A 50,324-nucleotide genomic window follows, 5' to 3' on the forward strand; every position below is an offset into this window, starting at 1 on the left:
CCTTGCGGCGCCAGAACCTAAATCTGGTGCGTCTACCAATTCCGCCACTTCCGCATCTATTCCTAAGTGCTCTTAATTAAAGAACGTTTAGGAATGGTGGCTACGACGGGATTCGAACCTGTGACCCCATCATTATGAGTGATGTGCTCTAACCAGCTGAGCTACGTAGCCAAAACCATATTTTTTGCTCTCAACGCTTTGTTGCCTTGTCGTTGGGAACGGCGCGCATTATGCGAAGTTGAGTGAGATCCGTCAACAGTTTTTTTAAATAAATCCCCCAAAAAACATCGTTCGCTTTCTTTTTAAACAAAGAGGCGTGTTTATGATCTAAAACTGGAAATAAATTAGCTTGAAGCAAGGAACTTAACTTTGTGGCGTTTATTGCAGACATAAAAAAAGCCAGCATTACTGCTGGCTTTTTATGTAAATGAAGTGTTTGAATTTCATTCACTTAATTATACGTTGAAGCGGAAGTGTACAACGTCGCCATCTTTTACGATGTAGTCTTTACCTTCTAGACGCCATTTACCTGCGTCTTTTGCTCCGTTTTCACCGTTGTATTGGATGAAGTCTTCGTAACCAACGACTTCTGCACGGATGAAGCCTTTTTCAAAGTCAGTGTGGATCTTCGCTGCTGCCTTTGGTGCTGTTGCGCCAACAGGAATTGTCCATGCACGAACTTCTTTAACGCCAGCTGTGAAGTACGTCTGTAGACTTAGCAGTTCGTAACCAGCACGAATTACGCGGTTTAGACCAGGTTCTTCGATGCCTAGATCCGCTAGAAACTCTTCGCGTTCGTCGTCTTCTAGTTCAGCCATTTCTGATTCGATCGCTGCACATACAGGAACAACCACGTTGTTTTCTTTTGCTGCGAACTCACGTACTGCGTCTAGGTACGGGTTGTCTTCAAAACCATCTTCATTTACGTTTGCAATGTACATGGTTGGTTTTAGCGTTAGGAAGTTTAGGTAACCTACAGCTGCTAGTTCTTCTTTAGAAAGCTCAACGGTACGCGCTGAACCACCTTCTGTTAGTACAGGAAGCAGCTTTTCTAGAACTGTCAGCTCGAACTTCGCGTCTTTGTCGCCGCCTTTTGCTTTCTTCGCGTTACGCTGAATCGCGCGCTCACAAGAATCAAGGTCAGCCATAGCTAGTTCAAGGTTGATTACTTCAATATCTTCGATTGGAGATACTTTACCTGCAACGTGAACGATATTTTCGTTTTCGAAACAGCGTACAACGTGACCGATAGCGTCTGTTTCACGGATGTTCGCTAGGAATTTGTTACCTAGGCCTTCACCACGAGATGCGCCCGCAACCAAACCAGCGATGTCTACGAATTCCATTGTAGTAGGTAGAACTTTCTGTGGGTTAACGATCTTTGCTAGTGCGTCTAGACGTAGATCTGGCACAGGAACCACACCAGTGTTTGGTTCGATGGTACAGAACGGGAAGTTTGCTGCTTCAATACCCGCTTTAGTTAGTGCGTTAAACAGAGTTGATTTACCAACGTTAGGTAGACCAACGATGCCACATTTAAAACCCATGATAGTAACCTTATTCAGCTTTGAACGTGTGGAGGCGGTTTTGTGCTTTGGATAGGCCATCCTTAATCAGGATGTCTAGACAACGAACAGCTTCATCTGCTGCGGCATCTAGTAGCTCTTGCTCTTTCGCTGGAGCTTTACCTAATACAAAACCTGCCACTTTATCTTTGTGTCCCGGATGGCCAATGCCGATACGAAGACGATAAAAATCTTTGTTGTTGCCCAGTTTGCTTATTGTGTCACGTAGTCCGTTGTGGCCCCCGTGGCCACCACCTTTCTTAAACTTAGCGACACCTGGCGGTAAGTCTAGCTCGTCGTGAGCAACCATGATCTCTTCTGGCTTAATTTGGTAAAACTTCGCCAAAGCAGCGATCGCTTTTCCAGAGAGGTTCATGAAAGTGGTAGGGATAAGCAAACGGAGATCCTGGCCGTTGACCATGATGCGTCCGGTTAGGCCAAAGAACTTTGGTTCGTTCTTCAGGGTAACGTTATGGACGCGTGCTAATTCTTCTACAACCCAAGCGCCCGCATTATGGCGAGTTTTGGCATATTCTGGTCCCGGATTAGCAAGACCAACAAGAAGTTTGATTGGTTGAGTCAAGGTTAGGATCTCTCTGGAATCTCAAAAAGCGCAGTATAATAGCACAGAATTCTCACAGTGGGCGACCAAGGGATTTTCTGCCTATCGATACAAATAAAAAAACACCCCATAGAGGGGTGCTTTTGAAATCAGTCTAACTGAAATGTTCAGATTAGTTGAACATTGCAGAGATTGACTCTTCGTTGCTGATGCGACGGATTGCTTCAGCTAGCATACGAGATAGGCTTAGTGTGGTTACTTTGCCTGTCGCCGCCATCTCTTTAGAAAGAGAGATAGAGTCAGTTACGATAACTTGGTCAAGAACAGAGTTCTTAATGTTGTCTGCAGCGTTACCAGAGAATACAGCGTGAGTTGCGTAAGCGAATACACGCTTAGCACCGCGCTCTTTTAGCGCTTCAGCTGCTTTACATAGAGTGCCACCTGTATCGATCATGTCATCAACGATCACACAGTCGCGACCTTCAACATCACCGATTAGGTTCATCACTTCAGAAACGTTTGCACGTGGACGACGCTTATCAACGATAGCAATATCGATGTCGCCTAGCGCTTTCGCCGTTGCACGAGCTCGAACCACACCACCTAGGTCAGGAGAAACCACTACTGGGTTATCTAGACCGCGAGATTGCATGTCTTCAAGTAGTACAGGAGTACCGAAGATGTTATCTACAGGAACATCGAAGAAGCCTTGGATTTGCTCTGCGTGTAGGTCGATAGTAAGAACGCGGTCAACACCAACGTTAGATAGGAAATCAGCAACAACTTTTGCAGTAATTGGCACACGAGCAGAACGTACACGACGATCTTGACGGGCGTAACCAAAGTAAGGGATAACTGCAGTGATACGGCCTGCTGAAGCACGGCGCATTGCATCAATCATAACAACCAATTCCATTAGGTTGTCGTTAGTCGGTGCACAAGTGGATTGAATGATGAAAACATCGCTACCACGAACATTCTCATTGATTTGAACTGCAACTTCGCCATCAGAAAAGCGAGAAACAGATGCATCACCAAGAGAGATGTAAAGACGATCAGCAATACGTTGGGCTAGTTCAGGTGTTGCGTTACCAGCAAATAGCTTCATATCAGGCACGGTGGAAACCTCGGGTTTGCGTCCAGTTTTAAATAGGTCGGTGTGAGGCTGATTGGTATTCAGCCAAAGTCTCTTTTAGTGGCGAAATATTGCGCCCTTGAGCGACAAATGCCGAGACTTTATCAGAGAGTTGTGCAAGGATAGTTTCTGCTTCCGATTTGCTCGAAAATTCAGCAAAAACGCAAGATCCTGTCCCCGTCAATCTTGACGGCGCGTATTGTAGCAGCCATGAAAGTTGCTTATCAACCTCTGGGTAGAGCATTCGTACAATTTTTTCGCAATCGTTTACGCTTGGCGCGTTCAAAAGTGTTTCTAGATCTCGTTTTGGTGTGTTTCGTGTCAGATCTGGATGACGGAATATATCCGCTGTCGCAATAGAAACATTTGGTCTCACGACGAGATACCACTTTTCTTCCGGGTTGGCTGGAGAAAGCTTCTCACCCACACCTTCAGCAAAAGCGGAAAAACCGCGCACAAAAACAGGCACGTCAGCGCCCAGTTTTAGGCCAATTTCGGCTAATTCATCATCAGTTAAATTGAGCTGCCACAAGTAGTTGAGTGCCACAAGTGTCGTAGCAGCATTTGAAGAACCTCCGCCAATTCCCCCACCCATTGGTAAAATTTTGTGCAGTTCGATATGCGCACCAAAAGGGCTGTGAGCGTAATTTTGCAGCGCAGTTGCAGCTTTCCAAATTAAATTGTCTTGAAGAGGCACACCTTCTATCTCTGGAAAAATCGTAATATCACCAGAATGGTTTGCTTGAATGGTGAGCTCATCTCCGTGATCGACGAATTGGAATAAGGTTTGTAACTCGTGATAGCCGTTTTCTGTGCGGCCATTGATGTATAGAAAGAGATTCAATTTCGCCGGAGACGGCCAGCGGGTTGAAGTTTCGATCATTGGGTGATGTTCCATTTTGTGATCACTAGATTGATTTTTACGTCTGATGTCGTCAGCTTTAGTTTATTCGGTAATGGAAGCGTCTGTTCGTGCCATTCTACGTCGCCATAACGTTCGTAAGCGATTTTCCAGTCGTTGAGACCTATCTGTTTGTCTAAGGTTTGCAGTGTGTTGGCTGGAGAAAGCTGGAATGTATCTGCATCTGTAGGTAAACCGAGTAACCAGTCGGGCATGTGGTCAACTGGCATCATCAAGCCTGTGAGGCGATAAATCAGTTGATTAGCGTTGCGTGCTGAAAGGACTTGGTCATCATACGTTTCAACCGTTGCCCCTTGTGGGGTAATCGTCAGTTTTAATGCGGTTTGTCCCAATACAGTGGTTAATCGAAGTTGGCTTAAAGCGGTGGAGTGCTTCCAAAAAAAGTTCAGACTTTGTCTTTGGTCGGGGCCGATGTAGCCTAATTTCCCGGTCGCTTGAAAATCATGGATGGTTTCAAGACGTTGTTCATGAGCTTGCCATTCGACGCTGGTGACGCTTTCAGGAACGGAACTACACCCAGCGAGAATAAGGCTCGACAAGAGAAAGATGAGAAAGGAACGTAAGGTCATGTTTGATGGCTTATTAATCAGTTTCATCGGGAATCGCTCACAACTATAGCATTGAAAAGACGGACTTAGGAAAACAAATCCGGCTTACCCTTTCAATAAATGCGTGCTTACAGTAAAATTCTGAACCTATTTTATAACCGATCTCAGAGATACCACGTTAGATGTCCTTGCTTGCTATTGGAATTAATCACAATACAGCGTCTGTTGACTTGCGAGAGAAAGTGGCGTTCGGGCCTGATAAGCTCGGCCCTGCACTTGAGCAACTCAGAGAGCACGAAGCGGTTAACGGCAGTGTGATTGTTTCAACCTGTAACCGTACTGAGTTGTACTGCGACGTTAAGCAAGGAGCGCGAAACAAGCTGATCGATTGGCTCGCTCAATTTCACCAAGTGAGCCGTGAAGACTTGATGCCAAGTTTGTATGTACACGAAGAACAAGCGGCAATTAAACACTTGATGCGCGTCTCATGTGGCCTTGATTCACTGGTACTTGGTGAGCCGCAGATCTTAGGTCAAGTGAAACAGGCATTTTCTGATTCACGTGATCATCAAGCTGTAGACTCGTCGATTGATAAGCTGTTCCAAAAAACGTTTTCTGTTGCAAAACGAGTTCGTACGGAAACTGATATCGGTGGCAATGCTGTGTCGGTGGCTTACGCCGCATGTACATTAGCAAAACACATTTTCGAATCGTTATCTGACTCGACAGTCTTACTTGTCGGGGCAGGTGAAACCATCGAACTGGTCGCGAAGCACTTAGCGTCGAACGGCTGCACAAAAATGATAGTCGCAAACCGCACCAAAGAGCGTGCTCAAGGGTTAGCTGAGCAGTTTGGTGCAGAAGTAATCAGCCTGAACGAAATCCCAGACCACCTCGCAAGAGCGGACATCGTGATTAGCTCAACAGCGAGTCCGTTGCCTATTATTGGTAAAGGCATGGTTGAAACAGCGCTGAAACAACGTCGTCATCAACCTATTCTGTTAGTCGATATTGCTGTACCACGTGATGTGGAAGCGCAAGTTGGCGAATTGAACGATGCTTATCTGTATTCGGTGGACGACTTGCAGTCGATCATCGATAGCAATATTGAGCAACGTAAAGTTGAAGCGATTCAGGCCGAAGCTATTGTTAGTGAAGAAAGTGCGTCGTTTATGACGTGGCTACGCTCACTGCAAGCGGTTGATAGTATTCGCGATTATCGTAAGTCGGCGAACGAAATACGTGAAGAGTTACTGAGTAAAAGCCTGCAATCATTGGCAGCTGGCGCAGACCCGGAGAAAGTACTGCGCGAACTTAGTAATAAACTCACCAACAAACTGATTCACGCCCCAACACGCGCACTACAAAGTGCGGCGGAACAAGGCGAACCAGCAAAATTAACGATTATCCGCCAAACGCTTGGCTTAGATGATCTGTAACTCACGCTTTTTATTAAGAAAACGACACTATGAAAGCCTCTATTCTGACTAAGCTAGAAACGCTAGTAGAACGTTACGAAGAAGTTCAACATCTTCTTGGTGATCCTGATGTAATTGGAGATCAGGACAAATTCCGTGCTCTATCAAAAGAGTACTCTCAGCTAGAAGAAGTAACTAAGTGCTTCCAAGCTTACCAACAAGCTCAAGACGATCTTGCTGCCGCTGAAGAGATGGCAAAAGAAGACGACGAAGAAATGCGTGAAATGGCTCAAGAAGAGATCAAAGACGCGAAAGAAGCGATTGAACGTCTTGCTGATGAGTTGCAAATTCTTCTTCTTCCAAAAGATCCAAATGATGATCGTAACTGTTTCCTTGAAATCCGCGCTGGTGCTGGCGGTGATGAAGCAGGTATCTTCGCTGGCGACCTATTCCGTATGTACAGCAAATACGCAGAAAAGCGTGGCTGGCGCATTGAAGTGATGTCTTCAAACGAAGCGGAGCACGGTGGTTACAAAGAGATGATCGCGAAAGTGAGCGGCGATGGTGCATACGGCGTACTGAAGTTTGAATCTGGCGGTCACCGTGTACAACGTGTACCAGCGACAGAATCTCAAGGTCGTGTGCATACTTCTGCGTGTACAGTAGCGGTCATGGCGGAAATCCCAGAGGCGGATCTGCCAGAAATCAAAGCGGCAGACCTAAAAATCGATACGTTCCGTGCATCTGGCGCGGGTGGTCAGCACGTCAACACCACGGATTCTGCAATCCGTATTACTCACTTACCAACGGGTACAGTGGTAGAGTGTCAAGACGAGCGTTCACAGCATAAGAACAAAGCGAAAGCGATGGCAGTACTGGCTGCTCGTATCGTTCAAGCGGAACAAGAGCGTCGTGCGGCAGAAGTGTCTGACACGCGCCGTAACCTACTAGGTTCTGGTGACCGCAGTGACCGTATCCGTACTTACAACTACCCGCAAGGCCGTGTTTCTGACCACCGAATCAACCTAACCATCTACCGTTTGAACGAAGTGATGGAAGGCGACCTACAAAGCTTGATTGACCCAGTGGTTCAAGAACACCAAGCAGACCAACTAGCGGCGCTATCTGAGAACGCTTAATCGATGAGCCAAGTTCAATCCATTGAGCAAGCACTGAAAAGTGCGACGGCAAAACTGACAGAAGGCGGCAAAGAGTCGCCTTCTCTCGATGCAGCTGTCCTTCTTTGCCATGTTCTTGGCAAACCGCGAACCTATTTGCTAACGTGGCCAGAAAAAGCATTGGAACCTGAGCAACAAGCGCAGTTTGATGCTTTACTCGCAAGGCGCTTAGCAGGCGAACCCGTTGCTTACATTATTGGTGAGCGTGAGTTTTGGTCTCTACCTCTCAAAGTTTCTCCTACTACCTTGATCCCAAGACCAGACACCGAACGTTTGGTGGAAGTTGCTTTGGATAAAACCTATGGGCAGACCGGATCGATTCTAGATCTAGGCACGGGGACAGGAGCAATTGCGTTGGCATTAGCGTCTGAGCTACCGAATCGTCAGGTAATGGGAGTTGACCTCAAACAAGAGGCCAAAGAGCTTGCTGAGTACAATGCCGCGCAGCTAAACATCAAAAATGTGACGTTTGACCAAGGTAGCTGGTTCGAGCCTATTGCAGAGGGAACAAAGTTTGCTTTAATTGTTTCCAATCCGCCGTATATTGACGAGAAAGATCCGCATTTATCCCAAGGTGACGTTCGTTTTGAGCCAAAATCCGCGCTGGTCGCTGATGAAAATGGCTTAGCGGATATTCGCCATATCTCCGATTTGGCTCGTCAGTATCTTGAAGAGGGCGGTTGGCTTGCCTTCGAACACGGTTACGACCAAGGCGAGGCGGTTCGTGAGATCATGAGTGGCTTTGGTTATCAGCAAGTTGTCACCGAAAAAGATTATGGTGGGAATGATCGAGTTACCCTCGGTTGCTACCAGCCTTCATAAGAACGAGCAAGTCAGCAGTAATTTATTAAAAGAGAAGAAAAATGTACGTAGCTCTAAAACATATTCACCTTGTCACCATCGCACTGAGTGCCACATTGTTGTCGATTCGATTCGCGTTAATGATGATGAACTCTCCAAAGCGCAACCATCGTTTTCTGAAAGTTTTTCCACACATTGTTGATACCGCGCTGTTGTTGTCAGGTGTTGCTTTGATCTTTGTTACTGGCTTCATTCCATTTACAGACTCAGCACCTTGGCTAACCAACAAGATCACATGTGTGTTGGCGTACATTGCTCTGGGCTTCTTCGCTCTGAAATTAGCTAAAAATAAATTGCTGCAAATTTTCGGTTTCTTTGGCGCACTCGGTTGGTTGGTCATGGCGGCTAACATCGCCGTGTCTAAGAGTCCAACTTTATTTGGGTAATCGTCATGCTTGAGTTTTTTGACGAAGATTTTGACAACATGGCGCTGGTGGAAGGAGCGTTAGAGCTCAATAAATCCGTTAATCCAGAAACCAACGTCCATTGGGCTAAGCAAGAGCTAGAGCGTCTGTACCAAGAAGCAGAAGCAACGCTTATCCATGAAACAGATGAAGAGCAGCGTTTCGACTCTTTCCTACGTCTGTTTTTCCATGAGTGGGGCTTCAAAGGTGACGACCAAGAGTACTTTATCTCTGACAACAGCTTTATCGATAAAGTGCTAGAGCGTAAAAAAGGTATACCGGTCAGCTTAGGTGCAATTTTATTGTACTTAGGCAATCGTCTTGGCTTCCCTATGAAAGGTGTGACATTCCCAACTCAGTTCCTAATTAAAGTGGATTGGATGCACAAAACACCAGACTACATTAACCCGTTCAACGGGGAGTATGTTGGTGAGAAAATCCTTCAAGCTTGGTTAATCGGTCAAGAAGGACCGTTAGCGCAACTTAAACCAGAACATTTTGACGAAGCGGATAATCCGACAGTGATTGGTCGCTGGTTGGCGTTGATTAAAAGCGCGATGCTGAGAGAAGAGCGTTACACACTGGCGCTGCGCTGTACTAATCTGGCATTGACCTTTGTGCCAGATGACCCATACGAGATTCGTGATCGCGGTTTTATCTTCCAACAGCTTGAGTGTCATCAGGTCGCGGTATCTGACTTTCAGTACTTTATTGACCAATGTCCCGACGATCCTGCGTCTGAGCTACTAAAATCACAAGTTAATGCGATGAGTGAAAAACACGTCACGCTTCACTAATTTTATCGGAGTGCCCAAGCGTGGCATACCGTGGACAGAAAAAAGAGAATCATAATGGAACAGAAAATCGTTAATATCGGCGACATTCAGGTTGCTAACGACAAGCCATTCACCCTATTTGCAGGTATGAACGTTCTTGAGTCTCGTGAGCTTGCTATGCAGATCTGTGAGCATTACGTAAAAGTAACAGACAAACTGGGCATTCCTTACGTATTCAAGGCGTCGTTCGACAAAGCAAACCGCAGTTCTGTTCATTCATACCGTGGCCCAGGCCTTGAAGAAGGTATGAAAATCTTCCAAGAGCTAAAAGACACTTTTGGCGTTAAGATCATCACTGACGTTCACACAGAAGCACAAGCTCAACCTGTCGCAGACGTGGTAGACGTTATTCAGCTTCCTGCATTTCTAGCTCGTCAAACTGACCTAGTTGAAGCAATGGCGAAAACAGGCGCAGTGATCAACGTGAAGAAACCTCAATTTATGAGCCCTGGTCAAGTGGGTAACATCGTTGAGAAATTCGCAGAATGCGGTAACGACAAAATCATCCTATGTGAGCGCGGCTCTTGCCACGGTTACGATAACCTAGTTGTAGACATGCTTGGCTTTGGTGTAATGAAGAACGCGTCGAAAGGTAGCCCAATCATCTTTGACGTAACGCACTCACTACAAATGCGTGACCCATCAGGCGCAGCATCTGGCGGCCGTCGTGAGCAGACAGTTGAGCTTGCAAAAGCGGGTCTAGCGACAGGCATTGCGGGTCTATTTATCGAAGCGCACCCGAACCCAGATCAAGCACGTTGTGATGGCCCATCTGCACTGCCTCTAGACAAACTAGAGCCATTCTTGGCGCAAATGAAGTCACTAGATGACTTGATTAAGAGCTTTGAAAACATCGATATCAAGTAATGAATCGTTACTGTTCATGATGAAAAATAAAATAGCCAACCTAGAGTTGGCTATTTTTTTATCTGATAAACCGTAAATTCTCAAACTTGTTACTGATGAATTTGTTATTGCTAAACAATGCATCATAATTATGAAATCAATGTGTTAGGGTGCGCGTGGTTTTCAAATAGCTCTAATGTTTGAAAATGTGCATCAGTAATCCCGATAAGAAAAAGGAAAAAAAATGAATCAGCGTCTGATTATCAAAACCGCTTTGAGTGCCGCTATTTTGGCCTCGCTGGCTGGATGTGCTTCACAACCTGCTCATGAATGGAATGCAGATACCACTTATAAATTGACTGTCTTACACACCAACGATCACCACGGTCGTTTTTGGCAGAATAAACACGGTGAGTACGGCATGGCCGCGCGCAAGACGTTGATCGATGATCTGCGTGATGAAATTCAAGCAGAAGGAGGCAGCGTGCTGTTGCTGTCTGGTGGTGATATTAATACCGGCGTTCCTGAATCTGATTTACAAGACGCTGAACCAGATTTCAAAGGCATGAGTAAGATTGGCTACGACGCGATGGCGTTAGGCAATCACGAATTTGATAATCCGCTAGATGTGCTATTCAAACAGCAAGATTGGGCTAACTTCCCAATGCTGTCAGCCAACATCTACGACAAAAAAACGGGCAAGCGTTTATTCCAACCTTACGCGATGTTCAATAAGCAAGGCATTAAAATTGCGGTTATTGGTCTGACAACAGAAGATACCGCGAAGTTGGGGAACCCTGAGTTTATCGGTCAAGTGGACTTCCGCGACCCGAAAGCGGAAGCGAAAGAGCTGATTGCAGAACTGAAAAAAACAGAAAATCCGGATCTGATTTTCGCTGTTACGCACATGGGTCACTACGAAAATGGCAACCGTGGCATCAATGCGCCGGGTGATGTAGCTTTGGCGCGTTACCTTAATGAAGGCGATTTGGACATGATTGTGGGTGGTCACTCACAAGAGCCCGTTTGTATGGAAGGTCCTAACGTTATCAAAAAGAACTTTAAACCGGGTGATGAGTGTCAGCCAGACCAACAAAACGGTACTTACATTATTCAGGCGCATGAGTGGGGTAAATATGTTGGCCGTGCCGATTACGAATTCCGTAACGGCGAACTATCAATGGTGAGCTACGATCTTATTCCTGTAAACTTGAAGAAAAAAATCAATGTGGATGGTCAATCACAACGTGTGTTTGTTCAAGATGAAATTACTCAAGACAAAGCGATGTTGGACTTCCTTCGTCCTTTCCAAGAAAAAGGCCAAAGCCAGCTGAATGTGAAAATTGCGGAATCAAACGGTAAGCTAGAGGGTGACCGTGATGTCGTGCGATTCCAACAGACGAATCTAGGTCGTTTAATTGCAACGGCTCATATGGAACGTGCAAAAGCTGATTTCGCAGTGATGAACTCAGGTGGTGTGCGTGATTCTATTGAAGCTGGTGAAATCACATACAAAGATGTGCTGACCGTGCAGCCATTTGGCAACATGGTTTCTTACGTAGATATGTCTGGTCAAGAAGTCTTGGATTACCTAAATATTGTTGCAACCAAGCCAGTTGATTCAGGTGCTTACGCGCAGTTTGCGGGTATCTCTATGCGTATTGAAAATGACAAAGTCACCAATGTATTTATCGGTAACAAGCAACTGCGTTTAGATGGTCGCTATCGCTTCACAGTACCAAGTTACAACGCTTCTGGTGGCGATGGTTACCCTAAAATTGATACGCACCCTGGCTACGTCAACACAGGTTTTACCGATGCAGAAGTCTTGAAAGACTATCTAGAAAGCCATAGCCCAATTGACGTTAACGAATACGCACCTTCTGGTGAGGTGATGTACCAAACAAACAATGTAGTCAATCAATAGAGTTTGATTGCGAAAAAGCGTTTGACTCAAACTCGCTGATATCATTAACTAAAAGCGCAGCTCCCATTGATGGGGGCTGCGTTTTTTATTTTTATAAGGAGAATCTTGATGACTCCGGCCATTAATCTTGCGAAAAAGAAAAAAGTTCCTCACACCATTCACCAGTATGAACATGACCCGAGAGCAGACAGCTATGGGTTAGAAGCGGCTGAAGTGTTGGGGCAAGATCCTAAAAAAGTATTCAAAACCCTGTTGTTTTGCCTTAATGGCGAGCCCAAAAACTTGGCAGTAGCCATCATTCCTGTGGATCAAAAACTGAATCTAAAATTGGCAGCCAAAGCAGCAAAGGGTAAAAAAGCCGACATGGCAGATCCAGACATCGCCCAAAAGACAACGGGTTATGTAGTTGGCGGCATTAGTCCACTTGGACAAAAGAAAGCGTTGCCAACCTTTCTACATGAAAGTGCAAAAGAACAAGAGACGATTTGTGTGAGCGCGGGTAAACGAGGCTTAGAAATTGAGCTTGCTCCGCAAGATCTTGTGGCTTTGACCAGAGGGCAGTTTGCCCCATTATGCTTGTAAGCCAGTTTGGGTTGAATGACCAACAAAGAAAAAGGACGCGAAAGCGTCCTTTATTGTTATTTTTTGAGGCTTAATGTGCCACTAGTGCGTTTTGCCGGTTTACTTGTCGTATTCGGATTGACGTAATGCTGCTTCGGTTTGCTCGGTGTTTGAGGCTTGTTTTGCGGTCTGCCATGCTCACCTTGTGGCTTCGCACGTTCACCTTGAGGTTTCGCTTTGTAATGCTCTTTCGCAGGGCGTGAGTTTTCATCATCACGTTGACGGCGCTTTTGCTGGCCTTTTTTAGAGTTAGGTGCATGACGGAACTCGTCAGCGTTATTACCACGGAAGGTGCGCGTTTTTTGATTGCGACGAGCAGTCGAACCTTGGTTCTCTTCACGGCTATCAAACAGTTTCGCATCAGTCGCTTTACGAATATTACGACCTCGAGAATCTGTCTTTGACGCTTCCTCGGTACCAACTGAGCCATCGCACATTGCTAAAATTTCTGCGACTTCGTCATCGGTTAGGTAACGCCATTTACCATTTGGAATACCATCTAGAGAGATGTTCATGATGCGTACGCGGCGAAGTTTAAATACTTCGTAGCCGAGTGCTTCACACATACGGCGGATCTGACGGTTTAGGCCTTGCGTCAAAACAATACGGAAAGAGAACTTGGTTTCTTTCGTGACTTTACAAGGGAGTGTTACGGTATCGAGGATTCGAACACCGCTCGACATCTGTTTTAGGAATTCGTCCGTAATCGGCTTGTCGACACGCACCACGTATTCTTTTTCGTGGTTGTTACCAGCGCGCAGAATCTTGTTCACGATGTCGCCATCGTTAGTCAAGAAGATCAAACCATCCGAAGGTTTGTCGAGTCGACCAATTGGGAAAATACGCTTTTTGTGACCGATGAAATCGACGATATTGCCGGGGATATCACGCTCAGTCGTACAAGTGATGCCTGTTGGCTTGTTGAGGGCGATATAAATCGGCTTTTCTTTTGAAGCGACAGGCTTGCCATCAACACAAACGTCGTCACCAGGTAGTACTTTAGTGCCCATTTCTGGCTGTTTGCCGTTAATGGTCACTCGACCTTCTTCGATCAGTTTATCGGCAGCGCGACGTGAGCAAAAGCCCGTTTCGCTGATGAATTTATTTAAGCGTTTCGCGTTGTCTTGTGACATATCGGTCTCCTAACGTTTCACAACGGCGGTGAATTTGATGACCCTTCCCGCGAGTGGGAAGGGGAAATAAGGTCGGGCATTCTAGCACCGAGGAGAAACTTAACCTAACCGTTTTTGATGACGTTCGCGGTTTTCTAGTTTCTTGTCTGCGCTTTTTCTTAGCAATACATAAACAGCACCACTGCCACCGTGAAAGCGTTGTGCACTGTGCACGCATTGCACTTCTTTTATTTGTTGTAACCAACTGCTGACGAAGCTTTTCATTAATGCTGGTGGATTCGAACGTTCGCCACGGCCGTGCACAATCACAACAGTACGAATATCCATTGAGATACATTGCTTTAAGAACTTCACTACTTCATCACGTGCTTCTTTCAGCGTTTTACGATGCAAGTCTAAACGGGCTTGGATAGGGTACTTGCCAAGGCGAAGTTTGCGAAATACACCATCTTGAACACCATCTCGTTTGAACTCGACGAAGTCATCGGGTTTGAGCATTTCTGCATGATCGAGAGAAAGGTATTCTGGGTCATCTTCGGTGAGCCAAATCGCTGCTTCGCGTTTGGCAATATGTGCATCAGTCACTTGGTGGACTTTTTTGTGTTCAGCAGTGTCTTGGTTGATTGGCTTAACATCGCCCATCATCTGTTGAAACAGTTCAAAATCGTCATCGTGAGACATAGTGGCAATCTCATAAGAACAGGATAGGTAGATAGGATTATATCAACGAGATGTGGCAGAAGATCAAATAAAAAACCGGAGCAGGCAAGTAACCGGCTCCGGTGCAAAGCGTTTCTAGAGCTAAGCGAGATCTAGTGAGGAGATTTGTCGTTCATGATCTTATAGATGAAGAAACCGCCGTAAAACAGCATCAGACCAAATGCCCCAAAGATTACTATCATTGACGATAGACCCACTGCATTACCAAATAGGAGATCAAGCCAAAAGTCCATATGTTTCCTCCAAGATATTCCCGACAGGCATAAAACTAAATGGCGGTGTTTTTTTGCACACTGATCTGGATCAATTATGTTGCTAAGGTTAATAAACTGTGTTTTATTGTGGGTTATCAATCACATTTTACGTGCTAGTGTTCAGTTATTCATCAAACGAATTAAGACATTACGTTTTTTTGCAAAAAGCACTTGCGTCTCCGATCAGAATCCGTAATATACGCATCGTTGACGGGGACAAGACCCCAGTTAAACATCTCGGTGAATAGCGCAGCTTGGTAGCGCATCTGGTTTGGGACCAGAGGGTCGGGGGTTCGAATCCCTCTTCACCGACCACTTTCAAAGAAGCCGCAGCAGAAATGCTGCGGCTTTTTGCATTCGAACATCGGGTCGGGGTCTGGGAGCCCAGCCGCGTCGAATCTCTCTTCACCGACCATTTTTAGAAAGCCTGCTCAATGAGCAGGCTTTCGTCGTTCTAGCGCTAGCAATTTTAGAGGTCAATGGTATAGAGCTAAATAGGGTTTGCCTGAAGTTAGAACATGGCTCTTCATCGACCATATTAAGAAAAAGGCTCTACAGAAATGTAGAGCCTTTTTCGCATGTGTAATGATGGTTTGGCTGGGTTTTAAATATTGCACTTTGCTTTGCGTGTTTTACCAAGCGAGGTAATTTCAAATCCCCGTTGTGCGAGCAAATCGATAAGGTTGTCTTTCCCCACCAGATGCAGACTTCCAACCACAACGGTGTAGCGACCTGACTTTTTAGGCAGCACACTGCCAGTATCGAGTTTTTTCGCCCAATCACGGTTGCGAGAATATAAGAACGCTTCGTTAAAATCTGCCGTCGCTTTGTCTGTTAAAGATGCCTCTTCCAGCATACTTCCATCACCACTTTTCCAGCTTTCTATCAAACACTGTACAAGCTTGTCACCACCTTCGTATTCGTCTATCGAGGACAGCAGCATTTCTTGCCCACCATTTGGCTGACCAGCAATAAGATCGATTTGAAACTGCACCGATTCTAACGAGAGGACTGGTAGGCGCTTTTTCTCTGCTAAACCAATTAGATGCATGTCTACACCTTTGTCTGATACGTAGCCAAGCTTATTGACTAGCGCGAGTTGGATGGTCAGAGCTGCGGTCCAAGGTGGCGCATTGAGAAGTTGCGCTTCCGCCATGCCTAGATCTTTGGCGATGTTCACTAACAGTTGGCGTTGAGTTTTGTCGAGTACGTCTTTAGAGAGAATCGAACTCACTGGGTACACCACACCTTCAGAGCTTCTTACATCGGCCTCAATAATTAAGCCTGAGCTTTGTTCCAAAAACTTAGTGATGTTTTTCGGAAGTGGATACATGCTTTTATCACCGACATGTACGGAGCCGATAATCATGTATTCCGTGTCGCCTTTTTTAGCTCGCCAGTGTTGAGGCTCAGCGTAGGACGAAAAGGAGGTAAAGATAACAATAAGAGATGACATCAGTGTCATTAGGCGAAACATAGTTTTTATCCTCGGCTGAATCTTATGGTGAGACTCTGATTTCAGCATCTACAACTCACAGGGGATATTACTTTATACCCAAATAAAGCTTAGACACCAGAGCTCACTTTAAAACTATTTTTTGCAACGATTGGATAGACCAACCAATCGACAAAAACGTCATTTCAAACAATATTGACGAGTTTTGACACGCTAAAAATGAGATTGACTTCACGAAAGCTAAATTGGTGAGTTTGTTATTAATGGTTCACAAAATAATCAGATGTGATCCGAATCCTACAAAGTCATACCAAATCAATCGGAATCGGTGATTTAGATCGCAACAAACTCGTCAAAATAAGTTGTTCGATTTTGACGTTGGTTGTAAGTGTATGAAATAAATGTGTTTATATTTTTTCTTGGTGAGTGGAGTTTGAGCTGGATCACTTCTTACTTTTATTTATTTTACGCTTAGAAATAACTGCTTGTATGTTGAATGACATTGTTGAGCACCACAGATTTGGGTGCTTTTAAATTGCGTAATTGTCGTTTTGAACCACTGACTTTTTGGGGAAAGTAAGATGTTGAAACCTAGTTTGATTGCTGCTTCTGTTATTGCAACACTAGCAGGTTGTTCTGCTCTGCAAAGCTCTGAGCAACAAGTTGTAAATTCACTGGCTGATAACCTTGATATCCAGTATCAAGTGCTCACTAACCATGGTGCTAATGAAGGTCTTGCATGTCAGGATTTGGGCGCTGAGTGGGCATCTTGTAACAAGGTCAACATGACGCTAGTAAACCAAGGCGAAGCAGTTAACTCAAAAGATTGGACGATCTACTTTCACAGCATTCGTTTGATCCTAGATGTCGACAATGAACAGTTTAAAATCTCTCGCGTAACGGGTGATCTACACAAACTTGAACCAACTGATAAGTTTGATGGTTTTGCAGCGGGTGAAGAGGTGGTTCTTCCTCTGATCGGTGAATACTGGCAGCTTTTTGAAACAGACTTTATGCCGGGTGCATTTGTTGCAGCGCCAAACGCTGAACCTAAAATGATCGCTTCTCTCAATACTGAAGATGTGGCTTCTTTTGTCACTGGTCTTGAGGGTAATAACCTAAAACGTACACCAGATGACAACAACATCTTTGCCAGTGCGGTATCGCGTTTCGAGAAGAACGACGACTTAGTGAAACAAGACGTCTCCACGACGTTGTTACCAACGCCAATGCACGTTGAGGCGGGCAAAGGCAAAGTCGATATTACAGAAGGTATTGCGCTGCCTAAAGACGTATTTGATGCGGCTCAGTTCGCAGCGATTCAAGATCGTGCAGAAGTGGTAGGTGTGGATGTTCGTGGTGATCTTCCTGTAAGCATCACTGTTGTTCCTGCAGACTTCACCGGTGAATTAGCAAAATCGGGTGCTTACGAAATGAGCATCAACGGCGACGGTATCGCGATTAAAGCATTTGATAAAGTGGGTGCTTTCTACGCGGTACAATCTATCTTTGGCCTGGTAGATAGCCAAAATGCTGATTCTCTACCACAACTGTCCATCCAAGACGCTCCTCGTTTTGACTACCGTGGCGTGATGGTGGATGTGGCTCGTAACTTCCACTCTAAAGATGCCATCCTTGCAACGCTAGACCAAATGGCGGCGTACAAGATGAACAAACTGCACCTTCACCTAACGGATGATGAGGGTTGGCGTCTTGAAATTCCGGGTCTGCCAGAGCTGACTGAAGTAGGTTCTAACCGCTGTTTTGACCTTGAAGAAAAAAGTTGCTTGTTGCCACAACTAGGTTCTGGCTCAACTTCTGACAACTTCGGTTCGGGTTACTTCAGCAAAGCAGATTACGTGGAAATCTTGAAGTATGCGAAAGCACGTAACATTGAAGTAATTCCTGAAATTGATATGCCAGCACACGCTCGAGCAGCAGTTATCTCAATGGAAGCACGTTACAACCGCCTAATCGAAGAAGGTAAAGAAGCGGAAGCGAACGAGTACCGTCTGATGGATCCTCAAGATACATCGAACGTAACAACGGTTCAGTTCTACAACAAGCAGAGCTTTATCAACCCATGTATGGAATCTTCCACTCGCTTCGTAGATAAAGTGATTTCAGAAGTCGCAGCAATGCACCAAGAAGCGGGCGCACCGCTAGCAACATGGCACTTTGGTGGTGACGAAGCGAAGAACATTAAGCTAGGCGCTGGTTTCCAAGATGTGAACGCTGAAGACAAAGTAAGCTGGAAAGGTACGATTGACCTGTCTAAACAAGACAAGCCATTCGCACAGTCTCCACAATGTCAGACGCTAATTGCAGACGGTACGGTAAGCGACTTTGCTCATCTACCAAGCCACTTCGCAGAAGAAGTGTCGAAGATTGTGGCTGAGAAAGGCATTCCAAACTTCCAAGCTTGGCAAGATGGCCTTAAGTACAGCGAAGGTGAGAAGGCATTTGCAACCGAAAACACACGCGTTAACTTCTGGGACGTTCTGTACTGGGGCGGTACTTCATCAGTGTACGAGTGGTCTAAGAAAGGTTACGACGTGATCGTTTCTAACCCTGATTACGTGTACATGGATATGCCATACGAAGTAGACCCGAAAGAGCGTGGCTACTACTGGGCAACACGAGCAACAGATACTCGTAAGATGTTCGGTTTTGCGCCAGAGAACATGCCTCAGAACGCGGAAACCTCAGTTGACCGCGATGGCAATGGCTTTACTGGTAAAGGTGAAATCGCAGCGAAACCTTTCTACGGTCTATCTGCACAGCTTTGGTCTGAAACCGTACGTAACGATGAACAGTTCGAGTACATGGTATTCCCACGCGTACTTGCTGCAGCAGAGCGTGCATGGCACCGTGCTGAGTGGGAAAACGATTACAAAGTGGGTGTTGAATACTCGCAAAACTCGAACCTAGTAAACAAAGCCGCGCTAAACCAAGACTACAACCGCTTTGCAAACGTACTTGGTCAACGTGAGTTAGCTAAGTTAGAGAAATCTGGTATCGACTACCGTCTACCAGTACCAGGTGCGAAAGTAGAAGATGGCAAGCTAGCAATGAACGTTCAGTTTCCTGGCGTGAAGCTTCAATACTCTCTAGACGGCAAAAACTGGCTGAATTACGCAGACAATGCTCGTCCAAATGTGAAAGGTGAAGTGTTCATCCGATCTGTATCGGCAACAGGTGAGAAAACAAGTCGTGTGACTAGCGTAAAATAATACGATTCTTGTAAGTTAATTTTTGGCAAAGCCTCAACGTATGTTGAGGCTTTCTTTATTTTTAAGGGAAATTAAGTGTGATCGAAGTCTTAATATTTTGCATTGATAAATAAGTTTTGGTGTTAAAGATAGAAATTAAATGTGAAGTGAGTCGGGTTATTTCGCCATTTATTAAATCGTTAGTTGTTTATGATCACATTTTATTTTTTTGACGAATTTTTATAAATCAACGCAAGTGTCTGTAATTAGCAGTGTTTTTATTATGGTTATAGAGTCGGGTTTGAACGAGATCACTTTTTAAACGGATTTATTTTCCATTGCGAATTAATTATTTCAGTATGGCCACCGCCACGGAGGCACATTCCAAGGCTTGCGATGATCGGGAAAAGAAGCCCATGGAACCATCGCATAACGTGAATAATTAAAGGCAGTAATTATGAAAAACATCTTTGCACTGAGTGCTCTTTCACTCGCTTTCGCTTCTAGCGCTTTTGCTGGTTCTTCTTACGTAACGGGTAACGTTCAATTCCACGATGATGGTCGAATTCATGGCTCTGACGTGACGTCTACCCTTGAAGCTGGTCATACTTTTGATAACCAATTTGGTGGCTTTACGGTTTACACTGAGTTTGATGGTATTCAACTGGGTAAGTTGGAAACTGAAAATGGCGGTGCAGGCAATACGACTCCTGCAATTACCGTGGGTGGTGAGCAGTCATTCAACATTACCGATCATCTATGGGTTGCGGCGGGTTACCAACACCTGTTTTCTGCCGGTGAGAACGTGCAATATCGTCCACTGGTTAAGATCGGCTACAACTTCGATAACGGCATCTCATTAAGTAACCGTACTCGTGCTCACATCGACGCTACAGACGCAGATGCGGATACAGATTACCGCATGGATAACCGCATCGGTTACGTGATGAATGAAGATGTGACGCTGAGCTACAACAACGTTTACATGATTGAAGCAGAAACTATGGATCACGAGTTCCGTGCGACATGGACGCGTAAAGGTGTTCAGCCTTACTTTGAATTACGCTCTCAAGCTCATGGCGCAGAAAACGCGAGTGGCGACAGCCTAGTGAATAACGCTTTTGTATTTGGTGCTTCTTACGGCTTCTAATTTTATATTTGTCTTAACTGTCCATTAAGAAAAAGCCCAGCAATTGGTTTGCTGGGCTTTCTTATTACTTGTCGTTACCTTCGTGGCGGCGGTATTCGAAAACTTGGCCTTTTTCGTTAAAGGCGTAGACCGTGTAGCTGTCTTTTTTGTCGCCATATTCCATACCCGGAGAGCCCATTGGCATACCTGGTACAGTTAAACCTTTCGCGTTACGTGGTGGATTTTCTAAGAACGCTTTAATGTCTTCGGCTGGAATGTGACCTTCGAACACATAGCCGTTGATCTCTGCCGTGTGGCAAGAATAAAGCTGTTCGTTCTTGATGCCTAGATCGCGTTTGATGGCGTTCATGTCATCGTGCAATTTTTCTTCGACCGTAAAGCCGTTCTCTTCCATGTGTTTTGTCCATTCTCCACAACAGCCACAGTATGGCGATTTGTGGTTAATGACATCGGCTGCCAATACGTTGGCGGACACGGTCGCAAGCATTGCAAAGGTCAATAGTTTCAACTTCATAATACCCTCAAAAAGAAGTGGTTATTTTACTGAAAACAGTCGTAGTCGATTTGCATTACTAACGACAGTAATTGAAGATAGTGCCATTGCCGCTCCTGCGACAACAGGACTGAGCAAAAATCCAAACGCTGGGTAAAGCACGCCAGCGGCAACTGGAATACCCAACGAGTTGTAAACAAAGGCACCAAATAGGTTTTGCTTCATATTTTTAAGTGTAGCGCGAGACAGTTCAATCGCATGTACTACCGCCATTGGTGACGTGTTCAGGATGGTCATTTGCGAACTTTCAATGGCGACATCACTGCCGCTACCCATGGCAATACCAAGGTTGGCTAACGCGAGAGCAGGGGCGTCGTTAATGCCATCCCCCACCATTGCCACGACATGTCCTTGAGATTGAAGTTGCTCAATGTGCTGAGCTTTTTCATCTGGCATTACTTGGGCGATCACTTCATCAATGCCAAGTTCTTGGCCGATAGCATTGGCAACGTGTTGGTTATCACCCGTCAGCATTACCGTTTTGATGCCTTGCGATTTTAATGCAGAGAGCGCTTGTTTCGCATCTGATTTGATTGGGTCGGCAATGGCAATCAGACCGATCAGTTCGCCGTTCAATGCCACAGCTACCGGAGTCCACGCATTTTTTGCGCATTCATCGATGTCTGGTTTTAGTGCGCTGGTCTCAACGTTTTCTGCTTGCATGAACTGCAGCGAACCAATAAGCAGCGGTTTGTCTTGATACGTCGCCAAAATGCCGCGTCCGCGAACGTTCTCAAACTTGTCTAATGAGACGTCTTTTGCGTTGTGTTGTTTGGCATAATCACACACCGCTTTTGCCAGTGGGTGCTCAGACTGACGCTCTGCCGCATACGCTAAAGCCAATAGTTCTTCTTGGCTGGTGGCGTGAGTAAACACTTGCTGAACGCTCGGTTTTCCTTGGGTCAGTGTGCCCGTTTTGTCGAATACAACCGTGTCGACTTTGCTTGCCAATTGCAGAGCATCGGCGTCTTTGATCAAAATGCCGAGTTCTGCGGCTTTACCCACTCCCACCGTGACAGAAAGTGGGGTTGCTAAGCCTAGAGCACAAGGGCAGGCGATGATCAGTACCGTTGTGGTGACCACAAGCATATAACTCGCTTTTGGCTCTGGGCCAACGGCAAACCAAACGATCGCGGCCAGTATTGCTATACCAACAACGACAGGGACAAACACCGATGAAATCTGGTCTGCCAATTTCGCGATGGCAGGCTTACTGCTTTGCGCTGTGCGCACCATGCGGATGATACGAGCCAGCATGGTATTTGCGCCAATGCCCGTTGCCTCAATGATTAAGGCTCCATCTGTGTTCAAAGTACCTGCGGAGACTTGAGCCTCTTGCGCTTTTAATACAGGAACAGGTTCACCAGTGAGCATAGATTCATCAATGTACGATTCACCTTGAATCACAACGCCATCAACAGGCACTTTCTCGCCTGGTTTGATACGCAGTTTCATGCCTAACGTGATTTGCTCAACCGTTATTTGTTGGTCGCCTTGTTCCGTGATGACCGTAGCTTGCTGAGGTTGTAAGTTAATCAACGCTTGTAAGGAACGCGTTGTGTTCGCCTTAGCTTTAGCTTCTATATAGTGACCAAGTGAAATCAAACCAATGATCATCGCGCTGGCTTCAAAATAGACATGACGAGAAGCCATTGGGAACCAGTCAGGAAAAATCACCACCAACATCGAGTAAAACCATGCCGCACCCGTACCGAGTGCAACCAAGGTATCCATTGTGGCGCGTTTGTGAGTGGCCGCTAACCAAGCGTTACTGAAGAAGTGTTTACCCGCCGTGGCAAGAAGGAGCAAACATACGATACCGATCGCGCCCCAAGCCAATTGGTCGTTGGTGTTGCGAATCATCATATTGCCGCCAGCAACGCCCCAAATCATTAAAGGGGCACCGACGACAAGGCCAGCAATAGCATCCAGTTTGAAGCGTTTTTGCTGCTGACGTTGTTGCTGCGCTTGTTTTTCTTGCTGGGTTGCGGCGTCTTGTAGAATTTCACCTTGATACCCGGCTTGTTTAACCGATTCTAAAATCTCGGCGTGCAAGTCGTCAGAATCGTTATCGACAAAAACCAACGCACTTTGCTCAGCCAGGTTGACTTGCGCTTTTTCAACGCCTTGGACTTGAGTCAGCGCTTTTTCAACAGAGGCAACACAGCTGGCACACGTCATCCCTTGAATCAGCATTTGTAATTGTGTCGCGCCTGCTGGTGGTAGCTCTTCAATTTTAACTTCAGGCTCACCGTGATGTTGCTGCTCAACTTGAGTTGGCGTGTCTGCCTTTTGTGGAGCTGATACATTTGTTTCTGTATTTGCTTCTGTGATCACTTCGGCACTTGCGCTATAGCCTAAGCTTGCCACCAAATCGATGACTTGCTCTTGTGTCAGAAGAGTATGAATGCGTAAGTGCGTTGTCGAAGCTTCGAAAGAGACAATATCTTGATTGGACTCTAATAAAGAAGAGAGTTTTTTAACGCAGCCACCGCAGCTTAGCCCCGATAGTTGGAGCTCATAATGGGTACCAGCTTGGTAACCAAGGGATTCAATTGAGGCGACCACGTCAGATAAAGACGCATCCGTCTTTAATTCTACAGAGGTCGGAGACAAATTGATGATTTCAACATCGTGATTAGCGTGTAACGCTTTCTCTACTTTCCTTGCACAACCCATGCAGTTGAGCCCCGATAACGGTACAACGAACTGGTTCATAAACTTGTCCTCAATAATAGCGATGTAGAGAGCTTAAACCTTACATCAAGGGGAAGGTCAAGCATTTCATTGGCGAAACAATTTCGTCAAAACTGTCAGTAAAGCTCAGTTTCTTCCTCTGTTGTGTTGCGAGTGATCTCAAGGTTTTTTCTCTCTGAATATAAAGTTCCGTTAAAACTCCTAAAACATGAATGAAGTCGCTCACGAATTTGAAGCTTTTCTTATGTCAGAACAGCGTAAAAACTCACTTTTGACGTTTTTATTTTTTTATTTATCTATATAAATAATTGAAAAATAAGGATTGATATTGTTTTTGATCTTCTCATTTTGAACTTGCTCAGATTGCTGCTGGGAAAGTTTTTTACTGCGAAAAAAGTTTGTCATATTTGCCCCGTCCAAACATTGTTTCAAGTTCCTGCAATGTCCTAGTTAGCGAATTTGAAAATGGAAAAAACTAAAAATATAGGGGTTAAAAATGTCTTACCTAAAGAAAAGCCTACTTGCTACGGCAATCACAGGCATGATGTTCAGTGGTGCAGCTCTTGCTGATGGCGCAAACAGCGATGCTGCGAAAGAGTACCTAACAAAAGATTCTTTCTCTTATGAAGTTTACGGGATCATCGCGATGCAGGCCGCGTACCGCGATTACGATTCTGGCAGCAAAGCAACGGATGACGACCTAGGTGGCATGCAGCTAAACAACGAATCTCGTATCGGTTTCCGTGGTAAAAAACAATTTGCTAACTTCGGTCCTACCTTTATTTGGCAAATCGAAGGTGGTTACGTAGACCCTAGCTTTGGTGGCGAGGGTGCTGGTCTTGGTGAGCGTGACACATTCGTCGGTTTTGAAAGTGCTTCTTGGGGTCAAGTTCGTCTAGGTCGTGTTTTGACACCTATGTACGAGTTGGTTGACTGGCCAGCATCTAACCCAGGTCTAGGCGATGTTTACGACTGGGGTGGTGCAATCGGTGGTGCTAAGTACCAAGACCGTCAATCAAACACCATTCGTTGGGACTCTCCAATGTACGCAGACAAGTTCTCTCTAGACATCGCTGCGGGTGCTGGTGATAAAGCGGGTCTGGGTGCTGGTGACGATTACTGGGGCGGTATCGCGGCTCACTACAAGTTAGGTCCACTACAATTGGATGCTGCTTACGAAGGTAACCGTAACATTGAATCTGAAGGTCAAACTTGGGAAAACAACACGTACCTAGTTGGTGTTCAAGGTTGGTTTGATAACGGTATTTCGTTCTTCGCTCAATACAAATACATGGAAGCGGACGCAAGCAACGGCGTGAACGAGAAGCAAGATGCAATGTCTGCAGGTCTGATGTACACAACAGGTGACTGGCAGTACAAGCTAGGTTACGCAGCGAACTTCGACCTAGAACGTGACGGTAAGACAATTAACGATACAGCAGACGATGTACTATCTGCACAAGTTATGTACTTCGTAGACCCATCTGCAGTGCTTTACGTACGTGCTCGTACTCTAGACTTCGGTGACGGTGCGTCTCAACTAGATAAACCAGCAGAAGCGCGTTGGAAGTCAGCTGACTACGATGAGTTCTCTGTAGGTGTTGAATACTACTTCTAATAAAGAAGCAGCTTAAAGGGCGGAAACGCCCTTTTTGTCTTGATACTTATTCATATAAGCCATTGAAATGACTGGCCTGTAAGTTTCAGTGGCTTATCTAAATTGGTATAAAGTGAGAAACCATGATGAAAAAAACAACGACACTTCTTGGAATTTGCGCAATCCTTTCTGCGCCTGCCTTCGCTGCTCAGTTGACTCTGCAAAAGGAATTAGTGCCTCGCGTTATTAATGGTGAGTTCGTTTACCCTGAGTGGATCTCTGACAACAACAGTATCGAGCTAAAAGACGGTGAAAACCAGTTAGCGGTGACTGTTGGTCAAATTGTGTTTGAAGATGGAAAGCGCCGTAAGTTTGATTCGCAGCCTCTTTTATTAGAGTTTGATGCAGAAAAAGATGCTGAACTTTCTCTGACTTACAAAACCTTCCGCACCATTGAAGAAGCGAAAGCCTTCGAACTCGATCCAAAAGTGGTACTAAAGGATAAAAACGGAAAAGAAGTGGATTTCTCTATGGTTCAGCTCCGTAAAGGTGGTTTGCAAGGTTTTCGTGATTACGAGCGAGAAGTGGCCGACTACAACAACGCAATGAACAAACAAGCGACTAAGAGCAGTATCGCGCAATCTCCTGCGGTGACGAAAACATTGAAAGAGTCGTTCAATGAACTCAGCCGTGAAGAGCAACAAGAGTTCATGCAATGGGCGATGCGTAACCTGAAGTAATTTCGTCTCGCGCTTAAACAATAAATAAGAGGGCAGTACCTATATTGGTGCTGCCCTGTTTGTATTTCTGGTGTCAAACCGATTGTAGAATTGACTTACGGTGGTAAAATGTCGCCACTTTTATCCTTGACATCACAACGAGAGCCCTCTCGTTGCTCATTACCCCTAAGGAACTCAAATGACGGTTAAAACTCGTTTTGCTCCTAGCCCAACTGGCTATCTACACGTTGGTGGTGCGCGTACTGCACTTTACTCTTGGCTATACGCTAAAAACCAAGGTGGCGAATTCGTTCTACGTATCGAAGATACAGACCTTGAACGTAACTCTCAGGAAGCCGTTGATGCGATTCTAGAAGGCATGGAATGGCTAGGCTTGGAGTGGGATGAAGGTCCTTACTACCAAACTCAACGTTTTGATCGTTACAACGAAATGGTTGATAAGCTTCTTGCTGAAGACAAAGCGTACAAGTGTTACGCGTCTAAAGAGCTGCTAGATGAAATCCGTGCAGAGCAAGAAGCAAACAAAGAAATGCCTCGTTACGATGCAAACCATCCAAAAATCAAAGCGGCAAACGAAGCGGCAAAAGACGGTGACCCATGTGTTATCCGTTTCCGTAACCCAAAAGAGGGTAGCGTAGTATTCGAAGACCAAATTCGTGGCCGTATCGAAATCCGCAACGATCAAATGGATGACCTAATCATTCGTCGTACTGACGGTTCACCTACTTACAACTTCTGTGTAGTAGTGGATGACTGGGACATGGGTATCACTCACGTCGTTCGTGGCGAAGACCACATCAACAACACGCCTCGTCAAATCAACATCTACGAAGCATTGGGTGCGCCAGTACCAACGTTTGCACACTGTGCAATGATCTTAGGTGATGACGGTGCGAAACTGTCTAAGCGTCATGGTGCAGTATCAGTAATGCAATACCGTGATATGGGTTACCTGCCTGCGGCACTAAACAACTACTTAGTGCGTCTAGGTTGGTCTCATGGCGACCAAGAAATCTTCTCTCAAGAAGAGATGATCAACTTGTTCAGCCTAAACGCAGTATCTAAGTCAGCGTCTGCTTTCAACACGGATAAACTGCAATGGTTGAACAACCACTACATCAAGAACTCAGATCCTGCGTACGTTGCAGAGCATCTACAATGGCATCTAGATCAGCAAAAACTGGACGTAACAAACGGCCCTGCGATCACTGACGTGATCAAGCTAGTCGGTGAGCGTTGTCATACTCTTGTTGAGCTTGCTGAGCAAATTCGTTACTTCTACGAAGATTTCTCTGAGTTTGAAGCGGGCGCAGCGAAGAAGCACCTGCGTGGTGTAGCGAAAGAGCCTCTAGAAGTAGCACTTGCGAAAGTGGAAGCGATCACAGAGTGGACTACAGAAAACCTACACCAAATGATCGCTGACGTATGTGCAGAGCTTGAAATTGGCATGGGTAAAATCGGTATGCCACTTCGTGTTGCAGTAACAGGCGGCGGTCAATCACCTTCTGTTGATGCTGTAATGGCGTTGATCGGCAAAGAACGTTGTGTTGCTCGCATCAAAATGGCGCTAGAGTTCATTGCTGAGCGTGAAGCAAACGCATAATTAGACTGAATAAATAGTCATTCTAAGCCGCGATATTTGTCGCGGCTTTTTTGTATCTGAAGGTTCACAGCACTATAAAGCTTAATTTTGCTAAGGATATAAACTGCTCGTTTTGCTTTTTAGTTGTTCAAAAATGGATAAGTTTTTGTAATCCATATATGCCTAATATGAATAAAAATTAACCGTTCGTATTCAAAATATCTCTCTGATTTATATTTATAAATCCTAAAGTTCCCTAATTGTTGTCTCAATATTGAGAAATAAACTTGCTTTAGCTGTCTGGTTTTAAAAAGTGACGCAAACGTTTGCGTGGTTGGCGGGGTGGGTCTTTGAGTGCTCAAGATCACATAATGTAGAACTTTTTGATGACACGAAATTGACAGTTTTGGGATTTGTCTCGTGATTTCTTAGCGTTATAGTTCAACCCGTCAGTGAGAACTCGATAACGATATGCATCACTGCACTGGAAATATACCCAAGTGACTTTCCATAAATTTTTTGCATGTGCATAAAGCGGAAGTTGCTTCGGTATCCACTCAAGGAATGAATAAAAAGAATTGAAATACAACGTCAGTGTTATTAGGCGGCGCATTTCGTCATCGAATTAAAAAAAAGTACTTCTTTAGAGGAATCAATAATGAAAAAACTAGCAGCGGTAATTTCAGCGTCTTTACTTATGGCTTCAGCAGCTCAAGCAGAAGTATACGTGGGCGGTAAAATGGGTAAATCTTGGTTGGAAGATGCTTGTGTAGCAGGTCAATCTTGTGACAAAGATGGCTCAACTCTTGGTGCTTTCGTTGGTTACGAATTCAATGACTACATTGCACTAGAAGCTGGTTTCGACAACGTTGGTGATTTCGATCAAACTTCTTTCGGTGGCCATGTAGAAGCAATCACTCTTGCTCCTAAATTCAGCCTACCAATCACTCAAGACATCGCACTTTACGGTAAAGTTGGTGGTGCTTACGTAATGTTCGACGGTAAAGATGATTACTCTTACCTAGGCGCAGCTGGTGTTGAATTCAACCTAAGCCAAAACGTTACAGCACGTGCGGAATACCAAACAATTACTGACATTAGCAACAACGTAAGCAAAGCAGCTGGTAACTCTGCAACTCTAGGTGTTTCTTTCAAATTCGGCGGCAACGATGAGCCAGTAGTAGTTGAAGAAGAGCCAGTAGTTGAAGAAGTAGTTGTAGAAGAAGTTGTTGAGCCAGTAGTGGTTACTAAAACTTTCGAAACTCAAACTATCGGCACTGGTAGCTTTGACCTAAACAGCACAACACTTAAACCAGAAAGCGCTTCTAAACTAGACAATCTAGTTGCTTTCCTAAACGAGCACCCACAAGCGAAGGTTGAAGTAGTTGGTTATACAGATACTTCAGGCGCTGCAGCATACAACCAAAAAGTTTCTGAGAAACGTGCTGAGTCAGTAGCAAACGCGCTAGTTGAAAAAGGCATCGATGCATCACGCATCCAAGCTCGCGGTGAAGGTGAAAACAACCCAATCGCATCAAACGATACTCGTGAAGGTCGTCAACAAAACCGTCGCGTAGAAATCGTTGTACCTGAGTTCGAATACCAAGTTCAGCAATAAGCTCCTATCCGACCGTAGAATAGCTGCCTAAAGCTGAATGCCCCGAAGAGTTCGCTCTTCGGGGCTTTTTTTATCTGTTCATTTTGTATCGCTTAATTTGTGAATGGTGGACACAAAAAAAGAGAACCGGTTGATGACGGGTTCTCTTTTTGCGTTCGATAGAGCTTCAACTCTCGAAATCATTTTTAGCAGTGAAGCGAAATGTGTCTGAAGCGCTTTAAGTTGTGTAAGTACGAGAGTGGATTACTTCAGATCGATGCTGTTGAGTCGGCCCATAAAAGTGAGGATTTCTAAGTTCTCTTTGTGGGCTTCTAGTAGTGCCTTTTTCGTTTGCATGTAAGCGGCAAGTTTGCCGTATTTGTTAATCGAACGTACTACCGTCTTGTATTTGTATTCACCCTTATCGTTAAACTCGCGCCATTTCGCAATGTAACAAGTGTCTCGGTTGTCTGGGTTCTCGAGGGTTGGGTTAGGCTTATGAACGATTTTAGGCTCAACGCTGTGCGGCAGACGCGTCATTAAGTACGGGTCTTTTAATAGACGTCGCCAAAACTTGCCCCACATTTCTCTACCCAACTCATTTCTTAGTTTGATGGCTTTCTTCAAGCCCTTTTTCTCTCCAATACGAACAAAGCCCACTGAGCGATGCAAAACAGTATCGTCAGGAGTATGAATGTGGATCTTAAAGGCAGTCTTGCCTTTCGAAATAAAGCGGTGTCCAGTGTTAGTAATTAAATTGCTCTTAGACATAGTGCTAACTAATATTTTTATTAATAGTAGAGAGGGTAAGCAAAACTCATAAATAATTAAAGTAATAAAATACAAAACTGTAAATAGTAACTGTGAAGTAATTAAGGGCGACGGCGAGCGTTTTCAACCCGCATGAGGTTTGACCAGAAGCGGCAATATGCTGCTGGTGGGCGTTTGGATTATCGGGAAGAGAACGTTGTGTGTGGGAAATGAGCCCGATAAACGCGTATATTGGATTATCGGGAAGAGAACGTTGTGTGTGGGAAATGAGCCCGATAAACGCGTATAAAAAAGCCTTAGCTCAACGGTGAGCTAAGGCTATGATATGGCGCCCCCAGTAGGATTCGAACCTACGACCTGTCCCTTAGGAGGGGACTGCGCTATCCAGCTGTGCCATGAGGGCGTAATACCAATCACAGTAACTATTGGGTTATTGCTACAGGTTAAACAAATTCACAGCCATGCTGCTGATTTCTTTAACCCTAGTGCTAACTTGTTAGTTACTTAGACAGGCATAATCAAATAAGATGCGTTGTCTATGATATTCAAAAGTAAGCATATCTCAAGGCTTAATGTGACCTTTTATAAGATCTTGTTCATTACATCGCCAATTTGAACGCTGGACGCCAAATTCGGCTGATCAATCGTCAATTCTGCTTCTTGTTCATAGATGCGGGAGACCGTCAAAGTGATCTCGCTTTGCGACACTTTATTACGCGGTAAACCCTTTTGATCGATGAATGATGCCGTGTGCCACAGTTGCAGTTTGTCACCTTCTTTTACGCCGTGCATGCGGCCCAGATCCATCGTGACGGTGTTGCCAAAAACGGCCACCACTTCCGGTAGGGTAATCTTGCAAGACAGTTCGGACTCGAGGTCTAACATGATGTTGCGGCTGACGCGTAGCATCATTTCGCCATAGGTCGATGCCCAGAAACGTGCACTACGAGTATCAACTTGGCTGGTTTTGGCGAATGGCCAACGCGCGACTTCGCGGTAGGCTTTGTTGAAGACTTCATGGCCTGTCTTGCCATCGAAGACTTTCATCTCTAAAGCAAACTGACGGTTAATGATGTCGTCTTTTAAGAGTTGAGATTCAATCGTTGCCGTTAAGTCAGTAATCACGCCGCCAATAATGTATTGTGCGCCGTTGTCCTGCGCAATCATTTGAGTGCGAGCTGGATAATTGCTGCTGATTGAGTAGTCTGTCGTGCCAACAGAAACGAAGCTGCGTGAGGTTTGATCCAATTGGCGATTAACGACTTTGCTGAAATCGTCACCCACTTGGTAGATTTGCCCCATGACTGCTTGTTGGGGAGAGGCAACGTCAATGTTACCGACCAAAATAGTCTTTTTGTATTGATCCGTGTGGCAACCCGTTGCCGATGGATAGATGTCCACTCGGATCTTCATTTCCATTTTACCACCGCGTTTGCGCTCAGATTCCACGAGAATGTAGCGCACCTCATGGTTAGTAAACTGATATTCTTTGCGGTTTTCTTCCAATAGCGGCATCAAATTACTGATGCTGCCAATGTCTGCGCCCGAAAAGTTGACGGCTTTGAATAGAGCGTCTTCCAACGCATGGAGCCTTGCCGCATCTTCAGAAGAAACGATCGTGGCAACGCCTGTCACTTCGTACCAAGACGCCACTGCACGAAGTGGCAGAAGCATAACGAAAGTGATTGAAAGTAGGCTAAATAATATTTTTTTCATTGGGTATGACCGTTCGGGTATAAATATTGCTATATCAATTTCAGTGAAGTTTGGTGGCGTTTTCTTAGTTCGACAAACAAAGAAAAGCAAAGACTGTTCCAATATTACCTTTACTCAGTAAGGAATTGTGAAAGAACAGTGCCACCCAAGATTATCTGGAGAATCAAACCATGAAAAAGTGGCTTGTCGCCGCATCGATGATGACGCTTTTGACATCGTGCGCGTACTCACCGATTTATAATGGTAAAGAACCGTATTCAGGCAGCCAGTTCATGTTGATGGACAGTCCGCGTCATACGATGGACTTCTTTATTGAGAGCATGACAGAAGATTTGATGGTATCTAACGTTGCCGTTTCTGCACGTACACCAATTGCTATCACATCGTTTGTTGACCTGCAAAATATGGATGCGACCAACTGGTTGGGCAACTCTGTATCTGAAGGATTTATCCATCAGTTCCAACGTCGCGGTTTTAAAGTCGTCGATTTTAAAACGACAGGATCTATCCAAGTGACGCAGCAAGGCGACTTTGCCTTAAGCCGTGACTGGCAAGATCTGGCGCAAGAGCAGCAAATTCAGTATGTGCTAACGGGAACCATGCTTCGTCAAGAAGGTGGCGTATTGGTTAATGCTCGCGTTGTTGGTATGCAAAGCCGTGTTGTGGTTGCCACAGCGCAAGGGTTCTTGCCTGCAGACCGAATCGGCCGTGATTTGGATACGCTAAATAGCATCCGTACCCAAGATGGCGTGTTGATTCGTTCAGACCCAACCATTCGCCAGCCATACACTGTGATTCTCCGCCCATAGGATAGAACCATGAAGAAGTTATTATTTATTATTGCCACCTTGGTGCTTGTGGGATGTCAGCCATTACAACAGATGCGCCAAGATGAAATTTTAGTGGCGGTAGGTTATGCAAGCGTAAGCGAACAAACTGGCCGCACGGTAGAAGAAAAACGTGTGCGCGCGATGCGAGCATCAAAAATTGATGCGTATCGTGAGTTAGCAGAGCAAGTTTACGGCATGCGAGTAAGCGGTCGTGCCGAACTTGAAGATCAGCGTCTTGGCATTGAAAGCACGAGTGGCGCGGTCGATGGCGTGATTCGCGGTGCAGAGGTCGTGCGCAGTTACTTAGTTGAAGACAGTTACGTAACAGAGTTACGTTTGGATATCCGTAAGATGGATAAGCTACGCGATTACGGTGAAGTTCAACAAGTGCCTGAGAAGCGTCAGCAAACCTTGTTCTAAAACCACTTCACTAAATAAACAGATAATCTTTTCGAGCGGCTAATTGGCAACAATTGGTCGCTTTTTTATGGGTTGATTTGATGGCTTTGCCTAATGAGGAAGGAGAGGCTAGAGCGTTAGGCTTTAATATTGGTGCCTAGCGTTGAAATGGTGTGGGTTTTGCCGCCGGCATTGTAGGTCATACCGATCTTGCCGTGAGTGTGTTGAAGCATGTTATTGAGCTTGTTAAAACTCAATTGAGCACGGCTGAGGGATTCTCCATTCACGCGATTGACTTGTTGACAGTCCAGCACGATGGATTGGATTTGGGCTACAACCTGACTTAGGTGCTCATCTTCGGTAAGTTGATTGACATGCGGGTGAGAGGCAATTCGCTGATCAGTGGTTCTTAGCTGATCAATGAGTGTCATTTTTTGTTTGGCGATGCTTTCGATTTCAGAAGAGACACGCGCAGTAATCGCCTGTGTTTCCTGACGTAAAACAGTAGAAAGCGCCTTAGCATTTTCTAGTTGAAAGTTTACGAGATCGACTAATGCTGCCATAAATACTTACCTTGGGCCTAAGTCAGTTAGCTTTTGCCTTGCAATTCGTTTTCAAACTTGATCATATTGTCGGCCAGTTTTTCTGGGTCAACGCGGTATGAACCGTTTGCGATTGCTTCTTTGATTGCCGCTACTTTCGCACTGTCGTAAGCCGGAGAAGCTGCCATATCCTTTTGGAGTTTGCTGACGGCTTTACTTTGTTGGCTTAGCGATACAGCGTCTTGTTGAGCTGGCGCTTTTTTCGATTCAGTTGCGCTTGATGTCGCACTTGAATCGTTACGTGCAGGCGCGCGACTGGTCGTCGACATCATTTGCCCTGAACGTATATTATCTATACCTGCCATGTTTAACCTTTGCCTTGTATCGTAATACTGGTATCCAGACTATCGACCAACCAAACGATAACTTTAATCATTTTTTGCATTTTTATTGATCAATTTTCACAATGCGGTTGTACTACCTAAATAAAGGTTAAAAGGTGACGGTAATTTCCGCAATGTTAGTCACTATGCCCTCTATTATACGTTGTGACTTGTCATTTTTCACTCTTACTTGATCGCCCGTGGCTCCATCTTGCAATGCTGTGCCTTGTGTTGTGATCGTCATGCCTGATTTTACGGCCTTTATTGTCACTTTTTCATTACGGCAAACCACGCAAACATCATTGCGCTCAACCACATCACCAAGGCGAACGCTACGTTTTAACTTTGCACCGACCACTTGTTCGAAGCTAGAAAAGCCATCTTTGCGAAAGCGTTGAAGCTCAATCATGGACGTTGTGACATCAGATGCGCTGATGATCTCACCTCGGCCAAGTTGTCGAGTTGCGACGATCATTGGTACTGAAGAGGAGACACGAACAGGGACATACACTTTCCAGTCATCGGCAGGGCATTCTACCAACACATTGATATTGCTGCGGGTGCTGCTGGTGGAAGAGGCCGAAGTGTCGAGGGGTTCAGGGCAGTCAGTTGCCTTGATTCGAGAGTCAATGTCTGCCGCATTCACAGTCAATTCACCTCCGGCTGGCTGCTCTACCGTGGCAAGAATATGTTGTTCTGCTGCCAATTTTATTTGTTCTATCTGATTATCTGTTGCCGAATGAACAAAAAAACTAAACATACTGAGCAAAATGCCGATAGACTTAGCGTACTTTGTAAATAGCGCTCTACATATTGTCATAGTCAATGTTGTCGAAGTTATAGTGAAATACGCCATACTGTCTCCCTGGTATCATGCTTGCCAGTGGTAGAGTATCATTTAAAAACAAAAAGTTTGAGATGGAGATGAGCATATGACGGGGATTCTTGACTCGGTGAATCAGCGTACGCAACTCGTCGGTCAGAACCGATTGGAATTATTGACCTTTCGACTGATGGGGCGACAGCGTTACGGCATCAACGTATTCAAAGTAAAAGAAGTACTTCAGTGCCCTAAGCTGACTTCTATGCCAAATCTACACCCTCTGGTAAAAGGTATTGCTCATATCCGTGGCCATACCGTGTCAGTAATTGATTTGAGCCTGGCAATTGGTGGCCGCCCAACCACCGATATTGATAAATGTTTTGTTGTTATCGCTGAATTTAACCGTACGATCCAAGCATTTTTGGTATCATCGGTTGAGCGTATTATCAACATGCACTGGGAAGCGATTTTGCCGCCGCCAGATGGCGCAGGTAAAGCGCACTACCTAACTGCTGTGACGAATATCGATAACGAACTTGTTGAAATCCTAGACGTGGAAAAAATCCTGGCTGAAATCGCGCCAGTTGATGAAACCATGGATTCAACCATCGGTGAAGAAATCGCACAAGCGGAGCAAGAAAAGCCTATCGTACGTCGCATTCTGATTGCTGATGACTCAACGGTTGCACGTAAGCAAGTTGAGCGCGCGATTACTTCGATTGGTTTCGAGGTCGTATCTGTCAAAGATGGCAAAGAAGCGTACAATAAGTTGCTTGAAATGGCTCAAGAAGGCAGCATTTACGATCAGATTTCTTTGGTGATTTCTGATATCGAAATGCCAGAAATGGATGGCTACACATTAACGGCTGAAATCCGCAGAAATGCAGATTTGAAAGATCTTTATGTTATCCTTCATTCCTCATTAAGTGGCGTTTTCAACCAAGCCATGGTTGAGCGCGTAGGTGCAAACACCTTCATTGCGAAATTTAACCCAGACGAATTGGGTAACGCGGTTAAATCTGCATTAACACAATAAAAGAGACATTAATGACTGCTATTACAATCAGTGATCAAGAGTATCGTGACTTTAGCCGTTTTCTAGAATCGCAATGTGGCATCGTATTAGGCGATAGCAAACAATACCTCGTGCGCAGCCGACTGAGTCCTCTAGTGACTAAGTTCAAGCTTGCGTCGTTGTCTGATTTGCTGCGCGATGTTGTTGCTGGCCGCAATCGTGAATTGCGTATTGCTGCTGTGGATGCGATGACGACTAACGAAACATTGTGGTTTCGAGATACTTATCCGTTCACGGTTTTAGCTGACAAACTATTGCCAGAAGTTGCGGCAAATAAACGTCCAATTAAAATTTGGTCTGCGGCCAGTTCATCTGGTCAAGAACCTTATTCAATCGCGATGACAATTCTGGAAACGCAACAGCGTAAGCCAGGTTTGCTGCCAAGTGTTTCCATCACGGCGACGGACATTTCTGCAAGCATGCTCGAAATGTGTCGTGCAGGTGTGTATGACAACCTTGCTTTAGGTCGTGGCCTTTCGCCTGAGCGTCGCCGCACTTTCTTTGAAGATGCAGGCGATGGTCGTATGAAAGTGAAAGACAACGTTAAACGTTTGGTGAACTTCCGTCCTCAAAACTTGATGGATAGTTACGCACTGATGGGTAAATTCGACATCATTTTCTGTCGTAACGTGCTGATTTACTTCTCTCCAGAGATGAAATCTAAAGTGCTTAACCAAATGGCGAGTAGTTTAAACCCTGGTGGTTACCTATTGCTGGGGGCGTCAGAGTCGTTAACCGGTCTGACTGATAAATTTGAAATGGTGCGCTGTAATCCAGGTATCATTTACAAGCTTAAATAGCGGTATCTCTTATTTGAAAACAAAGCCTGACCTCGTGTCAGGCTTTTCTTTTTCTGCATTCTTTCTTTTGTCAACATGAGATGAGCTTTCGAGTTTCCCCTCGCTAATCTGTTGTCGGACTTTGCCCTGTTCCCTCTGCAGGGTGTATCTTTATTCAAGTAAGCGAAGTGATACGACATTCCAGTTACTTTGGCTTGCTTATTGCAACCTAAAACGTCAATAGCTGATAGGTGCTTTAGCGTTTCCGGTTTTTGGCACGCTAATTGCTATTTAGTTATTAATAACGGTCAGTTCTTAATTGTAGAGGCAAACATGGCTATATCTTTTGACAAGGCACTAGGCATCCACCAGCACACGGTGGGCGTACGTGAGCGCAATGCAGAGGTGATTTCCACCAACATCGCGCAAGCAAACACGCCTGGTTACAAAGCAAGAGGTCTAGACTTTGCCAAGGAATTACAAGCGGCAACATCTGGGGCAAGCATTGGTCTTAGCCGAACAGATGGTCGGCATATTCCTGCCACTACAACGTTGATGGGGGACAAACTGTATCGTCTTCCTACGCAACCAGACACGGGTGATGGCAACACGGTAGATTTGGATTTAGAGCGTAACTTGTTTATGCAAAACCAAATCAGACACCAAGCATCACTCGACTTTCTAGGCGGCAAATTCAAGAACTTAACCAAGGCAATCAAAGGGGATTAATTTAGATGAGCTTATTTAACGTTTTCAATGTGACAGGTTCCGCAATGAGCGCTGAGTCTGTTCGTCTGAATACTACCTCGAGCAACTTGGCGAATGCCGACAGTGTCAGCAGCTCTGCGAAAGACACCTACAAAGCGCGTCATGCTGTATTTGGTGCTGAGTTAAGTAACGCCATGCGTGGCGGTGATACTGTGCCAGTGAAAGTTCTGGGAATTGTAGAAAGTGATAAGCCGCTTAGTGCGGAGTACAACCCTGATCATCCCCTTGCAAACGACGAAGGCTACATCTACAAGCCAAACGTCAATGTAATGGAAGAAATGGCCAACATGATTTCGGCTTCTCGCGCATACCAAACGAATGTGCAGGTTGCTGATTCTAGTAAACAAATGCTGCTGCGTACGCTGCAGATGGGTCAATAAGGATAAGGAGGTAGCGTATGGCCGGAATTAACAACGTTGGTCAAAGCGGCTTGTCCTATATCGACCAGCTTAAAAGTCTTCAAGAGAACAAAAAAGCGGAAGGGAGCACAGGTAAGCAGGACCTAAAACAGGAAGACTTCTTATCGTTGCTCACGAAGCAATTGTCTCAACAGGACCCTTTTAAGCCGGTAAGTAATGACCAGATGATTGCGCAAATGGCGTCATTTGCGACCGTAGATGGCATTGGCAAGATGAACACTCAGTTTGAGAGTTTGAACTCGTCAATGACATCGAACCAAGCGTTGCAAGCTTCCTCTTTGGTAGGGCGCGACGTATTGGTCCCAGGTGCGGCGGGTGTGAAGCAAGACGATGCGCCTATGGCGGCAATGGTTAAGCTTTCGAAATCTCTCGACAACTTGTTTGTTCGTGTAGAAGACGAAGCTGGCCAATTGGTTCGTACTTTTGAGGTAGGTGCGAAACCAGCCGGCGACACACGCGTACTTTGGGATGGTAATGATGAAAGCGGTAATCCATTGCCTGCTGGCAAATACAAAGTGAAAGCGTCTGGCTTAGTGGATGGGGAGTCACAAGAGTTCCCTGTGTCTACTTACGCCAACGTAAACAGTGTATTGCTGGGTAAAGGTGACGGAAACGTATTACTCAATCTGGCTGGTTTTGAATCACCAGTTCGACTTGCAGAAGTACTGGAAGTTGGCAAAGCGTAATCCATAACACGCTAGATTAGGAGATTTTGGAATGTCATATGTATCTTTAAGCGGTTTGTCCGCGGCTCAACTGGATTTAAATACAACCAGTAACAACATTGCGAACGCCAACACGTACGGCTTTAAAGAGTCTCGTGCGGAATTTGCTGATGTTTACTCAAACTCTTTGTTTACTAACGCAAAAACCACTCCGGGTGGCGGTGCACAAGCAAGCCAAGTGGCACAACAGTTCCACGAAGGCTCAAGCATTTACACCAACAACCCAATGGATTTGCGTGTATCGGGTACTGGCTTCTTCGCAGTAGCGAAAGATCGTCTTATCCCACAACAAAATGAAATGACACGTAACGGTGCATTCCATTTGAACAAAGAAAACTACATGGTAACCGCGAACGATGAGTTCCTACTTGGTTATCAAGTAAACCCAGAGTCTGGTGAGGTTTCATCTTACGAGCCACAACCAATCAATATTCCTGCGGAATTTGGTAAGCCAAAACAAACAGCGAACATTGAAGTGGGCGTGAACTTACCTGCTAACGGTGATTTGAAAGATCCAACTCAGTTTGATTTTTCAGACCCAGATACATACAACCGTTCAACCTCTTCGACCATTTATGACTCGATGGGTCAATCTTACAAGTTAACAACGTACTACTTGAAAGATCAGACTCAGCCAAACACGTGGAACACTTACTACACAGTAACAGACAAGAGTGGTGAGAAGCCGTTAAACGTTGCTGGTGGTGATGCGCAAACACCAACAGGTCATATTGGTCACACCATGAAGTTCAACAACGATGGTACGTTGGCAAGCCTAAACAGCGGTAACCCGATTACTTCTGTTGCATTGGGTGATCCTGCAACAAACACCACGCCGCTTGATATGAATGGTGCAGATCCTGCTCAGACGCTTAACTTTGGTCTGGGTGCTGCGACACAATTTGCCGCCCCATTTGAGCTGACTAAGTTCGATGAAGATGGTGCGACAACGGGTTTCCTAACCAAAGTTGACTTTGATGAAAACGGCAGCGTATTGGGTACTTACTCAAACGGTGAAAACGTAACGTTGGGTCGTGTGGCGCTAGTTCGTGTTCCTAACGAGCAAGGTCTGGATAAGAAGGGCGGTACGCAATGGGATTCAACTCAGTTCTCTGGTGACAAGATTTGGGGTGAATCAAACAAAGGCTCTTTCGGTACTATCAACAACGGTATGCTAGAACAGTCAAACATTGATATGACTCAGGAGCTGGTGGATCTGATCTCTGCTCAGCGTAACTTCCAAGCAAACTCACGTTCGCTAGAAGTACATAACCAGCTACAACAAAATATCCTGCAGATTCGATAATCTGCATTATCAAGTTAGGCGTGCTTTCGCCGCTTGGCTTGATAACATCATGACATTCATCTGATGCTTAGCCTGAAAACACCTCAGTTCAGGCTAAGCATGCTTTGATCTCTGGTTTGCCGCTGTTGCCGCCACATGGATCAAAATCTTGCCTCCCTTTGCAGTTTTCTTTCATTGAATATCCTTCTTGATTGCCTTTAATTTCATTCAACTTTTTGATAAATAAGCCTATTTTTATCTTGGCATAACTATTGCTTTTACTCCGAAGTACAGAGACTTTTTTGGAGTAGATTATGGATCGCGCACTGTTTCTCGCAATGAGTGGCGCCAAGCAAAATATGCAGGCTTTGCAATTGCGCGCTAACAACTTGGCTAACGTCAGCACGACGGGTTTTCGTGCGGATTTAGCACAGGCTCGCTCAATGCAAGCGTATGGCGATGGTTTACCGTCACGCGTGTTTAGCATGACAGAGCGTCCGGGACATAATTTTGCTCAAGGCAGCGTGATCACGACTGGTCGCGATTTAGACATTACCGTCGAAGGCAGCGGTTGGATTTCTGTATTGGATCACACCGGCAAAGAAGGTTTGACCCGTAACGGTAACCTAAAAATTGACCAAAATGGCATGCTAACCAACGCAAGCGGTCATGCCGTTTTGGGTGAGAACGATGCGCCAATCACTCTGCCAATCCCACTCTCCAAAATCGAAATCGGTCGTGATGGCACCATCTCTGTACTTCCACAAGGTGCGCCGGCTGAAGAATTACAAATCGTTGATCGTATCAAGCTTGTGAAAACTGACGATCAAAGCTTATTTAAAGACACCAATGGCTTATTTCGCCATAAAACTCCAAACCAGCCTTACGAAGCAGACGGCACTATCAGCATTCAAACTGGTGCGATTGAAGGTAGTAACGTGAATGCCGTAGGTGAAATGACCGCGCTGATTGACCTTCAACGTCAATTCGAAATGCAGGTCAAAATGATGAGCACCGCTGAAGAGATGGATAAATCTTCAGATTCATTGCTTCGTATGAGTTAACAGAGTTAGAGGTTCACTATGCATCCAGCACTATGGGTAAGTAAAACAGGCCTAGACGCCCAACAAACCAACATCGCTACGATTTCGAACAACTTGGCGAACGCCTCGACCGTGGGCTACAAAAAAAGCCGTGCGGTCTTTGAAGATTTGTTCTATCAAAACATCAACCAGCCGGGCGGTCAGTCTTCTCAAAACACCGAGCTGCCAAGTGGCTTGATGCTTGGTGCCGGTTCTAAAGTGGTTGCAACGCAAAAAGTGCACACGCACGGTAATGCGCAAACCACCACCAACGCATTGGACATGATGGTGGAAGGCGATGGTTTCTTCCAAGTGACTCTGCCTGACGGCAACATCGGTTACACCCGTAACGGCCAGTTCACGCTAAATGGTGAAGGCACGTTAGTGACATCTGGTTCTGGTTACCCAGTAGAACCTGAAATTGTGATTCCTGAAGATGCGATTTCTATCACTGTCGGTACGGACGGTGAAGTATCTGTGCGCGTACGTGGTCAGCAAGATAACCAAGTCGTTGGTCAGTTGACTATTACAGACTTTGTTAACCCAGGTGGCCTAGAGCCAATCGGTCAGAACCTTTACTTGCCAACAGGCGCAAGTGGCGACCCGCAAGAAGGTGTTCCGGGTTTGGACGGTTTGGGTGAAATTCGCCAATCGATGCTAGAAGCCTCCAACGTAAACGTGACAGAAGAATTGGTCAACATGATCGAAGCTCAGCGCGTGTACGAAATGAACTCTAAAGTGATCTCATCTGTCGATAAGATGATGAGTTTCGTTAACCAGCAGTTGTAACGGCGAAAGTTAGCCATTAAGGAGCTCATAATGAAACGTATCTGTTTACTTGCGCTGATCACAACCATGTCTGGCTGTGCGATGTTAGAACCCATCGAAACGGATGAAGTGACGCAAGCGACTACCGTTGTGGATGCGGTTGAAGGCGATAAGTCGAAAGACGAGAGTAGCGGCATCGTTGATACACTGCGCGGCAGAAATGATCCGGTTGCTGGTGATCCAGCGTGGGCTCCAATCCATCCAAAACAAAAGCCTGAGCATTATGCTGCGGCGACGGGTTCTCTGTTTAGCCCAGAGCACATTACCGATTTGTATGACGACTCTAAACCTCGCGGCATTGGCGACATCATCACAGTCACGTTAGATGAAACCACCAGTGCGACGAAGAGCGCTAACGCGGACTTGTCGAAAACCAACGAAGCGCAAATGGATCCGTTACAAGTGGGCGGTGAAGAGCTGAAAGTAGGCGGCAAGTACAACTTCTCGTATGACTTAAACAACACCAACACCTTTGCTGGTGACTCTTCTGCGAAGCAGAGTAACAGCATCAGTGGTTACATTACGGTCGAAGTGATCGAAGTGCTGGCAAACGGCAACCTCGTGATCCGTGGTGAGAAGTGGATGACGCTAAATACGGGTGACGAGTACATTCGCTTAAGCGGCACAATTCGTCCTGATGACATCAACTTCGACAACACAATTGCGTCAAATCGTGTGTCTAACGCAAGAATTCAATACTCAGGAACCGGTCTGTCACAAGATATGCAAGAGCCTGGCTTCTTGGCACGATTCTTTAATGTAGCGCTATAAGACGCCGCACTGACGGCAAATTGACTGCAAGAGATTAAGTAAGCATGAAAAGAATCGTTTTATTACTGATGAGCGTTGCTCTGTTTTCTACAGCCGCCCAAGCCGCACGAATCAAAGACGTCGCGCAAGTGGCAGGCGTGCGAAGCAACCAACTCGTGGGTTATGGTTTGGTTTCAGGCTTACCAGGTACGGGCGAAGCGAACCCATTTACTGAGCAAAGTTTCGCAGCCATGCTGCAAAATTTCGGCATTCAGCTGCCGCCGGGTACCAAGCCAAAAATCAAAAACGTTGCCGCGGTTATGGTCACGGCAGAGTTGCCGCCATTTTCTAAGCCGGGTCAACAAGTGGACGTGACTGTATCGTCAATCGGCAGTGCGAAAAGCCTACGTGGTGGTACGCTTCTACAAACGTTCCTTAAAGGTCTAGACGGTCAAGTTTACGCGGTTGCCCAAGGTAACTTAGTGGTGAGCGGTTTCAGTGCTGAAGGCGCTGACGGTTCAAAAATTGTTGGTAACAACCCAACCGTTGGTCTTATCTCTAGTGGTGCGACGGTAGAGCGCGAAATTCCAAACCCATTCGGTCGTGGTGATTACATTACTTTCAACTTGCTTGAATCTGATTTCACGACCGCACAACGCATGGCGGATGCGGTAAACAACTTCCTTGGCCCACAAATGGCTAGCGCAGTCGATGCGACGTCGGTACGCGTGCGTGCCCCTCGTGATGTCAGCCAGCGTGTGGCGTTTTTGTCCGCGATTGAAAACCTAGAGTTTGACCCAGCTGATGGCGCGGCGAAGATCATTGTTAACTCCCGTACTGGCACGATTGTCGTTGGCAAACACGTGCGTCTTAAGCCTGCGGCAGTGACGCATGGTGGCATGACTGTCGCCATCAAAGAAAATCTAAACGTTAGCCAACCAAACAGCTTCTCTGGCGGCCAAACGGTCGTGGTGCCCGATTCAGATATCGAAGTGACGGAAGAAAAAGGCAAGATGTTCAAATTCGAGCCGGGTTTGACGCTGGATGACCTCGTACGTGCGGTGAATGAAGTGGGCGCAGCACCTTCTGATTTGATGGCCATCTTACAAGCATTGAAACAAGCTGGTGCCATCGAAGGCCAGTTGATCATCATTTAATCGTTAGGAGGTTGCGATGATGAAGAATCCTAACGATATCGGTTTTATTCACGACATTAGCTCACTCGATAGCCTGCGTCAGAAAGCGGTTAAAGAGGGCAAAGATGGCGAGCAAGAAGCACTGCATGCGGCTGCTCGTCAGTTTGAGTCTATCTTTACATCCATGATGCTGAAGTCGATGCGCGAAGCGAACGAAGGCTTCGAGTCGAACATCATGAATAGCCAAAATGAGAAATTTTACCGCCAGATGCTTGATGAGCAGATGGCGAGTGAACTGAGCGCAAATGGCTCTATGGGCTTGGCAGATATGATAGTGGCACAGCTGACGGCTGGCCAAGGCAATGATAAGAGCGAAACGGCAATGCGCGATGCGGCAAACAGCGCCGTAGAATATCGTCGCGTGGACCCTAAAAAAGCGCGTGAAATTGAAAAGCGTTTGATTGAGTCCGGCGAACTTTCCCGTACCAGCCATACTCCCGCTAAGTTTGATTCGCCAGAATCTTTTGTGAACTCCATGAAGCCATACGCTGAAAAGGCGGCGAAAGCGTTGGGTGTAGAACCATCATTGCTTCTTGCTCAAGCAGCTCTGGAAACTGGCTGGGGACAAAAAGTGGTGCAAAATGCTCGTGGTAGCAGTAACAACTTGTTCAACATCAAAGCAGACAGAAGCTGGCAAGGTGACAAAGTCACCACGCAAACATTGGAATTTCATGACAATACGCCAGTGAAAGAGACGGCAGCGTTTCGTTCTTACTCGAACTATCAAGATAGTTTCAACGACTACGTCCGTTTCTTAAATGACAACCCACGTTACGAGACGGCATTGCAGCAACGTGGAGATTCTGAATCCTTTATTCGCGGTATTCATCGAGCAGGTTATGCGACGGATCCAACCTACGCCGACAAAGTTCTGCAAGTGAAGCAGAAAATCGAAAGTATGTAACCTTTTGGGGTTGCCGCGTACGCGAATCATTAAGGCTTGCCATCGTGCAAGCCTTTATTTTACCTGAATTTACTACTCTAAATCCCTCTTGGCACATCTTTTGCTTTTACTTGTCTAGGTGATCGGTATTTACCGATCTTATTTCGTTTTTGGGGGCAGGTATGGCGTCAGATCTTCTGAATGTAGGTACTCAAAGTGTGCTTACTGCTCAGAGGCAGTTAAATACTACTGGTCATAACATTTCTAATGTTAATACAGAAGGTTACAGCCGTCAGTCAGTGATTCAGGGTACCAACGATCCACGCATGTTTGGTGGTTCGACCTACGGCATGGGCGTGCATGTGGAAAATGTTCGCCGCTCGTGGGACCAATTTGCCGTTAATGAACTCAACCTGTCCTCTACAAGCAATGCGAATAAAACGGATACCCAAGATAACTTAGACATGCTTTCTAGCATGTTGAGCTCTGTTGCATCGAAGAAGATCCCAGAAAACCTCAACGAGTGGTTTGATGCTGTGAAAACCATGGCAGACACACCAAACGATTTAGGTGCGCGTAAAGTTGTGTTGGAAAAGGCAAAAATCTTTTCAGACACATTAAACGACTTTCACGAAACGGTGCGACTGCAGTCAGACGTAACCAATAAAAAATTGGACATGGGCATTGAGCGCATTAACCAACTGGCGCTAGAAATTCGTGACATTCACCGCTTGATGATGCGCACTCCTGGTCCACATAACGATTTGATGGATCAGCATGAAAAGCTGATTACCGAGCTGTCGGAATACACTAAGGTCACCGTGACCCCACGTAAAAACGCTGAAGGTTTCAACGTGCACATCGGCAATGGTCATACCTTGGTGTCGGGCACAGAGGCAAGCCAATTAAAAATGATTGATGGCTACCCAGACGTGCACCAACGACGTCTAGCGATGGTCGAAGGCGATGGCATCAAAGCGATTAAGGCCGACGACATGGACGGCAAAATCGGCGCGCTACTCGACATGCGTGACAAACACATTCCGCAACTGCTGGATGAAATGGGGCGCTTAGCTACCGGATTCTCTTACAAGGTCAACCAACTGCAATCGCAAGGTTTGGATCTCAACGGCAAAATCGGTAAAGACGTTTTCACCGATGTGAATTCTGAGCTGGTGGCTAAATCACGAGTGTTTACTGCACCAAACTCGAAAGCGGACGTTGCCGTTTATGTCGATGATATTTCGGCGTTGAAAGGTGGCGAATATGCGCTGCGCTTCGATGGTGATCGCTACAGCGTGACAACACCGAAAGGCGAGCAAGTTCAGATAGATATAGACCAATCGGATTCTACCTTCGTATTGGATGGCATGAGAGTGCAAATCGGCGAAGGCCTTGCCGCTGGCGAACGAGTGCTGCTGCGTCCTACTCGCAGTGGTGCTGCCATCATCAAGATGGAAACCAACGACGCTAAATCCATTGCCGCACAAAGTTATGAAGCGTCTACGACGTTTGCTCAAGGCAGTGCAAAATTCAATATTCGTGAAGCGGGTGATGTAAAAGAGTTTGAAGTGACGGTCCAGCCACCCGATGAAAAGCACGACAAAGCGTGGCTAAAGATTACCGATAACAAAGGTAACTTACTGTCTGATAAATACTCTTATCCGTTAGACAAAGATGATCCGCTGATTGAAATCTCAGTGCCGAAAAGTCATCCGCTATACAAAAATGGCGATGCAACCATCTTTGAACTCACAGAAGGCGCACTGCTGAACGACAAATTTACGGCCAACTTGGTGCCGTCAGAAGGTGGTAACGGCAACTTGAGAAAGATGCAGCAATTACAAACCAACAAAATGATGGATGGTAAATCGAGCACCTTGATTGACGTTTACCACAATCTTAATACTGAAGTGGGTTTGAAATCGGCAACGGCTAACCGCTTAGCATCGGTTGCGCGTTTAGAGCATGAAGCCGCACAAGAACGTGTAGCATCGATTGCGGGTGTGAACCTCGATGAAGAGGCCGCCAACATGATGAAGTTTCAACAAGCTTACATGGCTTCATCACGCGTGATGCAGGCGGCAAATGACACCTTCAACACCATTTTGCAACTGAGGTAAGGAGAAGAGATAAGTGTTAACCCGAATTTCTAGTTTCCATAACTATCAGTCTGTACAAAATGACTTGCGTCGCCAAGAGAACAAGATCCATCACAACCAAGAGCAACTTGCCTCAGGTAAGAAGCTGCTTAAACCAAGTGATGATCCGCTGGCTGCGCATTACATTCAGAATATTGGCCAGCAGCAAGAGCAGTTAAAGCAATATTTAAGCTCGATTGTGTTGGTGCGTAACCGTTTAGAAAACCACGAAGTGAACATCGCGAACGCAGAAAGCTTCGCTGATGAATCGAAACGTCTCACCATGGAAATGATCAACGGTGCGTTTTCTGCCGAAGACCGACAAGCGAAAAAGCGTGAGTTGGAAGAAATTGCAAATAACTTCCTTAACTTAGTGAATGCACAAGATGAATCGGGCAACTACGTGTTTGCGGGGACAAAGCCGAAAAGCCAGCCATTTTATCGCGATAAAGATGGCAGCGTGCAATACGCTGGTGATGATTACCAACGCAAAATGAAAGTGTCCAGCATGCTGGATATGCCGATGAACGATCCTGGTAGCAAACTATTCATGGAAATCCCAAACCCGTTTGGTGATTACCAGCCTAGTTACGATTTACAAAGCGGTTCTGACTTACTGCTAAGCAAAGCAACCAATGTGGATGCGAAGGACACCGCTTCTTATCGCGTGACGTTTGTCGATATGAATAACGGAAAGTTTGGCTACCAATTGGAGCGAAACGGCAAAGTGGTGGACGCTGACGAATTTTCGCCAGAAAAAGGCATCGAGTACAAAGGACTTAAAGTGCATGTGAAAGGGCAAATTACCCCTGGAGACAGCATCGGCATCGAAAAGCGTGAGTCCTTCAGTATTTTCGATACCTTTAAGGAAGCGATGTCTTGGTCGGATAAATCCGTCTCCGATACATCAGCGACCGCGAAGTTGCACCAAATGACAGAGGAATTTCAAGCCGCGTTCATCCATTTGAACAAAGCTCGAACCGACGTGGGTGCAAGGCTGAGCACGCTCGATATTCAAGAGCAAAACCACGAAGACTTTAACTTGTCTTTGGCAAAAGCAAAGAGCAATTTTGAGGATTTGGATTACTCCAAAGCCGTGATCGAGTTCAGTGAGAACTCGCGTGCATTGCAGGCCTCGCAACAAGCTTTTGGCAAAACAAAAGACCTGACATTGTTTAACTACATTTAATGATTTGACGGCCAGCGGCGAATAACGACAACGAGAGATTTTGATGCCTTATGTGCCAAGCCTTAAGTGCGAGAAATATCAAAAGTCGTTTAGCTGAGGTGAGTGAGCGGCATGTTTTTACCGAATGCGGCAAAGGCACCGGTGGCAATGTGAGCGGCAAGCTTCTCTTGGTGTGAAAATATCTTCATCGCATAGAGAAAGAGGTCGAAAACAGCGAGTGCGTTATCTAACTTATTGTTTATTTATCTATTTTAATTTGGAATCGACATCTTAAATAAGTTGGCACACAAATTGTATTGAATAATGTCAGAACAGATTTCGAGATTCTAAACCCTGCGTTAAAGGCAGATTTAGCAAGTAATTTTTACGGTCAGTGCTTATCCAAATGAGAGTAAAGCTGGCCGCTTCGCAAAAGCTTGCGAACTCAAAAGGAGAGCAAAATGGCTGTAACAGTTAGTACTAACGTCTCCGCGATGACCGCGCAGCGTTACTTAAATAAAGCGACCAACGAGCTGAATACCTCGATGGAGCGTCTATCATCAGGTCACAAAATTAACAGTGCAAAAGACGATGCAGCAGGTCTACAGATCTCTAACCGTCTAACGGCACAGTCTCGTGGTCTTGATGTGGCAATGCGTAACGCGAACGATGGTATCTCTATCGCTCAAACGGCTGAAGGTGCGATGAACGAAGCAACGTCAGTGATGCAGCGTATGCGTGACTTGGCTATCCAGTCATCAAACGGTACTAACTCTCCAGCTGAGCGTCAGGCAATCAACGAAGAATCAATGGCGTTGGTTGACGAACTGAACCGTATCGCAGAAACCACATCATTCGGTGGCCGTCGTCTATTGAACGGCTCATTCGGTGAAGCGGCATTCCAAATCGGTGCGAGCTCTGGTGAAGCGATGATCATGGGTCTAACCAGTATTCGTGCCGATGACACTCGTATGGGCGGTGTGACATTCTTCTCTGAAGTAGGAAAAGGTAAAGATTGGGGTGTTGATCCAACTAAAGCCGATCTAAAAATCACGCTTCCTGGCATGGGTGAAGACGAAGATGGTAATGTTGATGATCTAGAAATCAATATCAACGCGAAAGCGGGTGATGACATCGAAGAGCTAGCAACGTACATCAATGGTCAATCAGACATGATCAACGCGTCTGTAAGCGAAGATGGCAAGCTGCAAATTTTTGTTGCTCATCCAAACGTTCAGGGTGACATCTCGATCTCTGGTGGTCTTGCTTCTGAGCTAGGCCTAAGCGATGAGCCAGTAAGAACATCAGTACAAGATATTGATATGACAACGGTTCAAGGATCTCAGAACGCGATTTCTGTACTGGACTCTGCACTGAAATACGTGGATTCACAACGTGCGGATCTTGGTGCGAAACAAAACCGTCTGAGCCACAGCATCAACAACTTGGCAAATATCCAAGAAAACGTTGACGCGTCGAACAGCCGAATTAAAGACACGGACTTTGCGAAAGAAACAACGCAAATGACCAAAGCACAAATTTTGCAACAAGCAGGTACTTCGATTCTTGCTCAAGCGAAACAGTTGCCAAACTCTGCAATGTCACTATTGCAGTAGTTTATACCAATTACAGTGAATAAAAGTTCAGAAATAGCGTAGATTAAATGCTTGAGAACGAGGAAAAGTTTTTCGATAAGTAGTCATTCTACAGTCAAAAACTTTAACATAGTTATCGAGCATTTGAGCAAGCTAGTGTGAGCAGTTATTTACTACGATTGGTATCCTCTAGCCTGTATTCAATACATTCAGACGTGGATGGGAATGCGGGCTTTTGGCAAGCAACTTTATAATAGAATGAATGGCTCTCTCATCTCTCACCTGCCAATCATTTTCAATGTAGAGTTGCACCCGGTATGCCGGAAATGTGTTCATTTCTCTTGATCTCCACATAGGCTCTGGCGACCAACCTAGCCCCAGTTCTCTCAAAGGAAAAGGGGCTTTTTCTTTTCTGCATTTTCCTTCTTTTATTTTCTCTATTCATTTCCTTATCTCTTATTTTTGATGTTTTTCTGTACAATTTGGCCCTCTCGGCTCAATTTGTAGAAACTTGAGCACTTTTTCTGACTTTTCTTCAATTTTTTTAGCCAAATCTCGCAATGTTATTTTTTTAAATTTTTTTCTAAAGCTTCTGAATTTGGTGTCGTTAATAGAAGTAACTTTGAGAGAACTACTTGGTTTTCCGAGACGT

The 50,324-nt window shown here is 45.5% G+C and carries 48 protein-coding genes and 3 tRNA genes; 31 read left to right on the forward strand and 20 right to left on the reverse strand.

The features are described 5' to 3' along the window. Positions 1-94: 94 nt before the first annotated feature. From OU793_RS18745 to lolB, 7 genes are all read right to left on the reverse strand, one after another. A tRNA-Met gene (locus tag OU793_RS18745) sits at positions 95-171 on the reverse strand. Positions 172-190: 19 nt separating this feature from the next. Beyond that, positions 191-451: a hypothetical protein gene (locus OU793_RS18750; protein ID WP_011105709.1), complete on the reverse strand. Its 261-nt coding sequence runs from the start codon at positions 449-451 to the stop codon at positions 191-193. A 4-nt stretch (positions 452-455) separates the two neighbouring features. After that, positions 456-1,547, reverse strand: coding sequence for a redox-regulated ATPase YchF (ychF, locus tag OU793_RS18755; protein ID WP_005496175.1), 1,092 nt, complete (start codon positions 1,545-1,547; stop codon positions 456-458). Positions 1,548-1,557: 10 nt separating this feature from the next. Further along, the gene (gene pth / locus OU793_RS18760) at positions 1,558-2,148 is read right to left on the reverse strand and encodes an aminoacyl-tRNA hydrolase (protein ID WP_005496173.1); all 591 of its coding nucleotides are present in this window, start codon (positions 2,146-2,148) and stop codon (positions 1,558-1,560) included. Positions 2,149-2,299: 151 nt separating this feature from the next. Beyond that, positions 2,300-3,244 (reverse strand): ribose-phosphate pyrophosphokinase, encoded by a 945-nt coding sequence (locus tag OU793_RS18765; protein WP_005496171.1) that lies wholly within the window; start codon positions 3,242-3,244, stop codon positions 2,300-2,302. Between the two features lie 28 nt (positions 3,245-3,272). Beyond that, positions 3,273-4,160, reverse strand: coding sequence for a 4-(cytidine 5'-diphospho)-2-C-methyl-D-erythritol kinase (ispE, locus tag OU793_RS18770; protein ID WP_140103904.1), 888 nt, complete (start codon positions 4,158-4,160; stop codon positions 3,273-3,275). Beyond that, positions 4,142-4,780 carry a lipoprotein insertase outer membrane protein LolB gene (gene lolB, locus OU793_RS18775; RefSeq protein WP_015296355.1) on the reverse strand — a complete coding sequence of 213 codons (639 nt, stop codon included), beginning with the start codon at positions 4,778-4,780 and terminating at the stop codon, positions 4,142-4,144. The genes ispE and lolB overlap by 19 nt, the downstream gene beginning before the upstream one ends. Before the next feature lie 134 nt (positions 4,781-4,914). Here lolB and hemA point away from each other — a divergent pair, with 134 nt between their 5' ends. The 8 genes from hemA to ybaK all read left to right on the forward strand — a co-directional run bounded on the left by hemA (position 4,915) and on the right by ybaK (position 12,784). Continuing rightward, positions 4,915-6,171 carry a glutamyl-tRNA reductase gene (hemA, locus tag OU793_RS18780; RefSeq protein ID WP_005496164.1) on the forward strand — a complete coding sequence of 419 codons (1,257 nt, stop codon included), beginning with the start codon at positions 4,915-4,917 and terminating at the stop codon, positions 6,169-6,171. 29 nt (positions 6,172-6,200) lie between these two features. Further along, complete coding sequence (gene prfA, locus OU793_RS18785; RefSeq protein ID WP_140103905.1) at positions 6,201-7,289, forward strand: peptide chain release factor 1; 1,089 nt, start codon at positions 6,201-6,203, stop codon at positions 7,287-7,289. A 3-nt stretch (positions 7,290-7,292) separates the two neighbouring features. Continuing rightward, entirely contained in the window at positions 7,293-8,150 is an 858-nt protein-coding gene (prmC, locus tag OU793_RS18790; protein WP_020904133.1) for a peptide chain release factor N(5)-glutamine methyltransferase, read from the forward strand. A 41-nt stretch (positions 8,151-8,191) separates the two neighbouring features. Next, positions 8,192-8,575 (forward strand): SirB2 family protein, encoded by a 384-nt coding sequence (locus tag OU793_RS18795; RefSeq protein ID WP_005468486.1) that lies wholly within the window; start codon positions 8,192-8,194, stop codon positions 8,573-8,575. Between the two features lie 5 nt (positions 8,576-8,580). Next, entirely contained in the window at positions 8,581-9,390 is an 810-nt protein-coding gene (locus tag OU793_RS18800) for a SirB1 family protein (RefSeq protein WP_005481357.1), read from the forward strand. Between the two features lie 54 nt (positions 9,391-9,444). Next, positions 9,445-10,296 carry a 3-deoxy-8-phosphooctulonate synthase gene (kdsA, locus tag OU793_RS18805; protein ID WP_025525374.1) on the forward strand — a complete coding sequence of 284 codons (852 nt, stop codon included), beginning with the start codon at positions 9,445-9,447 and terminating at the stop codon, positions 10,294-10,296. 223 nt (positions 10,297-10,519) lie between these two features. Beyond that, positions 10,520-12,202 carry a bifunctional UDP-sugar hydrolase/5'-nucleotidase UshA gene (ushA, locus tag OU793_RS18810; RefSeq protein WP_140103906.1) on the forward strand — a complete coding sequence of 561 codons (1,683 nt, stop codon included), beginning with the start codon at positions 10,520-10,522 and terminating at the stop codon, positions 12,200-12,202. A gap of 108 nt (positions 12,203-12,310) precedes the next feature. After that, complete coding sequence (gene ybaK, locus OU793_RS18815; protein ID WP_005481362.1) at positions 12,311-12,784, forward strand: Cys-tRNA(Pro) deacylase; 474 nt, start codon at positions 12,311-12,313, stop codon at positions 12,782-12,784. Positions 12,785-12,840: 56 nt separating this feature from the next. On the opposite strand, the gene rluF is transcribed toward ybaK, so the two are convergent. The 3 genes from rluF to OU793_RS18830 all read right to left on the reverse strand — a co-directional run bounded on the left by rluF (position 12,841) and on the right by OU793_RS18830 (position 14,909). Further along, positions 12,841-13,956, reverse strand: coding sequence for a 23S rRNA pseudouridine(2604) synthase RluF (rluF, locus tag OU793_RS18820; RefSeq protein WP_005496155.1), 1,116 nt, complete (start codon positions 13,954-13,956; stop codon positions 12,841-12,843). Between the two features lie 99 nt (positions 13,957-14,055). Continuing rightward, on the reverse strand, positions 14,056-14,637 hold the full coding sequence (smrA, locus tag OU793_RS18825) for a DNA endonuclease SmrA (RefSeq protein WP_005481355.1): 582 nt from the start codon (positions 14,635-14,637) through the stop codon (positions 14,056-14,058). 131 nt (positions 14,638-14,768) lie between these two features. Then, positions 14,769-14,909 (reverse strand): DUF3149 domain-containing protein, encoded by a 141-nt coding sequence (locus OU793_RS18830; RefSeq protein ID WP_005489851.1) that lies wholly within the window; start codon positions 14,907-14,909, stop codon positions 14,769-14,771. A 259-nt stretch (positions 14,910-15,168) separates the two neighbouring features. On the opposite strand from OU793_RS18830, the gene OU793_RS18835 reads away from it, so the two are divergent. Then, positions 15,169-15,245 (forward strand) — tRNA-Pro (locus OU793_RS18835). Positions 15,246-15,534: 289 nt separating this feature from the next. Here OU793_RS18835 and OU793_RS18840 read toward each other — a convergent pair. After that, a complete protein-coding gene (locus OU793_RS18840; protein WP_021449670.1) occupies positions 15,535-16,407 on the reverse strand; it encodes a TraB/GumN family protein in 873 nt (290 codons plus the stop codon). A gap of 560 nt (positions 16,408-16,967) precedes the next feature. Between OU793_RS18840 and OU793_RS18845 the strand changes: the two genes are divergently transcribed. Together OU793_RS18845 and OU793_RS18850 are read left to right on the forward strand one after the other, a co-directional pair. Continuing rightward, a complete protein-coding gene (locus tag OU793_RS18845; protein WP_140103452.1) occupies positions 16,968-19,619 on the forward strand; it encodes a beta-N-acetylhexosaminidase in 2,652 nt (883 codons plus the stop codon). 436 nt (positions 19,620-20,055) lie between these two features. Next, complete coding sequence (locus OU793_RS18850; protein ID WP_005453980.1) at positions 20,056-20,748, forward strand: oligogalacturonate-specific porin KdgM family protein; 693 nt, start codon at positions 20,056-20,058, stop codon at positions 20,746-20,748. Positions 20,749-20,812: 64 nt separating this feature from the next. Here the strand turns inward: OU793_RS18850 and OU793_RS18855 are convergent, their stop codons facing one another. Together OU793_RS18855 and OU793_RS18860 are read right to left on the reverse strand one after the other, a co-directional pair. Further along, positions 20,813-21,262 (reverse strand): DUF411 domain-containing protein, encoded by a 450-nt coding sequence (locus OU793_RS18855; RefSeq protein ID WP_005454003.1) that lies wholly within the window; start codon positions 21,260-21,262, stop codon positions 20,813-20,815. 21 nt (positions 21,263-21,283) lie between these two features. Further along, on the reverse strand, positions 21,284-24,019 hold the full coding sequence (locus OU793_RS18860; protein WP_140103454.1) for a heavy metal translocating P-type ATPase: 2,736 nt from the start codon (positions 24,017-24,019) through the stop codon (positions 21,284-21,286). A gap of 475 nt (positions 24,020-24,494) precedes the next feature. On the opposite strand from OU793_RS18860, the gene chiP reads away from it, so the two are divergent. The 4 genes from chiP to OU793_RS18880 all read left to right on the forward strand — a co-directional run bounded on the left by chiP (position 24,495) and on the right by OU793_RS18880 (position 29,535). After that, positions 24,495-25,616: a chitoporin gene (chiP, locus tag OU793_RS18865; protein ID WP_005454008.1), complete on the forward strand. Its 1,122-nt coding sequence runs from the start codon at positions 24,495-24,497 to the stop codon at positions 25,614-25,616. A gap of 122 nt (positions 25,617-25,738) precedes the next feature. Continuing rightward, positions 25,739-26,335 carry a DUF2057 domain-containing protein gene (locus OU793_RS18870; RefSeq protein WP_005453993.1) on the forward strand — a complete coding sequence of 199 codons (597 nt, stop codon included), beginning with the start codon at positions 25,739-25,741 and terminating at the stop codon, positions 26,333-26,335. 178 nt (positions 26,336-26,513) lie between these two features. Further along, positions 26,514-27,938, forward strand: a complete 1,425-nt coding sequence (gene gltX / locus OU793_RS18875) for a glutamate--tRNA ligase (protein WP_005482241.1) — start codon at positions 26,514-26,516, stop codon at positions 27,936-27,938. A gap of 637 nt (positions 27,939-28,575) precedes the next feature. Beyond that, entirely contained in the window at positions 28,576-29,535 is a 960-nt protein-coding gene (locus OU793_RS18880) for an OmpA family protein (protein WP_005453991.1), read from the forward strand. Positions 29,536-29,778: 243 nt separating this feature from the next. On the opposite strand, the gene OU793_RS18885 is transcribed toward OU793_RS18880, so the two are convergent. From OU793_RS18885 to OU793_RS18895, 3 genes are all read right to left on the reverse strand, one after another. After that, entirely contained in the window at positions 29,779-30,285 is a 507-nt protein-coding gene (locus OU793_RS18885) for a hypothetical protein (RefSeq protein WP_005482262.1), read from the reverse strand. Between the two features lie 326 nt (positions 30,286-30,611). Continuing rightward, positions 30,612-30,688 (reverse strand) — tRNA-Arg (locus OU793_RS18890). A gap of 179 nt (positions 30,689-30,867) precedes the next feature. After that, positions 30,868-32,001 (reverse strand): flagellar assembly protein FlgT, encoded by a 1,134-nt coding sequence (locus OU793_RS18895; protein WP_005482259.1) that lies wholly within the window; start codon positions 31,999-32,001, stop codon positions 30,868-30,870. A gap of 170 nt (positions 32,002-32,171) precedes the next feature. On the opposite strand from OU793_RS18895, the gene OU793_RS18900 reads away from it, so the two are divergent. Both OU793_RS18900 and flgP read left to right on the forward strand, forming a co-directional pair. Further along, entirely contained in the window at positions 32,172-32,810 is a 639-nt protein-coding gene (locus OU793_RS18900; RefSeq protein ID WP_005382013.1) for a FlgO family outer membrane protein, read from the forward strand. Positions 32,811-32,819: 9 nt separating this feature from the next. Then, positions 32,820-33,251 (forward strand): flagellar assembly lipoprotein FlgP, encoded by a 432-nt coding sequence (gene flgP / locus OU793_RS18905; protein WP_005453982.1) that lies wholly within the window; start codon positions 32,820-32,822, stop codon positions 33,249-33,251. A gap of 116 nt (positions 33,252-33,367) precedes the next feature. Here flgP and OU793_RS18910 read toward each other — a convergent pair whose 3' ends face one another. The 3 genes from OU793_RS18910 to flgA form a co-directional block, all read right to left on the reverse strand. Beyond that, the gene (locus tag OU793_RS18910) at positions 33,368-33,793 is read right to left on the reverse strand and encodes a flagella synthesis protein FlgN (RefSeq protein ID WP_005454011.1); all 426 of its coding nucleotides are present in this window, start codon (positions 33,791-33,793) and stop codon (positions 33,368-33,370) included. A gap of 26 nt (positions 33,794-33,819) precedes the next feature. Next, positions 33,820-34,137: a flagellar biosynthesis anti-sigma factor FlgM gene (gene flgM / locus OU793_RS18915; RefSeq protein WP_005453996.1), complete on the reverse strand. Its 318-nt coding sequence runs from the start codon at positions 34,135-34,137 to the stop codon at positions 33,820-33,822. Positions 34,138-34,264: 127 nt separating this feature from the next. Further along, positions 34,265-35,011, reverse strand: a complete 747-nt coding sequence (gene flgA, locus OU793_RS18920) for a flagellar basal body P-ring formation chaperone FlgA (RefSeq protein WP_025795295.1) — start codon at positions 35,009-35,011, stop codon at positions 34,265-34,267. A gap of 76 nt (positions 35,012-35,087) precedes the next feature. On the opposite strand from flgA, the gene OU793_RS18925 reads away from it, so the two are divergent. The 14 genes from OU793_RS18925 to OU793_RS18990 all read left to right on the forward strand — a co-directional run bounded on the left by OU793_RS18925 (position 35,088) and on the right by OU793_RS18990 (position 49,693). Beyond that, positions 35,088-36,014, forward strand: a complete 927-nt coding sequence (locus OU793_RS18925; protein WP_005462297.1) for a chemotaxis protein CheV — start codon at positions 35,088-35,090, stop codon at positions 36,012-36,014. An 11-nt stretch (positions 36,015-36,025) separates the two neighbouring features. Next, positions 36,026-36,853 (forward strand): protein-glutamate O-methyltransferase, encoded by an 828-nt coding sequence (locus OU793_RS18930; RefSeq protein WP_005462295.1) that lies wholly within the window; start codon positions 36,026-36,028, stop codon positions 36,851-36,853. A gap of 312 nt (positions 36,854-37,165) precedes the next feature. Further along, positions 37,166-37,561 carry a flagellar basal body rod protein FlgB gene (gene flgB / locus OU793_RS18935; RefSeq protein WP_005462294.1) on the forward strand — a complete coding sequence of 132 codons (396 nt, stop codon included), beginning with the start codon at positions 37,166-37,168 and terminating at the stop codon, positions 37,559-37,561. 5 nt (positions 37,562-37,566) lie between these two features. Further along, positions 37,567-37,980 (forward strand): flagellar basal body rod protein FlgC, encoded by a 414-nt coding sequence (gene flgC / locus OU793_RS18940; RefSeq protein WP_005462293.1) that lies wholly within the window; start codon positions 37,567-37,569, stop codon positions 37,978-37,980. Positions 37,981-37,997: 17 nt separating this feature from the next. Continuing rightward, a complete protein-coding gene (flgD, locus tag OU793_RS18945) occupies positions 37,998-38,705 on the forward strand; it encodes a flagellar hook assembly protein FlgD (protein ID WP_005462292.1) in 708 nt (235 codons plus the stop codon). A gap of 31 nt (positions 38,706-38,736) precedes the next feature. Next, the gene (gene flgE, locus OU793_RS18950) at positions 38,737-40,050 is read left to right on the forward strand and encodes a flagellar hook protein FlgE (protein WP_005462291.1); all 1,314 of its coding nucleotides are present in this window, start codon (positions 38,737-38,739) and stop codon (positions 40,048-40,050) included. 293 nt (positions 40,051-40,343) lie between these two features. Beyond that, positions 40,344-41,093, forward strand: coding sequence for a flagellar basal body rod protein FlgF (locus tag OU793_RS18955; protein ID WP_005462290.1), 750 nt, complete (start codon positions 40,344-40,346; stop codon positions 41,091-41,093). A gap of 18 nt (positions 41,094-41,111) precedes the next feature. Continuing rightward, positions 41,112-41,900 (forward strand): flagellar basal-body rod protein FlgG, encoded by a 789-nt coding sequence (gene flgG / locus OU793_RS18960; protein ID WP_005382032.1) that lies wholly within the window; start codon positions 41,112-41,114, stop codon positions 41,898-41,900. A gap of 30 nt (positions 41,901-41,930) precedes the next feature. Next, the gene (gene flgH / locus OU793_RS18965) at positions 41,931-42,710 is read left to right on the forward strand and encodes a flagellar basal body L-ring protein FlgH (protein ID WP_005462288.1); all 780 of its coding nucleotides are present in this window, start codon (positions 41,931-41,933) and stop codon (positions 42,708-42,710) included. Between the two features lie 44 nt (positions 42,711-42,754). Beyond that, a complete protein-coding gene (locus tag OU793_RS18970) occupies positions 42,755-43,846 on the forward strand; it encodes a flagellar basal body P-ring protein FlgI (RefSeq protein ID WP_005454020.1) in 1,092 nt (363 codons plus the stop codon). A 16-nt stretch (positions 43,847-43,862) separates the two neighbouring features. Beyond that, positions 43,863-44,789: a flagellar assembly peptidoglycan hydrolase FlgJ gene (gene flgJ, locus OU793_RS18975; protein ID WP_005454015.1), complete on the forward strand. Its 927-nt coding sequence runs from the start codon at positions 43,863-43,865 to the stop codon at positions 44,787-44,789. A gap of 161 nt (positions 44,790-44,950) precedes the next feature. Then, positions 44,951-46,891 carry a flagellar hook-associated protein FlgK gene (gene flgK, locus OU793_RS18980; RefSeq protein WP_005482264.1) on the forward strand — a complete coding sequence of 647 codons (1,941 nt, stop codon included), beginning with the start codon at positions 44,951-44,953 and terminating at the stop codon, positions 46,889-46,891. A 13-nt stretch (positions 46,892-46,904) separates the two neighbouring features. Continuing rightward, complete coding sequence (flgL, locus tag OU793_RS18985) at positions 46,905-48,098, forward strand: flagellar hook-associated protein FlgL (protein ID WP_005482245.1); 1,194 nt, start codon at positions 46,905-46,907, stop codon at positions 48,096-48,098. A gap of 440 nt (positions 48,099-48,538) precedes the next feature. Then, positions 48,539-49,693 carry a flagellin gene (locus OU793_RS18990; RefSeq protein ID WP_005462278.1) on the forward strand — a complete coding sequence of 385 codons (1,155 nt, stop codon included), beginning with the start codon at positions 48,539-48,541 and terminating at the stop codon, positions 49,691-49,693. A gap of 435 nt (positions 49,694-50,128) precedes the next feature. Here OU793_RS18990 and OU793_RS18995 read toward each other — a convergent pair. Further along, positions 50,129-50,324, reverse strand: a 196-nt coding sequence (locus tag OU793_RS18995) for a hypothetical protein (protein ID WP_274647820.1), incomplete at its 5' end; no start/stop codon positions are given.

The organism is Vibrio sp. VP6 (assembly GCF_028823755.1).
In the GTDB taxonomy this organism is placed as follows: Bacteria; Pseudomonadota; Gammaproteobacteria; order Enterobacterales; family Vibrionaceae; genus Vibrio; species Vibrio parahaemolyticus.

Coding starts and splice junctions, on each gene's coding strand:
- flgK (WP_005482264.1), top strand. CDS start 44,951: ATGGCGTCAGATCTTCTGAATGTAGGTACTCAAAGTGTGCTTACTGCT.
- OU793_RS18860 (WP_140103454.1), bottom strand. CDS start 24,019: ATGAACCAGTTCGTTGTACCGTTATCGGGGCTCAACTGCATGGGTTGT.
- smrA (WP_005481355.1), bottom strand. CDS start 14,637: ATGTCTCACGATGACGATTTTGAACTGTTTCAACAGATGATGGGCGAT.
- hemA (WP_005496164.1), top strand. CDS start 4,915: ATGTCCTTGCTTGCTATTGGAATTAATCACAATACAGCGTCTGTTGAC.
- OU793_RS18895 (WP_005482259.1), bottom strand. CDS start 32,001: ATGAAAAAAATATTATTTAGCCTACTTTCAATCACTTTCGTTATGCTT.
- flgH (WP_005462288.1), top strand. CDS start 41,931: ATGAAACGTATCTGTTTACTTGCGCTGATCACAACCATGTCTGGCTGT.
- prmC (WP_020904133.1), top strand. CDS start 7,293: ATGAGCCAAGTTCAATCCATTGAGCAAGCACTGAAAAGTGCGACGGCA.
- lolB (WP_015296355.1), bottom strand. CDS start 4,780: ATGAAACTGATTAATAAGCCATCAAACATGACCTTACGTTCCTTTCTC.
- flgG (WP_005382032.1), top strand. CDS start 41,112: ATGCATCCAGCACTATGGGTAAGTAAAACAGGCCTAGACGCCCAACAA.
- ispE (WP_140103904.1), bottom strand. CDS start 4,160: ATGGAACATCACCCAATGATCGAAACTTCAACCCGCTGGCCGTCTCCG.
- prfA (WP_140103905.1), top strand. CDS start 6,201: ATGAAAGCCTCTATTCTGACTAAGCTAGAAACGCTAGTAGAACGTTAC.
- OU793_RS18930 (WP_005462295.1), top strand. CDS start 36,026: ATGACTGCTATTACAATCAGTGATCAAGAGTATCGTGACTTTAGCCGT.
- flgP (WP_005453982.1), top strand. CDS start 32,820: ATGAAGAAGTTATTATTTATTATTGCCACCTTGGTGCTTGTGGGATGT.
- ushA (WP_140103906.1), top strand. CDS start 10,520: ATGAATCAGCGTCTGATTATCAAAACCGCTTTGAGTGCCGCTATTTTG.
- OU793_RS18880 (WP_005453991.1), top strand. CDS start 28,576: ATGAAAAAACTAGCAGCGGTAATTTCAGCGTCTTTACTTATGGCTTCA.
- ychF (WP_005496175.1), bottom strand. CDS start 1,547: ATGGGTTTTAAATGTGGCATCGTTGGTCTACCTAACGTTGGTAAATCA.
- OU793_RS18800 (WP_005481357.1), top strand. CDS start 8,581: ATGCTTGAGTTTTTTGACGAAGATTTTGACAACATGGCGCTGGTGGAA.
- flgB (WP_005462294.1), top strand. CDS start 37,166: ATGGCTATATCTTTTGACAAGGCACTAGGCATCCACCAGCACACGGTG.
- flgE (WP_005462291.1), top strand. CDS start 38,737: ATGTCATATGTATCTTTAAGCGGTTTGTCCGCGGCTCAACTGGATTTA.
- OU793_RS18830 (WP_005489851.1), bottom strand. CDS start 14,909: ATGGACTTTTGGCTTGATCTCCTATTTGGTAATGCAGTGGGTCTATCG.
- OU793_RS18885 (WP_005482262.1), bottom strand. CDS start 30,285: ATGTCTAAGAGCAATTTAATTACTAACACTGGACACCGCTTTATTTCG.
- gltX (WP_005482241.1), top strand. CDS start 26,514: ATGACGGTTAAAACTCGTTTTGCTCCTAGCCCAACTGGCTATCTACAC.
- flgD (WP_005462292.1), top strand. CDS start 37,998: ATGGCCGGAATTAACAACGTTGGTCAAAGCGGCTTGTCCTATATCGAC.
- OU793_RS18795 (WP_005468486.1), top strand. CDS start 8,192: ATGTACGTAGCTCTAAAACATATTCACCTTGTCACCATCGCACTGAGT.
- OU793_RS18900 (WP_005382013.1), top strand. CDS start 32,172: ATGAAAAAGTGGCTTGTCGCCGCATCGATGATGACGCTTTTGACATCG.
- OU793_RS18925 (WP_005462297.1), top strand. CDS start 35,088: ATGACGGGGATTCTTGACTCGGTGAATCAGCGTACGCAACTCGTCGGT.
- rluF (WP_005496155.1), bottom strand. CDS start 13,956: ATGTCACAAGACAACGCGAAACGCTTAAATAAATTCATCAGCGAAACG.
- OU793_RS18910 (WP_005454011.1), bottom strand. CDS start 33,793: ATGGCAGCATTAGTCGATCTCGTAAACTTTCAACTAGAAAATGCTAAG.
- chiP (WP_005454008.1), top strand. CDS start 24,495: ATGTCTTACCTAAAGAAAAGCCTACTTGCTACGGCAATCACAGGCATG.
- OU793_RS18990 (WP_005462278.1), top strand. CDS start 48,539: ATGGCTGTAACAGTTAGTACTAACGTCTCCGCGATGACCGCGCAGCGT.
- flgC (WP_005462293.1), top strand. CDS start 37,567: ATGAGCTTATTTAACGTTTTCAATGTGACAGGTTCCGCAATGAGCGCT.
- flgJ (WP_005454015.1), top strand. CDS start 43,863: ATGATGAAGAATCCTAACGATATCGGTTTTATTCACGACATTAGCTCA.
- kdsA (WP_025525374.1), top strand. CDS start 9,445: ATGGAACAGAAAATCGTTAATATCGGCGACATTCAGGTTGCTAACGAC.
- OU793_RS18850 (WP_005453980.1), top strand. CDS start 20,056: ATGAAAAACATCTTTGCACTGAGTGCTCTTTCACTCGCTTTCGCTTCT.
- OU793_RS18845 (WP_140103452.1), top strand. CDS start 16,968: ATGTTGAAACCTAGTTTGATTGCTGCTTCTGTTATTGCAACACTAGCA.
- flgA (WP_025795295.1), bottom strand. CDS start 35,011: ATGGCGTATTTCACTATAACTTCGACAACATTGACTATGACAATATGT.
- OU793_RS18970 (WP_005454020.1), top strand. CDS start 42,755: ATGAAAAGAATCGTTTTATTACTGATGAGCGTTGCTCTGTTTTCTACA.
- OU793_RS18840 (WP_021449670.1), bottom strand. CDS start 16,407: ATGTTTCGCCTAATGACACTGATGTCATCTCTTATTGTTATCTTTACC.
- OU793_RS18870 (WP_005453993.1), top strand. CDS start 25,739: ATGATGAAAAAAACAACGACACTTCTTGGAATTTGCGCAATCCTTTCT.
- OU793_RS18955 (WP_005462290.1), top strand. CDS start 40,344: ATGGATCGCGCACTGTTTCTCGCAATGAGTGGCGCCAAGCAAAATATG.
- ybaK (WP_005481362.1), top strand. CDS start 12,311: ATGACTCCGGCCATTAATCTTGCGAAAAAGAAAAAAGTTCCTCACACC.
- flgM (WP_005453996.1), bottom strand. CDS start 34,137: ATGGCAGGTATAGATAATATACGTTCAGGGCAAATGATGTCGACGACC.
- OU793_RS18855 (WP_005454003.1), bottom strand. CDS start 21,262: ATGAAGTTGAAACTATTGACCTTTGCAATGCTTGCGACCGTGTCCGCC.